Origin of the sequence: Streptomyces sp. NPDC091209 (assembly GCF_044757755.1) — a bacterium.
Taxonomy (GTDB): Bacteria; Actinomycetota; Actinomycetes; order Streptomycetales; family Streptomycetaceae; genus Streptomyces.
Genome location: NZ_JBIVVR010000024.1, coordinates 56,592 through 98,116 on the forward strand (window position 1 = coordinate 56,592; position 41,525 = coordinate 98,116).

At 71.6% G+C, this 41,525-nt stretch carries 37 protein-coding genes, 1 pseudogene and 1 riboswitch (1 of these 39 only partly in view); of the genes and pseudogenes, 15 read left to right on the forward strand and 23 right to left on the reverse strand.

Translation table 11 applies throughout. The features are described from left to right. Nucleotides 1-235: the end of a PP2C family protein-serine/threonine phosphatase gene (locus tag ACIQRL_RS40130; RefSeq protein ID WP_401341147.1), read on the forward strand. 989 nt of this gene lie to the left of the window's left edge; the window shows 235 of its 1,224 coding nt (coding positions 990-1,224); its start codon lies beyond the left edge, outside the window; it ends in the stop codon at nucleotides 233-235. Between the two features lie 231 nt (nucleotides 236-466). Here the strand turns inward: ACIQRL_RS40130 and ACIQRL_RS40135 are convergent, their stop codons facing one another. After that, the gene (locus tag ACIQRL_RS40135) at nucleotides 467-949 is read right to left on the reverse strand and encodes a VOC family protein (protein ID WP_401341149.1); all 483 of its coding nucleotides are present in this window, start codon (nucleotides 947-949) and stop codon (nucleotides 467-469) included. Between the two features lie 224 nt (nucleotides 950-1,173). Here ACIQRL_RS40135 and ACIQRL_RS40140 point away from each other — a divergent pair, with 224 nt between their 5' ends. From ACIQRL_RS40140 to ACIQRL_RS40155, 4 genes are all read left to right on the forward strand, one after another. Continuing rightward, nucleotides 1,174-2,373: an epoxide hydrolase family protein gene (locus ACIQRL_RS40140; RefSeq protein ID WP_401341152.1), complete on the forward strand. Its 1,200-nt coding sequence runs from the start codon at nucleotides 1,174-1,176 to the stop codon at nucleotides 2,371-2,373. 175 nt (nucleotides 2,374-2,548) lie between these two features. After that, the gene (locus ACIQRL_RS40145; protein ID WP_401341154.1) at nucleotides 2,549-2,980 is read left to right on the forward strand and encodes a calmodulin-binding protein; all 432 of its coding nucleotides are present in this window, start codon (nucleotides 2,549-2,551) and stop codon (nucleotides 2,978-2,980) included. A gap of 277 nt (nucleotides 2,981-3,257) precedes the next feature. Then, entirely contained in the window at nucleotides 3,258-3,911 is a 654-nt protein-coding gene (locus ACIQRL_RS40150; protein ID WP_401341157.1) for an ATP-dependent Clp protease proteolytic subunit, read from the forward strand. 1 nt (nucleotide 3,912) lies between these two features. After that, the gene (locus ACIQRL_RS40155) at nucleotides 3,913-4,515 is read left to right on the forward strand and encodes a ClpP family protease (RefSeq protein ID WP_401341159.1); all 603 of its coding nucleotides are present in this window, start codon (nucleotides 3,913-3,915) and stop codon (nucleotides 4,513-4,515) included. Between the two features lie 26 nt (nucleotides 4,516-4,541). Here the strand turns inward: ACIQRL_RS40155 and ACIQRL_RS40160 are convergent, their stop codons facing one another. Continuing rightward, a complete protein-coding gene (locus ACIQRL_RS40160) occupies nucleotides 4,542-5,024 on the reverse strand; it encodes a helix-turn-helix domain-containing protein (protein WP_401341162.1) in 483 nt (160 codons plus the stop codon). A gap of 142 nt (nucleotides 5,025-5,166) precedes the next feature. Continuing rightward, nucleotides 5,167-6,429 (reverse strand): annotated as a pseudogene (locus ACIQRL_RS40165) (DUF6777 domain-containing protein); the annotation flags it as partial. 162 nt (nucleotides 6,430-6,591) lie between these two features. On the opposite strand from ACIQRL_RS40165, the gene ACIQRL_RS40170 reads away from it, so the two are divergent. Then, nucleotides 6,592-7,887, forward strand: coding sequence for a streptophobe family protein (locus ACIQRL_RS40170; RefSeq protein ID WP_401341164.1), 1,296 nt, complete (start codon nucleotides 6,592-6,594; stop codon nucleotides 7,885-7,887). A 159-nt stretch (nucleotides 7,888-8,046) separates the two neighbouring features. On the opposite strand, the gene ACIQRL_RS40175 is transcribed toward ACIQRL_RS40170, so the two are convergent. The 4 genes from ACIQRL_RS40175 to ACIQRL_RS40190 all read right to left on the reverse strand — a co-directional run bounded on the left by ACIQRL_RS40175 (nucleotide 8,047) and on the right by ACIQRL_RS40190 (nucleotide 12,617). Beyond that, nucleotides 8,047-9,045: a serine/threonine-protein kinase gene (locus ACIQRL_RS40175; RefSeq protein ID WP_401341166.1), complete on the reverse strand. Its 999-nt coding sequence runs from the start codon at nucleotides 9,043-9,045 to the stop codon at nucleotides 8,047-8,049. A gap of 34 nt (nucleotides 9,046-9,079) precedes the next feature. Next, a complete protein-coding gene (locus tag ACIQRL_RS40180) occupies nucleotides 9,080-9,790 on the reverse strand; it encodes a hypothetical protein (protein ID WP_401341169.1) in 711 nt (236 codons plus the stop codon). A gap of 6 nt (nucleotides 9,791-9,796) precedes the next feature. Next, a complete protein-coding gene (locus tag ACIQRL_RS40185; RefSeq protein WP_401341171.1) occupies nucleotides 9,797-12,139 on the reverse strand; it encodes an FHA domain-containing protein in 2,343 nt (780 codons plus the stop codon). A 67-nt stretch (nucleotides 12,140-12,206) separates the two neighbouring features. Beyond that, complete coding sequence (locus ACIQRL_RS40190; protein ID WP_328557338.1) at nucleotides 12,207-12,617, reverse strand: hypothetical protein; 411 nt, start codon at nucleotides 12,615-12,617, stop codon at nucleotides 12,207-12,209. Nucleotides 12,618-13,166: 549 nt separating this feature from the next. Between ACIQRL_RS40190 and ACIQRL_RS40195 the strand changes: the two genes are divergently transcribed. Continuing rightward, nucleotides 13,167-13,454 (forward strand): DUF1905 domain-containing protein, encoded by a 288-nt coding sequence (locus ACIQRL_RS40195; protein ID WP_401341173.1) that lies wholly within the window; start codon nucleotides 13,167-13,169, stop codon nucleotides 13,452-13,454. A 209-nt stretch (nucleotides 13,455-13,663) separates the two neighbouring features. Here ACIQRL_RS40195 and mgrA read toward each other — a convergent pair whose 3' ends face one another. Further along, nucleotides 13,664-14,656, reverse strand: a complete 993-nt coding sequence (mgrA, locus tag ACIQRL_RS40200) for an L-glyceraldehyde 3-phosphate reductase (RefSeq protein ID WP_401341230.1) — start codon at nucleotides 14,654-14,656, stop codon at nucleotides 13,664-13,666. A gap of 145 nt (nucleotides 14,657-14,801) precedes the next feature. Between mgrA and ACIQRL_RS40205 the strand changes: the two genes are divergently transcribed. Together ACIQRL_RS40205 and ACIQRL_RS40210 are read left to right on the forward strand one after the other, a co-directional pair. Next, on the forward strand, nucleotides 14,802-15,695 hold the full coding sequence (locus tag ACIQRL_RS40205; RefSeq protein WP_401341174.1) for a LysR family transcriptional regulator: 894 nt from the start codon (nucleotides 14,802-14,804) through the stop codon (nucleotides 15,693-15,695). Nucleotides 15,696-15,829: 134 nt separating this feature from the next. Then, on the forward strand, nucleotides 15,830-16,339 hold the full coding sequence (locus tag ACIQRL_RS40210) for a DUF664 domain-containing protein (protein ID WP_401341176.1): 510 nt from the start codon (nucleotides 15,830-15,832) through the stop codon (nucleotides 16,337-16,339). Here ACIQRL_RS40210 and ACIQRL_RS40215 read toward each other — a convergent pair. Next, nucleotides 16,327-17,391 (reverse strand): adenosine deaminase, encoded by a 1,065-nt coding sequence (locus tag ACIQRL_RS40215; RefSeq protein ID WP_401341179.1) that lies wholly within the window; start codon nucleotides 17,389-17,391, stop codon nucleotides 16,327-16,329. The two genes, ACIQRL_RS40210 and ACIQRL_RS40215, sit on opposite strands and share 13 nt — an antisense overlap. 73 nt (nucleotides 17,392-17,464) lie before the next feature. Beyond that, nucleotides 17,465-17,857 (reverse strand): VOC family protein, encoded by a 393-nt coding sequence (locus ACIQRL_RS40220; protein ID WP_401341180.1) that lies wholly within the window; start codon nucleotides 17,855-17,857, stop codon nucleotides 17,465-17,467. A 359-nt stretch (nucleotides 17,858-18,216) separates the two neighbouring features. Between ACIQRL_RS40220 and ACIQRL_RS40225 the strand changes: the two genes are divergently transcribed. After that, nucleotides 18,217-18,960: a phosphatase PAP2 family protein gene (locus tag ACIQRL_RS40225; protein ID WP_401341183.1), complete on the forward strand. Its 744-nt coding sequence runs from the start codon at nucleotides 18,217-18,219 to the stop codon at nucleotides 18,958-18,960. Next, entirely contained in the window at nucleotides 18,914-19,966 is a 1,053-nt protein-coding gene (locus ACIQRL_RS40230) for a sodium-dependent transporter (protein ID WP_401341185.1), read from the forward strand. The genes ACIQRL_RS40225 and ACIQRL_RS40230 overlap by 47 nt, the downstream gene beginning before the upstream one ends. 216 nt (nucleotides 19,967-20,182) lie before the next feature. Here ACIQRL_RS40230 and ACIQRL_RS40235 read toward each other — a convergent pair whose 3' ends face one another. The 6 genes from ACIQRL_RS40235 to ACIQRL_RS40260 form a co-directional block, all read right to left on the reverse strand. Continuing rightward, nucleotides 20,183-21,103 carry an aldo/keto reductase gene (locus ACIQRL_RS40235; RefSeq protein WP_401341188.1) on the reverse strand — a complete coding sequence of 307 codons (921 nt, stop codon included), beginning with the start codon at nucleotides 21,101-21,103 and terminating at the stop codon, nucleotides 20,183-20,185. Between the two features lie 117 nt (nucleotides 21,104-21,220). After that, nucleotides 21,221-21,757: a DUF1269 domain-containing protein gene (locus ACIQRL_RS40240; protein WP_401341190.1), complete on the reverse strand. Its 537-nt coding sequence runs from the start codon at nucleotides 21,755-21,757 to the stop codon at nucleotides 21,221-21,223. A gap of 116 nt (nucleotides 21,758-21,873) precedes the next feature. After that, a complete protein-coding gene (locus ACIQRL_RS40245) occupies nucleotides 21,874-23,130 on the reverse strand; it encodes a lanthionine synthetase LanC family protein (RefSeq protein ID WP_401341231.1) in 1,257 nt (418 codons plus the stop codon). A 188-nt stretch (nucleotides 23,131-23,318) separates the two neighbouring features. Further along, nucleotides 23,319-23,690 carry a hypothetical protein gene (locus tag ACIQRL_RS40250; RefSeq protein ID WP_401341192.1) on the reverse strand — a complete coding sequence of 124 codons (372 nt, stop codon included), beginning with the start codon at nucleotides 23,688-23,690 and terminating at the stop codon, nucleotides 23,319-23,321. 242 nt (nucleotides 23,691-23,932) lie between these two features. Further along, nucleotides 23,933-25,300 carry a phospholipase gene (locus ACIQRL_RS40255; RefSeq protein WP_401341193.1) on the reverse strand — a complete coding sequence of 456 codons (1,368 nt, stop codon included), beginning with the start codon at nucleotides 25,298-25,300 and terminating at the stop codon, nucleotides 23,933-23,935. Between the two features lie 148 nt (nucleotides 25,301-25,448). Then, a complete protein-coding gene (locus ACIQRL_RS40260; RefSeq protein WP_401341195.1) occupies nucleotides 25,449-26,282 on the reverse strand; it encodes an alpha/beta fold hydrolase in 834 nt (277 codons plus the stop codon). Between the two features lie 441 nt (nucleotides 26,283-26,723). After that, nucleotides 26,724-26,818: riboswitch (TPP riboswitch) on the forward strand. On the opposite strand from ACIQRL_RS40260, the gene ACIQRL_RS40265 reads away from it, so the two are divergent. The 3 genes from ACIQRL_RS40265 to gndA all read left to right on the forward strand — a co-directional run bounded on the left by ACIQRL_RS40265 (nucleotide 26,810) and on the right by gndA (nucleotide 30,915). Next, the gene (locus ACIQRL_RS40265) at nucleotides 26,810-28,210 is read left to right on the forward strand and encodes a purine-cytosine permease family protein (RefSeq protein WP_401341198.1); all 1,401 of its coding nucleotides are present in this window, start codon (nucleotides 26,810-26,812) and stop codon (nucleotides 28,208-28,210) included. It overlaps the preceding riboswitch by 9 nt. A gap of 67 nt (nucleotides 28,211-28,277) precedes the next feature. Next, nucleotides 28,278-29,075: a bifunctional hydroxymethylpyrimidine kinase/phosphomethylpyrimidine kinase gene (gene thiD / locus ACIQRL_RS40270; protein WP_401341200.1), complete on the forward strand. Its 798-nt coding sequence runs from the start codon at nucleotides 28,278-28,280 to the stop codon at nucleotides 29,073-29,075. Nucleotides 29,076-29,472: 397 nt separating this feature from the next. Continuing rightward, nucleotides 29,473-30,915: an NADP-dependent phosphogluconate dehydrogenase gene (gene gndA, locus ACIQRL_RS40275; protein ID WP_401341202.1), complete on the forward strand. Its 1,443-nt coding sequence runs from the start codon at nucleotides 29,473-29,475 to the stop codon at nucleotides 30,913-30,915. Nucleotides 30,916-31,104: 189 nt separating this feature from the next. On the opposite strand, the gene ACIQRL_RS40280 is transcribed toward gndA, so the two are convergent. The 3 genes from ACIQRL_RS40280 to ACIQRL_RS40290 all read right to left on the reverse strand — a co-directional run bounded on the left by ACIQRL_RS40280 (nucleotide 31,105) and on the right by ACIQRL_RS40290 (nucleotide 33,910). Then, complete coding sequence (locus ACIQRL_RS40280; RefSeq protein WP_401341204.1) at nucleotides 31,105-31,485, reverse strand: VOC family protein; 381 nt, start codon at nucleotides 31,483-31,485, stop codon at nucleotides 31,105-31,107. A 303-nt stretch (nucleotides 31,486-31,788) separates the two neighbouring features. Beyond that, nucleotides 31,789-33,351 (reverse strand): hypothetical protein, encoded by a 1,563-nt coding sequence (locus tag ACIQRL_RS40285; protein WP_401341206.1) that lies wholly within the window; start codon nucleotides 33,349-33,351, stop codon nucleotides 31,789-31,791. A 118-nt stretch (nucleotides 33,352-33,469) separates the two neighbouring features. Further along, complete coding sequence (locus tag ACIQRL_RS40290; protein WP_401341208.1) at nucleotides 33,470-33,910, reverse strand: pyridoxamine 5'-phosphate oxidase family protein; 441 nt, start codon at nucleotides 33,908-33,910, stop codon at nucleotides 33,470-33,472. 551 nt (nucleotides 33,911-34,461) lie between these two features. On the opposite strand from ACIQRL_RS40290, the gene ACIQRL_RS40295 reads away from it, so the two are divergent. Further along, a complete protein-coding gene (locus tag ACIQRL_RS40295) occupies nucleotides 34,462-35,046 on the forward strand; it encodes a hypothetical protein (RefSeq protein WP_401341210.1) in 585 nt (194 codons plus the stop codon). A 319-nt stretch (nucleotides 35,047-35,365) separates the two neighbouring features. On the opposite strand, the gene ACIQRL_RS40300 is transcribed toward ACIQRL_RS40295, so the two are convergent. From ACIQRL_RS40300 to ACIQRL_RS40315, 4 genes are all read right to left on the reverse strand, one after another. Next, nucleotides 35,366-36,250, reverse strand: a complete 885-nt coding sequence (locus ACIQRL_RS40300; RefSeq protein ID WP_401341212.1) for a universal stress protein — start codon at nucleotides 36,248-36,250, stop codon at nucleotides 35,366-35,368. Between the two features lie 317 nt (nucleotides 36,251-36,567). Continuing rightward, the gene (locus ACIQRL_RS40305; RefSeq protein ID WP_401341214.1) at nucleotides 36,568-37,299 is read right to left on the reverse strand and encodes a CBS domain-containing protein; all 732 of its coding nucleotides are present in this window, start codon (nucleotides 37,297-37,299) and stop codon (nucleotides 36,568-36,570) included. A 12-nt stretch (nucleotides 37,300-37,311) separates the two neighbouring features. Next, on the reverse strand, nucleotides 37,312-40,056 hold the full coding sequence (locus ACIQRL_RS40310; protein ID WP_401341217.1) for a GNAT family N-acetyltransferase: 2,745 nt from the start codon (nucleotides 40,054-40,056) through the stop codon (nucleotides 37,312-37,314). Between the two features lie 321 nt (nucleotides 40,057-40,377). After that, a complete protein-coding gene (locus tag ACIQRL_RS40315; RefSeq protein ID WP_401341234.1) occupies nucleotides 40,378-41,283 on the reverse strand; it encodes a universal stress protein in 906 nt (301 codons plus the stop codon). Nucleotides 41,284-41,525 lie beyond the last annotated feature (242 nt).

The following is a 41,525-nucleotide window of genomic DNA, read 5'->3' on the forward strand; positions in this document are numbered from 1 at the left end:
GGTCCGCAGGCTCTCCCCCGACGACACCCTGGTGATGTTCACCGATGGTCTCGTGGAGCGCCGCCACGAGGACATCGACGAGTCGCTGGCACGGCTGGCCGCGCTGCGCCTCCCACCGGGCGCGGGGGTCGACGACCTGCTCGACGAGGTGCTCGCCAAGCTCGACGCCCGGCACGCGGAGGACGACGTGGCGGTGCTGGCGGCCCGGATCCACCCCCGGAACCACTCGGCCTGAGGCGCCGCAGCACGGGGAACCAGCCGGGCTGAGGCACGTTCAGCAACCGGAACCACTCGACCCAAGGCACGCAGCACCCGCAACCACCCAGGCTGAGGCGCGCTCGGCCCCCGTACCCCCGGCCGGGGAGGCTCCCTGCCCCGGCGTGGGGGCCCGCCCCGACCGCCGAGGGGTCGGCCCGGCCGCGGGGATCCGGGTGTGCGGTACGCCCCGTAGCCGGCCGCCCGCCGGCTACTCCCCCGCGAACACCTTCTCCAGGGCCGCGATGTCCAGCTTGGACATCTGGAGCATCGCCTTGAACGTGCGGCCCGCCTTCTCCTGGTCCGGGTCACTGATCAGGTCGATGAGCCGGACGGGGACGACCTGCCAGGAGAGTCCGTACTTGTCCTTGAGCCAGCCGCAGGGGCCCGCCTCGCCACCGTCGTCGATGAACCTGTTCCAGTAGTGGTCCACCTCTTCCTGATCGGCGCAGTCGATCTGGAAGGAGACCGCCTCGTCGAACGTGAACTGCGGGCCTCCGTTGAGCGCGACGAACTTCTGGCCGTTGGCCACGAACTCGGCGGCCAGCACCGAACCGGCGGGGCCCGGCCCGGCCTCGGTGTAGTGGCCGATCCTGCCGAGCCTGGAGTTCTCGAAGACCGAGACGTAGTAGTTGGCGGCCTCCTCGGCCTGACCGTCGAACCACAGACAGGTGGTGAAACCGTCGGCGGGCATGTGTACCTCCTCGGGCGGGAAACGTCGTCACTTCTGTCGACTGATCCTCGTCCGAAAACTCATCTGCCGCGCGCGCACGAACTCACCCGCGACGGCCCGGGACCACCTCCGCCCAGGCCCCGCCGAAGGGCTCGTTCCAGACGGTTGCCGCGATCCGCCAGACCTTCCAGCCACAGGGAAAACCGCTGCCGGACGCCTCGCCCGCCGAGTTAGGGTCCGCGGACATGACCTTCACCGACGCACCCGGCGTCCATCCGTTCCGTATCGACTTCCCGCAGAGCTACCTGGACGACCTGCACCGACGCCTCGACCACACCCGCTGGCCCGACGAACTGCCCGGAGTGGGCTGGGCCCGCGGAGTCCCGAAGGACTACCTCCAGGATCTCGTACGGTACTGGCGGCACGCCTACGACTGGCGCGCGGCCGAGGAACGCCTCAACGCGTGGCCGCAGTTCACCACCGAGATCGACGGCGCGCGTCTGCACTTCGCGCACATCCGCTCGCCGGAACCCGGGGCGACCCCGCTGGTCATGACGCACGGCTGGCCCGGGTCGATCGTCGAATTCACCGATGTCGTCGGGCCGTTGACCGATCCGCGCGCGCACGGCGGCGATCCGGCCGACGCCTTTCACCTGGTCGTGCCGAGCATTCCCGGATTCGGGCTCTCGGGGCCGACGCGGGACACCGGCTGGGAGTTCACCCGGGTGGCCGCCGCGTTCGCCGAGCTGATGGAGCGGCTCGGCTACCGGCGCTACGGCGCACAGGGCGGGGACTGGGGCGGGGCCGTCTCGCGCGAGCTGGGACGCGCGTACCCCGACCGGGTGACGGGCGTCCACCTCAACCTGCTGCCCGGTGCGTACGCCGTCACCGAGCCGACGGCCGAGGAACTGGCCGTCCTGACCCCGGACGAGCGCGAGCGGACCCTCGTCTCCTGGCGGCGGGGCCAGGAATGGAACCGCGAGGAAGCCGGTTACGCCGCGCTCCAGTCGACGCGGCCGCAGACGCTCGCGTACGCCCTCACGGACTCCCCGGTCGGTCAACTCGCCTGGATCGCCGAGAAGTTCCGTCAGTGGACCGACTCGAAGGACCGTCCCGAGGACGCCGTGGACCGGGATCTGCTGCTGACGAACGTGATGCTGTACTGGCTGACCGGCACGGCCGGTTCGTCCGCGCGGATCTACTACGAGCGTGCCCATGCCGCCTATCGGGGCGCACCGCCCGAGCCGTCGACCGCTCCGACCGCGCTCGCCGTCTTTCCCGAGGAGAACTTCGTCGCGCTGCGCCATGTCGCCGAACGCACCGACACCATCGTCCGCTGGACCGAGTTCGACCGGGGCGGCCACTTCGCCGCGATGGAGGAACCGGATCTGCTGGTCGCGGACATCCGGGCGTTCTTCCGCCAACTCGCCCGCCTGCCCGGGTGAGGCCGGTCATCGCGCGCGCTCCAGCTCCGGGTGCGGCCGGAATGAGCTCCGGATGCCGTCGAAGATCTTGAAGAGCCGGTTCCGAGTGTGATTATTTACTTAGAGTAGTCAGTCTGCCACTTTACGTGACGATCGGTCGGGAGTGTCACGGCCCCTCAGGCACGGAGCTGCCCTCATGCGACGCATCACCACCCGGATCGCTACCCTCGCGGCCACTGCCCTGCTCGCCCTGGCCACGGGTCAGAGCGGGCAGGCCGGCGCCGCCGCCGATGCCGCGTACTTCAACATGCGAGACATCACCGGCCACAACTTCGTCATCGAGATCACCAGGCCGGAAGTCATCAAGGAAGCCCGCGAGATCGTCGCCAACGGCGACAGCAAGATCGTTATCGGCCGGCTCATCATGCGTGCGGCCGGCTACAACCCCACGTGGGACTTCCACTTCAACCCGGACACCGTCAGCTTCGCCGATGGAGCCCCCGAGGTCTGCGACTCCACCATCCCCTACGTCGAGGACCACCTGGACGAAGTCGGCGGCCCCTTCCTCCCCGGCTACTACTGGTGCCCCTGGTCCGGCCGCCTCACCGCGGAGGTTTCCGCCCCTTAGCCCTGCCCGTGCTCGCCGGCCTCGAACGGTGACACGGCCACGATCTCCATCCGACGCGTGACCGCGACCGGACGGCGACCCGCGGCCAGCCCGGTAGGACCGGGGAGTCAGGAACGGGCCGCACGGGATCTCCGTGCGGCCCGTCGCCCTCCTTCCGCTTTCCGCCCGCTCTGCCCACGGCGAATCTGCTGCGGGCCGAGAAAGCCGTTCCGGCGCCGTCGGCGGACCGAGAGTGGAGTCAGCGGCGACGCCCGCCGCGTCACGACCAGGAGGAACCATGACTCCCCTCACCACCGGCTGGGACCCGGCCCGCGCACCGCGGGCCGAGGAGGGCGACACTCCCGCGACCCGCTTCGACGACCATCTGGCCGCGCAGTTGCTCGCCCAGCGGATCGTCCTCCTCGGCACCCAGGTCGACGAGGTCTCCGCGAACCGGGTGTGCGCCCAACTGCTCGTACTCTCCGCCGAGGACGCGCGCACGGACATCAGCCTGTACATCAACAGTCCGGGCGGATCGGTGACCGCGGGCCTCGCCATCTACGACACCATGCGGCTGATCCCCAACGACGTCTCCACGCTCGCGATGGGATTCGCCGCGAGCATGGGGCAGTTCCTGCTCAGCGTGGGGGCGCGCGGCAAGCGTTTCGCGCTGCCGAACGCGCGGATCATGATGCACCAGCCCTCCGCGGGCATCGGCGGCACCACCGCCGACATCGAGATCCAGGCGCAGAACCACGAGTTCACCAAGCGGGCCATCGAACGGATCACCGCGGAACACACCGGCCAGAGCGAGGAGACGATCTCCAGGGACGGCGACCGCGACCGCTGGTTCACGGCCGAACAGGCCAAGGAGTACGGCATGGTGGACCGGGTCGTGGAGTCGCTCGACGATGTCCGCCCGGCCGCGTCACGGCGACGGATGGGGCTCTGACATGGGTACGTACACGATCCCGAACGTCGTCGAGCGGACCCCGCAGGGCGAGCGGTCGTACGACGTCTTCAGCCGGCTGCTCTCGGAGCGGATCATCTTTCTCGGCACGGAGATCGACGACGGCGTCGCCAACGTCGTCATCGCGCAGCTCCTCCATCTGGAGTCGTCGAGTCCGGAGAGCGAGATCGCGATCTACATCAACTCGCCCGGCGGCTCGTTCACTTCGCTGATGGCGATCTACGACACGATGACCTTCGTGCAGGCGCCCATCTCGACGTTCTGCGTCGGGCAGGCCGCCTCGACGGCCGCGGTCCTGCTGGCCGGGGGCGATCCCGGACGGCGGTTCGTCCTGGAGCACGCACGCGTCCTGCTCGGCCAGCCGGCGAGCGGCGGACGCCAGGGCACGGTGTCGGACCTCAGCCTCCAGGCCAAGGAGATGCTGCGGATCCGCTCGCAGGTCGAGGAGGTGCTGTCCCGGCACACCCACCACGACGTCGCCACGCTGCGCGCGGACATGGACCGCGACAAGATCTTCACCGCGCGGGAGGCGGTGGAGTACGGGCTCGCGGACGAGATCCTGAGCCGGCGGCTCGCCGTGCTCTGACCCCCGGGGCGCCCCGGGGGCCGGAGTCAGGCGGCGAGACACATGCCGTCGTAGCGCGAGGACGAGGACGAGCGGGAGCGGCCCCGGTGGGCCTCGGCCAGGGTGTGCCGGGTCAACTCCCGCTGGGCCAGCGACAGCAACTCGGTGAGGCCGAGACCGAGGGCGCGCGCGGCGGCCGCGAGGACCTCGGAGGAGGCCTCCTTGCGGCCGCGCTCCACCTCGGAGAGGTAGGGCATGGAGATACGGGCCGCGTCGGCCACGTCCTTGAGCGTGCGCTCCTGGGCCAGGCGCTCGCGCCGCAGGACGTCGCCGACCAGGTCGCGCCACAACGGCTCCTTGCCCCGGGGGCCGGGAGCCGCCGGGGCCGTCGGCCCCCGGTGCGGCGCGAGGACCGGCGGGTGCGGTGCCCGAGCCGGGGCGTCGGCCACCGACGGGGTCCGGGAGGGCTCGCGTGCCGCCGCCGGGCGCAGGGGAATGACGCGGGCTTCGTCGGGCGCGTGGTTGCTCACCCCTTCAGCCTAGAAGCGCCGGGCCGTACCGGAAGGGAGCGGCGTTCCGCTCTCGGTGAAGCGGCGGAACGCCGTTGGCCCATGCGGAGGAGGAGACGGCGGAGGCCGCCGACTGCGTCGTCAGACCGGCGGACGCCGAACCGGACGCCGGGGCCGATTCCGTCGCGGTCGACGGGGGCGCGCTGGACGGGGGCTCCGGCTGCGCCGAGGACGGCGCGGACGAGGTCGGTCCGGAGGGGGACGACGAGCTCTCCGACGAAGGCGAGGCCGAGGTCGACGGGCAGGGACTGCCGGACGCCGGCTTCTTGTCGCCGGGCGAGGAGCACGGCGAAGCGGACCCCGAGACACTGACCGACGGCGAGGGGTTCACCGGCGGGTGCGTCTTCTTGTCCTGGTGCACGTTGTCGCCCCGGTGCCGGGCGATCCACTCGTTGTTGTCCGGGTCGAAGATCACGAACACGTTGATGATCGTCGTCGAGGGCGCGACGACCACGACGTTCTGCGAGCGGTACGAGGACCACGAGTCGCCGGTCGGCTTGGGGGTGCCCTGTTGCGGGACCGCCGCGAGCAGCGGGTTGCCGCACGCGCAGCGCACCCGGGGCACACCGCGCGCGTCCACGAGAACGGCGGTGCCTGCCTGGAGGACCGCCTGGTAGCTGGTGGGGGCGCCGTTGCGGTAGCCGTGGTTGGTGACGCGGGTGTCCATGCGCAGCTGTACGGGGGTCAGGGACCGCAGATACGCGGGGACCGCGTCCGGCTGGATGCCCTGCACCGAGGCGAACGCCTTGTTCTTCGCGGGGTCCGCCTGGAGCGCGCTGATCTGCTTGCCCACGTCGCAACTGGAGACGTTGCGGGTGCCGCCGTAGAGGCCGGGCGCGTTGCCGCTGACGGCGCGGGTCGCGTTGGCGGGCGCCGACCGGGCCGGTGTCGCGGGGGTCTGGGGCTCGGTGGAACTGTCGTTGGCGGTCGACTCGGTGAACGGATCGGGCCCCGTCTTGTCCGCGGACTGCAGGAAGACCTCGCTGCCGGTGTTCTTGGACCCGCCGCCGTTGTTCGTGAAGACCAGACCGAGGATCACCGCCGCCGCCACGACACCGGTGATCAGCGCCACCCGCGGGGCCGACCGCCACCAGGGCCGCTCGGGTCCCCCACCCGGTCGGCCGGGCCCGGTGGCGCCACCGCCGGGCCCGGACGGACCACCCGTACCGCCGCCGCCCGTACCACCGCCGCCGGTACCGCCGGCTCCGCTTCCCCCTCCGGCTCCGCTTCCCCCGCCGGACGCGCCGCTGGGCGGTCCGGCGGGCGGGCGGCTGACGGGCTGGGTCGGGCTCGGCTGCGACGGGCCCGACAGCGGGCCCGAAGGCGGTCCGGTGGGACGGCCGGAGGACGGCGGTTCGACGCTCACGAGCTCTTCTTCCCGATGGAGGGATGCAGCGGCATCCGGGCACTTTGTGCCGCTTTCTTCCACAGCGAACCCATTGTGTGCCCCGTTCCGCCGGTGCCCGCAAGCCGACGCGGTCGGCCCTCCCGAGGGGCGAAGGGTGTCGGCGCTGCTTAGCGTGGCAGCGTGAGTCCCCAGACACCGTCCGCCCAGCCGGCCGACAGCAGCGGTGCGCGTCCCGCCGCCCGTCACGGCTGGGTCCAGGCCCTCGTGGCCGTACTGGCCGGGCTGTTCGTCATGGGGATCGTCGCCGCTCTCGGGCTGTGGGCGTCCGGCGCCACCGATCTTCCAGACAACGCCTATCCGCGGGTGGTCGCGGCCACCGTCGTCACGGCGGTCGGCGGCACCATCGAGTTCACCGGCGACGCGGGAGCCATCGCCCAGACCAAGGCGGGTCTCACCGTCATTCCGCTGTCGGTGACCCTGGCCGGAGCGCTGGTGCTCGGGGCGGGATTCCTTCGGCCGCTACGGCACCGCGCCGTCGCCGGGGCCGCGGAACTGGCCGGCTGGGCCGGGCGGCTCCTCGTCCTGTGGCTGCTCGCCCTGATCGGGCTGGCGCTCGCGGCCCGTCAGAACTTCACCGTCGACCTCGGGAACGGCACCATCGGCGCCATCGGCGACCTGTTCGGCGCAACGCCCGAGGTGGGTTTCAAGGCCGCCGTGGCACAGACCCTCGTCTTCGGAGTGCTGTGGCTCGCCGGTGTGTTCGTGATCGCGCTGCTCGTCTCGCGGGGGGCACCGCTCCCCGCCCGGCTGCTGCGCTTCCAGGAATCGGTGCGCCCGGCCGCGTACGCCATGGTGGTCCTGCTGCTCACCTGCGTCGGCCTCGGTGTGATCATCGGGCTGGTGGTGGCGGCGACCCGCGGGCACGCGGCCGAGACGTTCGCCGTGATGCTCCTCGGCCTTCCCAACGTCGTCTGGCTCGCTTTCACCATCGGGCTGGGCGCCACCTGGAACGGCCGGGTGGACGGGCCGTTCGGGCTGCCGATGCCGCATCTGCTCGACGAGGTGCTGCGCACTCCTGACGTGTCCGCGGTCAATCTCGGCACCCTCGCCGACCACGACGGCAGGATCTGGTGGCTGGTGGTCGTCGACGCCGTCCTGCTGCTCGGGGCCGCGTTCCTGATGGCGGCCCGCTCACCGGCCCGGATCCGGGCCTGGCAGCACGCCGTCCACATGGCGGTCGCGCTCGCGCTGACGGTGCTCATGATCTGTCTTCTCGGCCGGATCTCGGCGCACTACGGCCTGTCGATCCTCGGTCTCGGCGACGTCGGCGGTGGTCTGAAGGGGGAGCTCTTCCTGAAGCCCCAGGTGTGGGGCGCCCTCGGCTTCGCCGTGCTGTGGGGGCTGGTCACCGGCTTCCTCGGCGCGCTGCTCGCGAAGCGCGTCCGGCGCAGGGGTGCGGTCAAGGCCTCCGGCTGAGGCCGGCCGCAGACGGGAGGGGCGGTCGCGGCGGGAGGCCGACGGCGGGCGGCACCGGGCCCGGCGGAGCCGGTGCGATCCGACGGCGGCGAAGGCGGGCGCGCCCTGTCCTTCGCCGCGGTGCGGTCCGTCGGCGGCGAAGGACAGGGCGCGCCCGTGTCAGTGCCGGAACACCGGCCGGGCCCAGGCGGGTGGCCCAGGAGGCGGCCCGGGAGGACCGGGTGCGGCATCGGCGTCCATCGGCGAGGCGGTGCCGACCCCGCTCACCGGACCGCGCGCGGCGATCCGCAACGCGCTGACGAAGGCCAGGCACGAGTCGTACCGGTCGTCGGGGCTCTTGGACAGCGCCTTCGCGAGGACGGCGTCGACGGCGTCCGGGATGTCGGGGCGCTTGGTCGTCAGGGCCGGCGGCTGGTCGTACTGGTGGGCCCAGAGCAGCGCCATGTCGTCGTCGCGCTGGAAGGGCGGCTTGCCGACCATCGTCTCGTAGACGACACAGGCGAGGCTGTAGACGTCGCAGCGGCCGTCGACCGGTTTGCCGGAGATCTGCTCCGGTGCCACGTAGTCCAGGGTGCCGACGAACTGTCCGACGCTCGTGAACCCGGTCAGTGACAGGGACTTCTTCGTCAGCCCGAAGTCCGTGAGGTAGACGTGTTCGGGATGGTCGCTGTCGGTGCCCTGGGCCACCAGGATGTTGCCGGGTTTCACGTCCCGGTGCACGAGGCCGTGATCGTGGGCCGCGTCGAGCGCCGAGGCGACCTGGAGGGCGATCCGGGCGGCCACCGTGACCGGCAACGGCCCCTCGCGGTCGAGGAGATGACGCAGGTCGCGCCCGGCGACGTAGCGCATGGCGATGTAGAGGACACCGTCCGTCTCGCCCGCCTCGAAGACGGGCACGATGTGCGGATGGTCGATCGCCGCGGCGACCCGTGACTCGTGGGTGAAGCGGCCGCGGAAGGTGTCGTTGCGGGCGAGTTCCGGGGCGAGCAGTTTGAGGGCGACCGTGCGGTCCAGGCGCAGGTCCTTGGCCTGGTAGACGACGGCCATCCCGCCGCGGCCGATCTCCCGCTCGATCCGGTAGCCGGCGATCTGGCGTCCGATGAGATCGGAGGGGCGCCCCGAGAACACGCTCATGTCGCGCCGGGAGTCCTCGCCCATCAGCGGTCATCCCGGTCGCGCCGGGCGCCGTCCATCAGCCCTCGCCCCGGTCGTCGTCCTCGAAGGTGACCAGCCGGGTGGGTTCGTGGCCGCCGGGAGCGGCTTCCCCCACGATCCGCGTCGGGTCGGCCGCGTGCTCGTGCGCCTTCTTCTTCGGCCCGGGCTCCGGGGCCGGCTCCTTGTCCCGGTCCCGCTCCGGGCCCCGGTCCCGCTCCGGGGCCTGTTCCTGGGGCTGCCCAGCCGTCCGGGGTCGTACGGCCGCGGGGGCGCGCTCGGCCGCGAAGGTGCTCAGCCGCGTCCCGTCGCAGTACACCCACCGCTCGTGCTCACCGTCGTACAGCCACAGCGACTCGCCGTCGACGACCACCCCGATCCGGCTGCCCTGGGTCCGGGCCCTGAAGGTCTCCGCCTCCAGGTCCCCCGACGCCAGGTCCTCGGCCGCCTTGCGGTAGTCGGAGAGCGCCTCCTCCACGCGGGCCAGCAGCGGACGCGGATCGGCCGTGCGGGCGAGCGGACGGGTCGCCGCCGGCGGCACCTGCGGTACGGCGATCAGCAGGCGCCCGTCGACCCAGGCCGACCAGCCGTTCGCGCAGACGACCCGCCCCCAGTCCCCGAGCCGGTCGACGAGCTCGACCGGCAGCAGCGCGTCGAGCGGGGCGGTGGGCCGGGAGGGGTCCGGCGACTCCCAGGCCGGCAGCCCGTCCTGCGGAACGACATGCGTCGGGCGGAAGTCGGGGCTCGTCATCGGCCGTTACTTCCGCATGACCGCGGGCTCGTGCCGCCGCAGCAGCCGGGCCACCAGCCAGCCGAAGACGACGGAGAGCACGACCAGCATCCCCAGGTTGAGCAGCCAGACGCCGGTGGAATGCCGGAACAGCGGGTCTCCGGTCAGGTTGCCGGGAACGATCCTGGAGAGGCCGATCGTCCCGGCCATCGCGCCCAGGGCCCAGCGCGAGGGCACCAGCCAGGCGAGTTGCTCGATGCCGGGAACGCCGTGCAGCTTCAGGAGCGCGCCGCAGAACACCACCTGGACGATCGCCAGCAGCACCAGCAGCGGCATCGTCACCTCCTCCTTGTGCACCAGGGCGGAGACGAGGAGGCCGAGCATCATCGCGGTGAAGGCCAGCAGGGCCACCGCGAGCGTGATCTCCAGGAGCGGTGGCATCAGGACGCCTTTGCCGCCGGGGGCGTTGAGGTCGACGCCGAACAGGGCGACGAGGGTGAGCACGATGGCCTGGAGCACGGTGATGGTGCCGAGGACGACGACCTTGGACATCAGGTACGCCGATCTGGACAGGCCGACGGCCCGTTCCCGCTGGTAGATCGTCCGTTCCTTGACGAGTTCCCGTACGGCGTTGGCAGCGCCGGTCAGCACACCGCCGACGCACAGGATGAGCAGCGCGTTCATCGCCGTGTCCCGGGTCAGTTTGCTGCCGGCCAGGGCCCGCGCCATCGCGCCCATCACGAACGGCAGGGCGATCATGATGGCGAGGAAGGTCCGGTCGGCGCCGAGCGCGGCGGCGTAGCGGCGGACGAGGGTACGCAGCTGGGAGCCCCAGCTCTGGGCCTTGGGCGGTGGTCCGACGAGCGCTCCGGTGGCCTTGTCCGGCATCTTCGGCTGTGACGTCGACTTGTCGATGTACTGACGGTGGAACGGCGAGTCGCGGTACTCCCCCGCCCAGTCCCGGTCCGTGTCGTGCTCGAAGGCCTCGAACGCCTCGGGCCACTGCCGGTAGCCGAAGAAGGCCAGGGTGTCGTCGGGCGGTCCGTAGTAGGCGACCTTGCCCCCGGGCGCGAGGACCAGGAGCCGGTCGCAGACGTCCAGGCTGAGCACGCTGTGGGTGACCACGATGACGGTACGGCCGTCGTCGGCGAGGCCGCGCAGCATGTGCATCACCGAGCGGTCCATGCCCGGGTCGAGGCCGGAGGTCGGTTCGTCGAGGAAGAGCAGCGAGGGCTTGGTCAGCAGTTCGAGGGCCACGCTGACGCGCTTGCGCTGTCCGCCCGACAGGCTGTGGATGGGCTGGTCTGCGCGCTGCCCGAGGCCCAGCTCGCCGATCACCTCGTCGACCCGCGCCAGGCGCTCCTCCTTGGCCGTGTCCTGCGGAAAGCGCAGTTCGGCGGCGTAGGTGAGCGCGCGGCGGACGGTCAGCTGCGCGTGCAGGATGTCGTCCTGCGGGACGAGGCCGATGCGCTGGCGCAACTCGGCGTAGTCGCGGTAGAGGTCGCGGCCGTCGTAGAGCACCGTGCCGTGGTCGGCGGGCCGCTGTCCGGTGAGCGCGTTCAGGAGGGTGGACTTGCCGGCGCCGCTCGGGCCGACGACGGCGAGCAGACATTTCTCGCCGACGGGAAACGCCACCTGGTCCAGAAGCGTCTTGCGGCCCTTGTCCACCTCGACGGTGAGGTCCTGCACGTCGAGGGAGACCTCGCCGCTGTCGACGTACTCCTGCAACTGGTCACCGACGAGACAGAACGCGGAGTGCCCGATGCCGACGATGTCGCCCGGTGTGACCAGGGCGCTCTCGACCGGCTGACCGTTGAGGAAGGTCCCGTTGTGGCTGCCCAGGTCGACGATCTCGTACGTCTCGTCGGGCCGGGCCCGCAGCTCCGCGTGGTTCCGGGAGACGATCAGGTCGTCGATGACCAGGTCGTTGTCGGCGCCGCGGCCGATGCGGACGGTGCGGGAGGGCAGCGGCCGCACGGTGGTCGGCTGTCTGAAGGTGCCGGTGGCGGCCGGCATGGAGACGGCCGAGGGGCGCTCCGCGGCAGGTGGCGGGCGGCGGACGAGGACGGCGCGCGGGCCGTCCGCGGGACTGCCGAAGCGGATGACGCTGCCGGGTCCGACGCCCCATTCGTGGACGCGCCGGCCGTCGGCGTACGTGCCGTTCGTACTGTTCTCGTCCTCCAGCGTCCAGTGATCGGCGTGGGGCCGCAGCACCGCGTGGTGCCACGAGACCCGGACGTCGTCGATCACGACCTCGCACAGGGGGTCGCGCCCGACGTGGTAGTCGTGGTTCGGACTCATCACCGTCGAGCCCGTCTCGGTTTCGAGGACGAGCTCGGGTGCAGTCGCCGCGACCGGCCTCTGTGCCATGCCAGAATTCTAACGATTCGCCCACATGCGCGCCTGATCAGTCTGCGCGGCCGGAACGCCGGGACGGTCAGGCGGCGGAGATGCCGAGCACGGCGGCGGTGCGGTGCATGCGCAGCGCGTCCACCGATTCCGCGAGCAGTTCGTATTCGGTGGTGTCGTCGTTGGTGGAGACGCGAACGAGCTTTCCCGCGGCCAACTCCTCGGCGACGAGCTCCTGTTGCTCCGAGTCACCGCACCAGGCGCGCAGCATCGTCGGGACGTCGGGGACGCTCTCCCCCACCGGTGCGATCGAGTTGGGCGGAAAGGTGGGGTCCTCCGGCTGCGGATCGAGCCGTTCGGCCATCCAGGCCGCCCGGTCCCGCATCCACCACAGGGCCAGCGCGAGGGTCGGCGCGCGATAGGTGCCTAAGGGAACGCCGACTCGCTGACCGCCGCAGATGCCGTACGCGGTGACATGGCACAGGAATTCGTCGTGCACGATCTTCCCCCATTGGCGTCGCTCGTCGCCGGTCCGGCCTCACTTTCCCTGCGGCTCATGGGCAGTGCACCCTGCTGATGCACGGGCGTGGCTGAATTGCCCTACTGATTGAGTATCGTCACTACTGACACACTGTCACCATGTGATTCCAGCCAGTCTGTTGGCATATTCACCGCCTGGATTGGCCGAAACGGCACCGCCGGTGTCCCCGGCCTCCTGACCCGCGGCGCTCCCCCGCAGGTGGTCGACGCTATGAAGGCCTCCCGCCAGGGTGGCCGTATCGCGTCCCGGAGCGGCAGGACCGGCTCCGGATGCGGACCTTGCCCAGGGATACGTTCCTCGATGGAGGCCGGTTCACCCTGTCCGCGAACACCGACCGCTACGAGACCGCGGTCGTCCGCCGCGTCAGCAGGTGCGCGGAATACGGGACGCGTCCCGGTCCGAGCCCAGCCGGGGCGGCGCATGGCGCTCGGCGCTCGGCGCTCGCGATGAGTTTTCGCCCTTCCGGTGGTCTCTTGAAGAGGACGACCACGGGACCGGGAGGACCACATGAGCACCGCGAGCAGACTCGACGCGGAATTCACCGCGGTACTGCGCAAGAGCCCCGAGAAAGGCGGCTGGACCTACGTGGTCTGGCCCGAGTCCGTCGCGTTCTTCGGTACCCGGGGACTGGTCAAGGTCAGCGGCACGATCGACGGCCGCCCCTTCCGCAGCTCGTTCATGGCACTGGGCGACGGCACCCACAAACTGCCGGTCAAGGCCGATGTGCGCAAGGCGATCGGGAAGGAGGAGGGCGACACGGTGACCGTACGCCTGGAGGAACGGATCACCGGGTAGGGGCCGGCACGGCGGAGGCGTCCGTGCCCGTGAGCGCGCGGGCGGCGGTGCCTGAACCAACGCGGAGGCCGGGCTGAACGGCGCCGTGCGGACGACCTGTGGCTGCCGGGGCCACACCGACAGCCACCGCCCGCCGAGGTCCCTGACGCGGACGCGTGCGGCACCAGGGACCTCGGCGAACGCCCGGCGGTCGGCCGGGCGCCGTGGCCCTACGCCTTGACGACCGCGTCGATCCGGGCGAGCTCGTCCTCGGAGAACTCCAGGTTGCCGATCGCCGCGACGCTGTCCTCCAGCTGCCGCGGGCTGCTCGCGCCGATCAGGGCGGAGGTGACCCGGCCGCCGCGCAGCACCCAGGCCAGCGCCAGCTGGGCCAGCGACTGGCCGCGGGACTTGGCGATCTCGTCAAGGGTGCGCAGCCGGCCCACGAGGTCCTCGGTGACCTTGTCCGCGCTCAGGAACGGGCTGTCGCTCGCGGCCCGCGAGTCATCCGGGATGCCGTCGAGGTAGCGGCCGGTGAGCAGGCCCTGCTCCAGCGGCGAGTACGCGATGGAGCCCACCTGGAGCTCGTCGAGCGCGTCGAGCAGGCCCTCGTCCTCGGGACGCCGGTCGAGCATCGAGTAGCGCGGCTGGTGGATGAGCAGCGGGGTGCCCAGCTCGGCCAGGATCCGGGCGGCGTCGCGGGTCTGCTCCGCCGAGTAGTTCGAGACGCCGACGTACAGCGCCTTGCCCTGCTGGACCGCCGAGTGCAGGGCGCCCATCGTCTCCTCCAGGGGAGTCTCCGGGTCGGGGCGGTGCGAGTAGAAGATGTCGACGTGGTCCAGGCCCATCCGGCCCAGGCTCTGGTCGAGCGAGGACAGCAGGTACTTGCGCGAGCCCCATTCGCCGTACGGGCCCGGCCACATCAGGTATCCGGCCTTGGTCGAGACGATCAGCTCGTCGCGGTGGTGCGCGAAGTCGGCCTTCAGCGCGTCGCCGAGGGCGGACTCGGCGGCACCGGGCGGCGGGCCGTAGTTGTTCGCCAGGTCGAAGTGGGTGACGCCGAGGTCGAAGGCGCGGCGCAGGATGGCGCGCTGGACGTCCACGGGCCGGTCGGGGCCGAAGTTGTGCCACAGGCCGAGCGACAGCGCGGGGAGCTTCAGGCCGCTGCGCCCGGTGCGCCGGTAGGGCATGTCCGCGTAACGGTCGGGGTGTGGGGTGTACAACGCGTACTCCTGGGGGCCGGGGAAACAGGTCTCCACTCTCGCGCGCCCCATGGGCAGCAGTCCAACGGGAGGATCGGATGGCATTGAGCGATCCCGCTTCTCAATGGGGCCTGCGCCCCCACCACGGCCCTTACCCTTGTGCCTCATGGAACTGCGCCACCTCCAGCACTTCGTCGCCGTCGCCGAGGACCGGCACTTCACCCGTGCGGCGGAACGGCTGATGGTGTCGCAGTCGGGCCTGTCGTCGTCGATCCGCGCGCTGGAGCGGGAGCTTCAGGCGCCCCTGTTCGTCCGTACGACCCGCCGGGTCACCCTCACGGAGGCCGGTCGCGCCCTGTTCGTCGAGGCGGAGCGGATCCTCGCCCAGGTGCGTTCGGCGCACGACGCCGTGGCCGCCGTACAGGGCGTCCTGCGCGGCACTCTGTCCTTGGGCACCGAACAGTGCATCGCGGGCGTGCACTGCGCCAAGCTGCTCGCCGCGTTCCGGCGGCGCCATCCGGACGTGGAGATCCGGCTGCGGCAGGCGGGTTCCGAGGCACTGGCCGAGGAGGTCGCGGCGGGCCGTCTGGACCTGGCGTTCGCCGTACGGACGCGGGCCGACTCCGAGCATCTGCGCTCGGTCCCGCTGACCGGTGAGCCGATGACCGTGCTCTGCCACCCGGAACACCGTCTCGCGACCGCCGCCGTGGTGACGCCCGAGGAACTGGGCGAGGAGGCCTTCGTCGACTTCCACCCCGACTGGGGTCCGCGGCGCACCACCGACGCGGCGTTCGCGGCGGCGGGCGTGCAGCGGACCGTGGCCCTGGAGGTCAACGACGTCCACAGCCTTCTGGAGCTCGTCCACGAGGGACTCGGAATCGCCGTCGTACCACGCCACTTCGGCCTCAAACGCGAGGCCCGCGCGCTGACCGCGCTCCCCTTCAAGGGCCCCGTCGAAGGGTCGTACGAGACCGTCGCGATGCTCCCGCCCCCGGAGGCCACGAGCCCGGCCGCGCGGGCCCTGATGATGCTCCTCGACACCTCCCGGGACGGCGTCTGAGCCCAAGGGCCCACCGGCCGGCCGTCCACCCGGGACGTCCGCCTGCGGGTGCGGCGGGTGTCGTGGACGCATCACTGGGCCCAACACCCGGAGTTCCGGACGCAGGGACGGGCGTGATGCGCGATGGTGGATCCATGCTTGCCAAGGACATCCTCATCGACGGATTCGGCCGCATCCGGGAAGAAGTCCATGCCGCCGTCGACGGCCTGCCGCCGGACGACCTCAACGCCCGCCCCAGCGAGACCGCCAACTCGATCTCATGGCTGGTCTGGCATCTCACCCGGGTCCAGGACGACCACGTCGCCGACGCCGCCGGAACCGACCAGGTCTGGCTCACCGACGAGTGGGCCAAACGCTTCGGGCTCGACCTGCCCCTGCGCGACACGGGCTACGGCCACACGTCGGCGAAGGTCGCCCGGGTACGGGTGGAGTCGGGTGACCTGCTGCTCGGCTACTACGACGCCGTGCACGAGCGGACCCTCGCGTTCATCGGCGGGCTGGCCGCCCAGGACTTCGAGCGCGTCGTGGACGAACGCTGGGATCCGCCGGTCACCCTGGGCGTACGCCTGGTCAGCGTCCTGTCCGACGATCTCCAGCACGTCGGACAGGCCGCCTACGTACGCGGACTCGTTCAGCAGGCGTAGCCCGGAAGCACGACGTCCTCGATGAGGACCTTGCGCTCGTCGTAGGGGATGAACGCGCTCTTGACCGCGTTCACCGTGACGGTGCGCAGGTCCTCGATGCCCCAGCCCGCCTCCTCGACGAGCAGCGACATCTCGCGGGTCATCGTCGTGCCCGAGACCAGCCGGTTGTCGGTGTTGAGGGTGACGCGGAAGCCCAGGTCGCGCAGGGCGGTGATGGGGTGCTCGGCGATGGAGTCGGCCGCGCCGGTCTGGAGGTTGGAGGTCGGGCACATCTCCAGGGCGATACGGCGGTCGCGCACCCATCCCGCGAGGCGGCCGAGCTTGCCGTCCACGATGTCCTCGGTGATGCGGACGCCATGCCCGATGCGCTGGGCGCCGCACACCTGGAGGGCCTGGTGGATGCTGGGCAGACCGTGCGCCTCACCGGCGTGGATGGTGAACGGGACGCTCTCGCCGCGCAGGTGCTCGAAGGCGGCCAGGTGGTCGGCGGGCGGGAAGCCGTCCTCGGCGCCCGCGATGTCGAAGCCGACGACCCCGGCGTCCCGGAACGCCACCGCGAGGTCGGCGATCTCCCGGGTCCGGTCGAACATCCGCATGCCGCACAGCAGGGTCCCGACGCGCACCGGGGTGCCCGCGGCGGCCGCCTTGGCCATGCCGGCCGCGAGACCCTCCTGCACGGTCTCGACGACCTCCGGCAGGGTGAGCCCGCCGTTCACCATCAGCTCGGGCGCGTAGCGCACCTCGCCGTAGACGACACCGTCCTCGGCGAGGTCGAGGACGTACTCCTCGGCCGTGCGCAGCAGGCCCTCGCGGGACTGCATCACGGCGAGGGTGTGCTCGAAGGTGGCTATGTAGCGCACCAGGTCACCGGAGTTGGCGGCCTCGTAGTACCAGTCGGCCAGTGCCTGCGGGTCCGTGGTGGGCAGGGTGTGGCCGACCGTCTCCGCGAGCTCGACCAGGGTGGCCGGGCGCAGACCGCCGTCGAGGTGGTCGTGCAGGACCGCCTTCGGCAGGCGGCGGATCGTGTCGATGTCGATGCGGTGCGCGGTCATGTGCGGTGTTCCTCGGGAGGTGGGTTCGGGGCGGGAGGGTACTGCGCGATGCGGAAGGTGCGGGAGATCCCGGTCAGCCGGCGGGCTGGAGCAGGTCCCAGCGGTTGCCGTACAGATCCTGGAAGACGACGACCGAGCCGTACGGCTCGTGGCGCGGCTCCTCCAGGAAGGTCACGCCCGCGGCGCTCATCCGGGCGTGGTCGCGGGCGAAGTCGTCGGTGTACAGGAAGAAGCCGACGCGTCCGCCGGTCTGGTCGCCGACCCGGCCGCGCTGCGCATCGTCCTTGGCGCGGGCCAGCAGCAACCCGCTTCCGCCGCCGTCCACGCCCGGCTCGACCACGACCCAGCGGGAGCCGTCGGGCCTCGGGGTGTCCTCGACGAGGCGGAAACCGAGGGCTTCGGTGTAGTGGCGGACGGCCTCGTCGTAGTCGTCGACGACGAGGGTGACCAGGGCGATGCGTCTCATCGGACCTCTCCAGGGTTATACGTAACACGTAGGGTACGGCATTCCGCCGGACTGTCCGGAGGCGGTCTTTCGGGGGAGGGAGGGACGGGGGTTCGCCGGGGGTTCGAGGGGCTTTCTCCACCGGGGGGTGGGGTGGCGATCTTCGTCGGTCGACACGGCCGGCGATCTTCGTCGGTCGACACGGGAACGATCCCGGCGCCCAATCGTCTACAGTTGTGTAGACGATTACAGCAATGGAGTTGGCGCGGGCTAGGTGTTCTGCCGTGTGCGCGCCTGCCGTGGAAAGGGGCCACATCCATGTCCGCCGCCGCCCCGGGTGCCGTACCCGCGCCCGAGGCCGATGTCCCTCCGGCTCGGCCGTGAAGCGCCAGGACACCGGCGACATCGCCGGTTCGACGGCGGTGGGAAGCCTGGTCGCGTTCGTCCTGCTGACGCTGATCGTGACCGGTCACCACGGTGCCCCCTTGTTCGGTGACGAGGAGCTCGCCTCCTGGTCGCTCACGCACCGCCCGGACGTGGCCCTCGCCCTGGCACGCGGCGTGACCTCCACCGGCACAGGAGTCATCGCCTACGGGCTGGTCGTCGTGGCCGGACTTCTCCTCGGACGGAACGCACGTCAGCGGGTCCGCACGGTCGCCGCCTGCGTGGGCTGTCTGGCGGCCGCGCAGGCCGTGCGGTTCACCGTGATGTCACTGGTCGCCCGCCCCCGTCCCCCCGTGGCGGACTGGGCCACCCATGCCTCGGGCTGGTCCTTCCCCTCCGGTCACACGACCACGTCCGCCGTCACCGGGGGACTTCTCGTCCTCGCGGTGCTCGCCCGGGCGCCGCGGCACAAGAGAACCCTCGTCACGCTCATCGGCTGCTGGGCCGTGCTGGTCGGCCTCTCCCGCGTCTACCTGGGTGTGCACTGGTTCTCCGACGTCGTCGGCGGCTGGCTGTTCGCCATCTGCTGGCTGAGCCTGCTCTTCTACGCCCTCGCACGGTTCCTCCCCCGCGCTCTCTCCGCGATATCGGCGCCCCGTCTCCGCCCAGGTCCCACGACGGAAGAGCGCCACGATGCATCCCACGACCAGCGCGACGTCCCCCCTGACCCTGCTCCGTAGCCATCTCGGCTGGGCGGTGGGCGTCGCCTATCTGGCCGCCGCCACAATCCCTGCCCCGGGTCTGTGGCTGCGCCGCACTCACTGGCTCGGCCCTGCCTGGTTCTTCGAACTCCCTTTCAGGACGGCTCCTTTCCTGCTGTCCCTGGTCCTGTTCACCGCCGGCATGCAGGTGCCGCTGAACGAATTGCGGGCGCTTCTCGGCCGTCCCACCGCATTGCTGACGGGCCTCGCTCTGCACCTCGTCGCACCCCTGGTGATCATCCCGGGGGTCGCGTTCGCGCTGCGGCAGTCCCCCGACAGCGACGGGGGCAGCGGGCTGATCACGGCGATGATCCTCATCGTGGCGATGCCGGTGGCGGCAGGGGCCACGGTGTGGACCGGCAAGGGGGAGGGCTGTCAGCCGACGGCGGTGGGCCTCGTCCTGGCGTCCACGATCGTCAGTCCGCTCACCTTCCCGGTGACCCTGACGACCCTGTGCCCACTGCTGCACGGCACGTACGCGGGCTCACTCGCGGACGCGGCCCGGACCGCGGGCAGCGGTTTCGCCCTCACGGGGGTATTGCTGCCGTGCGGGGCCGGAATCCTGTGCCGGCTCGTGCTGCCCCGGCGCCCATCCGCCCACCTGCTCGGGGCAGCGGCGCCCGCGGCGATACTCGCCTCGCTGCTCCTGACGTACGTCAACGCGAGCGGAGCCCTCGGCCCCTTCCTCGCCCACCCCGAGCCGGTCCTGCTCACCGCCGCGGTGGCCGTCGCGGCCATCGTCTGCGGGCTGTCGTTCGCGCTGGGCCTGGTCACCGCCCGCGCACTGCGCCTCGACGCCCCGGCGGGCGCGTCGGTCACCCTGGCCTGCGGGATGAACAACAGCAGCGCCAGCGCCGTCCTGATCACGACGACACTCCCCGACAGGCCACACGTCCTGCTGCCGGTGCTGGCTTACAGCCTGTTGCAGAAAATGGCCGCGGGACGGGTCGTACGGGCCGGAGGACGATCCCGTGCCCAGACCTGACGGGCCGGTCCGCGGCACCGTTTCCGCCGCCGCGGACCAGGGCGACTTTCTCGGCCCGACCCCCACCTCGCGCTGCCGGCAACCAGAGGATCGTTGGTCGTTGTTGGTTGCTGGTTGCTGGTAGCTGGTTGCTCGCTGATCGTTGGGCGCGTCCGTGCGCGGGATGAGGGTGGAGGGTGGAGGGTCCCTGCCCCGGCGAGGCAGGGACCCTCGGCATCACACGCCTCCGGTGACCCGGGCGTGGAGCGCGTCAAGGCCGGCGAGCTGCGCGTCCGTCAGACGCAGGGCGCCTGCCGCGATGTTGTCGGCCAGATGGTCGGGGTTGCCGGTGCCGGGGATGGCGAGCACGTGCGGGCCCTGATGGAGGGTCCAGGCGAGCCGGACCTGGACGGGTGTCGCGTCGTGCGCCTCGGCGACGGCGATGACCTCCGCCTCGTCGCCGCCCGCGGGACCCAGCGACCCACCGTTGCCCGCGATGGCGAAGAACGGCACGAAGGCGATGCCGAGTTCGCGGCAGGCCCGCAGTACGGCGTCGCCCGCACCGTCGGAGGACGGCAGGCCGAGGCCGTACCGGTTCTGCACCGCGACCACCGGTGCGATGGCCCGCGCTTCGTCGAGATGCCGGGCCTCGATGTCGGAGACGCCGAGATGCCGGATCAGTCCGGCGTCGCGCAACTCGGCCAGCGCTCCGAAGTGTTCGGCGATCGAGTCCTGTCGCATACGGCGCAGATACACCAGGTCCAGGTGATCGCGGCCGAGCTGGCGCAGGTTCTCCTCGACGTGGGACCGCAGTTGGTCCGGCCGGGCCGCGTCGCCCCACTCCCCCGCGTAGTCCCGGAAGGGCCCGACCTTGGTGGCGATGACCAAGTCGTCGGCGTACGGCGCGAGGGCGCTGTTGATCAGTTCGTTCGCGGAGCGCAGCGAGGAGAAGTAGAAGGCAGCGGTGTCGATGTGGTCGACGCCGAGCTCAACCGCCCGCCGCAGCACGGCGATCGAGCGTGCGTGCTCGCTCGGCGTCCCATGATGGAAGGCGGCGCTCCCCGTCAGCCGCATCGCGCCGAATCCGACACGGTTGACGGTGAGTTCACCGAGTGCCCAGGTACCCGCGGCTGCCGCGGTGATCGCTTCTACGGTCATCGCGGCAGTCTCGCATGAGGTCTCGGGAGCCACGTGCGCAGATTCGAACCCTGACAGGGGTTTCCGACGCGGTGGCCGTGTTCAGGTGCCTTCCCGTGTGCTTCCGACGCCGGGTGATCAGGCGACCTGGGTGGCTGCCTGTTGGACGGCCTTGTCGATGTCGTCGGTGCTGACGTCGAGCTCCTTGGCGATCTGCTTCTCGGCCTTCAGCTCGGCCTTCTCCAGGGCCTGTGAGAGCGTGCTCGCACCGACGATCACGAGGGCGGCCTCTCCCTCGTCGATGAGCTCGCCGAACTCCTTGACGTCCACCCGTGACATGCCACGCCAGAGGTGGCCGCCCACACCTCCCACGGCTGCGCCGACGAGGGCGGTGCCGATGACCGCCGGCGGGAACAGCAGGCCGACGACCGCGCCGGCGGCGGCTCCGCCCCATGCCCCGTGCCGCGTGGCCGTCTCGTCCTTGTTCACGTGGACCTTGCCGGCCTCGTCCTTGGTGACCACGGAAGCGTCGTAGGTGCCGACCGCGCCCGCTTTGTGAAGGTCCTTGACGATCTCGTAGTCGGCTCGTGCCGCGGCTTCGCTGGGGTAGGTGCCGATGTAGATGAAGACCGCGTCGGGCTTGGCCATGATGTCGCTCCCGTCTGTGCTCGCCATGCTCGGCGGACCACGGCGCCTGGCTGCGGCCGCACTGCACGACCGTTGCAGGCTGCCGCCGACTCGCTCATGACTTCATGCTGCGCGCTCCCCGGCAGGGCTGCATCCGCTCGTACTCATGGCATGGGGCCTGGAGCGGGCACGGGAGGCTGGTCCGGCCAGGCGAACGCGTACCGGGGATCGCCCCCGCGGCTCAGCCGTACGAAGCGCAGGAGTTCACGAACGATCCCCGCGTTCCCCATGGCCCAGCCGGTGCACGGTTCGAGGTCGCTCGGGGTGGCCCGGTGTTCGTGGTTGGACCAGCGGGCGCCTTCGCTGTCCCGGATCGCGCGGGTGGCGAGATCCCTGACGAGGACGTGGGCGAAGTCGTACGGGTCGTGCTGTTCGGCGATCCGGTCGCAGGCCAGGGCGAGCACGCCCGCCGTTCCGCAGCAGCGGCCGTTGTTGTCCCAGAAGCCGGGGCGGGGTCGCCGGGGCAGGCCGGAGTGGGTGACCGTGTGCCAGCAGCGGTCGGCGAGGGCCGGCCAGACCGGGTCGGTCGTGATGTCTCTCAGCATCCGGAAGACCTGGGCGTCGCCGGCCGGGCCGTGGCACCAGCCGTAGCTGTGGGACTCGATGACGTCGGGGCGGAACTGCGGGGTGGAGTGCGGCACCAGGAATCCCTCCGGCCCCGCTTCGTCGCGCGCCACGACGTCGGCGGCACCGGCGAGCGCCAGTTCGACCAGGTCCGTACGGCCGGTGGCCACGCCGACCCGGGCGAGCGCCGAGACGATGCCGAGCGTGCCGTGGGATATGTGATGCAGACGGGAGTCGATATCCGCGCGATGGGCCCAATGAACGCCCGCCGGGGTCTCCTCCGCCGTCCGCAGGTACGGTTCCACGGCGAGGACGGCCAGTTCGGCGTCGCCGGCCAGAAGTGCGCCGAGGCCGATCCCCGCGTTGCCGCCCATCAGCTCGAACAGCTCGCCCCAGCGGGTCCCGTCGAATCGTGACCGTACGAGTTCCAGCGCGCGGTCGGCGGCGGTGCCGGCAGCCGTGTCGCCGAGTTCTTCGTGAAGGGTCCGCAGGACGAGAGCCATTCCCGTGCGGCCGAAGTAGAGGGAGTCGTCGTCGATGCCGTCGACGGAGTCCGTGAGGCTGCGGGCCGCGCGCAGGGCGGCGTCGGCGTAGGAGTCGTCGCCGAAGTGTCGCCACGCCTCCAGGAGTACGGGGACGTTTCCGGCCGTACCGCTGTAGAGCGTCGGGTCCGGCTCGTCGTCCGAGGGTCTTGTCGTCCAGGCGAGGCCGCCTCGTGGGGTTCCGCGCGCCGCCTCGATCAGCCACCGCAGCCCGTCCACGGCGAGTCCCTCGACCTCGTCGATCCCCACAGCCATGCCTTCTGATGCCGTCACGGGCCCACCCTCGCATGATCTTCCGGACCCGCCCAAGGGGCGCCGGCGCATCGCGAGAGCCACCGCCGCTGACCGACAAGCCCGGACCGCGCCGTGCGACGGCCGACATCAGCCCCTGGCCGGTCCATCAATCGATCAAGAGGCAGCCGTGGTCGACGGAGTGCAGACGCTCATTCGGTGCCGGTTCCGGACTGGTGCAGCATTCGGGTCACGAGCAGGGCGCCTCCGGCCGCTGCCCCTACCGCTCCCGCGGCCAGGAAACTCCGCGAGGAACGCCAGGACAGGACCGACCATCGCGACTGGGCGGAGAACAACGACCCCGTGCTCAGCCACGAACCGGTGGACATCAGGGACAGGGCGGAACCGATCGAGCCGGCCGACAGGGCGCTTCCGATCGAGCCGACCGACAAGGCCGAACCGATGGACCCCACGGACAGCACCGATCCCACGGAGCCGATCGACAACACGGAGTCCTGTGACCACAACGACAGCACGGAGCCGGAGGAGCCACAGCGGACCGACCGTACGGACAGTTTTGTCATGAGGTCATCTTGCCCGTCGTCGTTCCGCCTCGGGCGGTCGCGGACGAAAGACGCGGGTCCGGGTGAGGACCTTCCGGCATCTGGCTCACCGCCCGCTTCACCGGCCCGCAGTGCAGTCGGCCGGCACGTCGTCGGCTCGGGTGCGAGCGAGCGTCTGGTTCCGGATTCCGTCCCCGAGCGGCAGCAGCCGCTCGGGGACAGTCTGGTCCACCCCTGTCGGGAGATACGCCGTCCCGGTCGGGCTACGGATAGACGTAGGTGTTCAGCGTGTTCACCGCGGAGGCGGGATCACCCAGGTCGTAGCGGTCCACGGCAAGGTAGTTGGGCTTCTTGCGGGCGGCAGGCTGGCAGAAGCGGCGGGCACGGTCGGCGAGTTTGGTGTTGTCCGTGCCGGCGGTTCCGGAAAGCGTGGCGTCGCGGAAGTGGTTCATGACGAAGAGGGGGCGGAATCCCGGCTCGGTGCGGGTGAGGGGGACGTTCGTCCCCGCGTCGTACCAGCGGCTGTAGCAGGACCAGTCGGAGGAGCCGATCCCCGAGCCCATGGACCAGTAGTTCTCGACGGTCCACTCGCGCTGGTACATGACGCCGAAGCTGTCCCGGGTGAGTCCGGCGGACTCGTCGGCGGAACGGCTGTGGTCGGTGAAGAGGAGCAGGCGGTGGCCGGCGGCGGTCAGATCGGCGAGCTTGGGCCAGCCGTTCTCGCGCACACCGGTCCGGTCGGGACGGTAGAGGACGTCGGACAGGCCGTTCACCCGGGCGAGTTCGGCGCGGAGGACGCCAGGGTCGACGTAGTCCTCCATGAACACGGTGACGAACTGGTCGGGGTGCTGCTTGAGGAAGTCGACCATGCGCTGGAGGTCGACCCAGAGCGCGACCGGCTTGCTGACGAGCGTGCAGCTGTCGTGACAGAGGATCGCGCCGTCGGGGGTCTGATGCAGATCGAGCATGAACCCCCGTACGCCGTCGGAGAGTTGCTGGTTGATGCCGCGGGACTGATTGGGCACCAGGTTGATGAAGGGCGGGGCGAATCCGCCGTCGACGCCGTTGGCGTAGGCGTTGTGGGCGGTGAGGAACGTGACCTGGTCCAGGGTGCGTTGGTCCTGGGGCGGCATGGGGCGGGTCGCGGACTGGACCGGAGTGAGGTACCAGGAAGCGAGTCCGCCCGGCGGGCCGATCACCAGCTGGGCGGCGTAGTTGGCGCCGCCCGACTTGTCGGCGACCGTCAAGTACCGGTCCGTTCCAGGGGCCTTGAGCGTGTACTGGTCCGCACCGCTCGGCGTCACCTCCCACGCGGCGTCGGCGCTCGTACAGGCGACGGTACGCGCCTGGTCGCCCGAGCGGCCCAGACAACTGCCCGCGGTGTCGGCGCTTTCGAGGACGAAGGAGGAGCCGATCGGCCGCAAGGTCCACTGCTGGTGATCCTCGTTGCCCTTGGGGTTGTGCTGGACGACCGCGCCCCCGCTGTCGGCGGCGTTCAGTCCTGTGGTGGCGCTCTGGACGTAGTAGGCGCCCGCGACGGGGACTTCGGCGGCGTCGGCGGGCGCGGGGACGGCGAGAACGGTGCTCAGTACGGCGGTGGCGGCGAGCAGGGAGCGTCGGCTCGGTCTCATGGCACGTGATCCCTTCCTGTGGGGAGCATGAGCATGCCATGTTACTGTCGGCGTCAGCGGTTCGGACCGCGTCAACCGTCGTGCCCCGACCCGAGCGCTCGGCGGCGCCCCCGTTTCGGGCCGCCGCCGTTCACCGCTCCGAGCGAGGTCAGACAGTGCCGTAGGGAGTACCGGGGTGCTCGATCCGCGTGGCGAACGCGGTGATGTCGGCGACCACCCGTTCGGGCTGTTCCCAGTGGAGGACGTGGCCGGTGCCCTCGTAGGCGAGGAAGTCCGAGCCGTGAACGGCGTCCAGGATGGTCTGCTGGTCCTCGCGGGGCAGGAGCTCGTCCTGTTCGCCCCAGATGACGAGGGTGGGCACCAGGATGCCCGCGAGGGTCGCGCCGAGATCGGCGTCGAGGAGACCGCGCGCGGTCTCCTTCCAGACGTACGCGGGGAGTTTGAGGTTCTCCTCCACCATCGTCTCGATGAACCCCCGGGCGATCGGGCGGGCCGCCGCGCCGGCCAGGAAGTCCTCGACGAACGCGCGGGGCACGGGATCGGAGAGGCCTTCCAGGGCCTTGGCCGTCCCGGCCACCGCCTGGTTGTCCGCGAGGGTGCCGGGAACGCCGAGCAGAACCAGGCCCGCGATGCGGTCGGGGTAGCTGCCGGCGACGATCCGGGCCGGTACGCCGCCGCTGGACGCTCCGACCAGGATGGCGCGGGAGATGTCGACCGCGTCCAGGAAGGCGACCAGGTCGGAGGCGAAGTCGTCGGGAGTGTAGCCCTCGGCGGGCCGGTCGGCATCGCCGTGCCCGCGCTGCGTGGGCGCGTAGCCGTGCAGGGACGCCGGAAGGCGCCTCAGGAGGGGTTCGAAGGACCACCAGGAGTCGGCCAGACCGTGCACGAAGACGACCGGTGTACCACTGGGGTAGCCGGCTTCGGCGTACGGGAGGGTGGGCCCATACCGCAGTTGCGCTGACTTCAGGGAGATCACGGTCACGGCACTCTGCCTCCTTCCGCCCGGCCACCCGGGTCCGGGAACCCGGGAGCGGAGAGCGAGCGGCGATCACTTCCGACACTACCGAGGGGCGGCGCGCGCCGCGCTGCGAAGGGCCCGGTCGAGCCGCTCGGATGAAGCGGAGCGCAGGGGCGGGCGCTGGTCCGGGTGGGTGACTCCAGGAGGACGGGTGGAGGATCGCCGTCCCGGGCAGACCAGCCCGCCGCCGTCCCGGGCTGACGCGATCCCCCGGTCCCGCGCGTCACGGTCCCGCCTCGTCCCGTACGGACCGAGGGCGGGAACCTCCGCCGTGCACAACGGCCGTCGCACGCAGGACCCGCGGTGCACAACGCCCCTCGCACGCAGGACCCGCCCTGCGCAAGGGCTGTCCTGCGCGGGAGCCGTCGTACCCACCACCTGGGGGATGGGGTTAATGTGTCCGTCGTACCGGACACGGGGTGCCCCGTCCGAGGGCTGAGATCACACCCGTCGAACCTGAACCAGTTCGTACTGGCGGAGGGATGTCTTCCATGCCATTGGCGCATGTTTCCGGCGGGGTGCCCGCCGACGACCGGCCCGCCGTCTTCGACGGCCGGATGCCCTCCGCACCCGGCGACCTGCGGGTGGAGGGACACGGCATCGAGCCGGTCCCCGAGAACAACCGGTACGGCGGCGCCGGGCGCCTGTTCACCGTGTGGTTCGCGCCGAACCTGACGATGACGGGCGTGTTCACCGGCACCATCGGCATCACGCTGGGCCTGGACTTCGGTACCGCCCTCGCGGCGGTCGTCCTCGGGACCGTGCTCGGCGCGCTGCCCACCGCTTACCTCAGCACCTGGGGCGGCCTCACCGGCACCGGCCAACTCCCGCTCGCACGGCTCGCGTTCGGCCGGGCGGTGGTGCTGCCCGGGACGCTCCAGTGGCTGTCCTCGGTCGCCTGGGACGCGCTGATCGGGCTGTTCGGCGGGGACGCGCTGGCGCGGCTGTGCGGCTGGCCGTTCTGGCTCGGCGTGCTCGTCATGATGCTCGCCCAGGGGGCGCTCGGCGTCCTCGGCTACGAAGCCATCCACCGCCTGCAGATCGTCATGACGTTCGTGCTCGCCGTCGCCTTCGCGGTGATCGCCTGGCGCATGCTCGACGGCGTCCATCCCGCCGCGAGCGGGGCCGCGACCGGTGCCGACCGCGCGGGCGCGTTCGTGCTCACCAGCACCATCGCGCTCAGTCTGTCGCTGTCCTGGGCACCGTACGCCGGTGACTTCAGCCGCTATCTGCCGCGCACCACGTCCCGTCCGCGGATGTTCTGGTGCACCCTGCTCGGCCTCGTCGTGTCCTTCGTCGCCGTGCAGGTCCTCGGACTGTGGGGCGCGTCCGTCCTGACCGACCAGACGGCCGCGGGCGTGGACGCGTTGCTGGGCGGCGGGACGGCGGGCGCGTTCGGGCTGCTGGCCGTGGCACTGGCGGCGGTGTGCAGCAACGCGATGAACGACTACAGCGGTTCGCTGGCGCTGCAGACCCTGGGCCTGCGGATCCCGCGCCCGGTGGCCGCCGCCCTGGCCGCCGCGCTCGGCTTCCCGCTGGTGCTGTGGATGCACGCCGCCGACACCACGGCCCGCTTCCAGAACGTGCTGCTGTTCGTGGGCTATTGGATCCCCGGGTTCGTCGCGATCGTCGTCGTCGACTGGATCGCCCGCGGGCGGGAACGCGGCGGCGCCCCGGTCGACGTCGCCGTCGAGATCTCCCGGCCACGCCCGGGATGGCCTTCGCTGGTGGCCTTCGTCGCGGCGTTCGGCGCGGCCGTTCCGTTCATGGACACCGGCCTCTACGTCGGACCGGTGGCCGACGCGCTGCACGGCGCCGACCTCTCCTACTACGTGGCGTTCCTCGTCGCCCTCGCCCTCTACGCACCGCTCCGGCTGCGCCGCCGCGCCTGAGAGCGCTTCGCCGCTCCCCCGGTCGAGGGCTCCGAGCCCGCGGCCGTATCCGAGAGGAACACCTCGTATGCCCACGCCGCCCCGCGTCCTGACGATCGCCGGATCCGACTCCGGCGGTGGCGCCGGAATCCAGGCCGACCTGAAGACGATGCTCGCGCTGGGCGCCCACGGGATGAGCGTGCTCACCGCGGTGACCGCGCAGAACTCCGTTGGCGTGCAGGGCGCTTGGGAACTGTCCGAGGAGGCGGTACGCGCCCAGTACCGCAGTGTGGTCGACGACATCGGCGTCCAGGCGGTGAAGACCGGGATGCTCGCGTCGCCGGGCCTGGTCACGACAGTGGCCGAGCTGCTGTCCGACGTGGGCGCCCCGGTCGTCGTGGACCCGGTGAGCGTCTCCAAGCACGGGGACCGGCTGTTGGCCGAGGACGCGCTGGACGCCGTACGGACCCTGTTGCTGCCGCGGGCGACCGTGGCCACCCCGAATCTCGACGAGGTCGCCCAGCTCACCGGGGTGAAGGTGAAGGACGAGGGGGGCATGCGCCGGGCCGCCGACCGGCTGCTCGCGTTCGGTCCCCGCTGGGTGCTGGTGAAGGGAGGGCATCTGCCGGGGCAGGCCGTCGATCTGCTGACCGACGGAACGGCGGAGCACTGGCTGCGCGCGCCGCGCCACGACAACCGGCACACGCACGGCACCGGGTGCACGCTCGCCTCGGCCGTCGCGGTGGGCCTGGCCGAGGGCCTTTCGGTGCCGGAGGCCGTACGGCGGGCCAAGGAGTACGTGACCGCGGCGATCGAGGCCGGTTTCGCGCTCGGCGCCGGCATCGGGCCGGTGGACCACGGGTGGCGTCTGCGCCGGAACGACTGACCCCCGGACCGTCGGCCGGAGTTCCGGGATCCGGCCGCACCCGGGGCCAGGACCTCCGTAAGGACCGAGTCCGCTCGGGACCGGGGGCTCCCGAGCGCGCGGCGCCCGCTCGGGACCAGGGGTCGGAACGCGAAGGCCCGCTCGGGGCCAGGCTTCCGGAGCGCAGGCGTCCGCTCGGGACCAGGCTTCCGGAGCACACGCGTCCGCCCGGGACCAGTCGTTCCGGAACCCGGGCGTCCACCGGTCGCCGGGAGACCCCGGACCGCGATCCGGCGCACCACCTGCCCCGGAAGGTGAACACCTCGCCCCCTGTCGTGCGTACTGATCGGCACAGCGACAGTCGTCTGCTCGCCCGTCAGGTACGCGGGGAGGCAGATCCGGATCCAAGGAGCACACCATGAAGGCGACCGCGCAGATCGGCGTCACAGGGCTCGCGGTGATGGGCCGCAACCTGGCCCGCAACTTCGCCCGGAACGGCTACACCGTCGCCGTCCACAACCGCACCCCGGCGCGCACCAAGGCACTGGTCGAGGAGTTCGGGCACGAGGGCGCCTTCGTGGCGGCCGAGTCGGCCGAGGAGTTCGTGGCCGCACTGGAACGCCCCCGCCGCCTGATGATCATGGTGCAGGCCGGGGCCGCCACCGACGCCGTCATAGAGGAGTTCGCCCCGCTGCTCGAAACGGGCGACATGATCATCGACGGCGGCAACGCCCACTTCACCGACACCCGGCGTCGTGAACAGTCACTGCGCGAACGCGGCATCCACTTCGTCGGAGCGGGCGTGTCCGGCGGCGAGGAGGGCGCCCTGCACGGGCCGAGCATCATGCCCGGCGGCTCCCCGGAGTCGTACGCGTCGCTCGGCCCGATGTTCGAGACGATCAGCGCCAAGGTGGACGGCGAGCCCTGCGCCACGCACATCGGCACCGACGGAGCCGGGCACTTCGTCAAGATGGTGCACAACGGCATCGAGTACGCCGACATGCAGCTGATCGGCGAGGCCTACGACCTGCTCCGCCGCGTCGGCGGATACACCCCGCCGCAGATCGCGGAGATCTTCCGGCGCTGGAACAAGGGCCGCCTCGACTCGTACCTGATCGAGATCACCGCCGAGGTCCTCGCGCACACGGACGCCTCCACCGGGGAACCGTTCGTGGACGTCGTGGTGGACGCCGCGGGGCAGAAGGGCACCGGCCGCTGGACCGTGCAGACCGCCCTGGACCTCGGCTCCCCCGTCACCGCCATCGCGCAGGCGACCTTCGCCCGCGCCGCCTCCAGTCAGGGCGACCTGCGCGCCGCGTACCGCGGTCTGCCCGGAGGCACCCACTGGGACCTGTCGGGAACCGAGGCCGAGCGGTTCACCAGCCAGGTCGAACACGCCCTGTACGCATCGAAGTTGATCGCCTACGACCAGGGCTGGAAGATGATCCTGGACGCCGCGGCGGAGTACGGCTGGGACATCGACCTCGGTGAGGTGGCGAAGATCTGGCGCGGCGGCTGCATCGTCCGCGCCGCGTTCCTCGACCGTATCCGCGCCGCGTACGCCGTCGACCCGGGCCTGGTCAGCCTGCTCTCCGACGCGGGGTTCGCCACCGAGATCAAGGACGCCCAGGTCCCCTGGCGCGAGGTCATCTCCACGGCCACCCGCAGAGGCGTCCCGGTGCCCGCGTTCTCGGCCGCGCTGTCCTACTACGACACCCTGCGCGCCGACCGGCTGCCCGCCGCCCTCACCCAGGGGCAGCGCGACTTCTTCGGCGCCCACACCTACCGGCGTACCGACCGCGAGGGGAGCTTCCACACGCTGTGGGGCGAGAGCGCCCGCGGTGAGACCGAGGTCCTGTGACGCCGGTGCCCCTCTCCGGGCGATGAGGTGGTGCGGAGCGGGCCGCACGTCCGTGGCGACGGAGGTGCGGCCCGCTCCGCGTTTTTTGTCAGGTCGCCAGGTAGAAGTCCGGGCCGACCCGCAGCAGCGAGGGGTCCGGACGCGATTCCGGGAGAACGGCTGCGGACCGTCAGAGGGGGCCAAGGAGCGTCAGAGGGGGTCGAGGCGGCGCTTGAGCAGGCAGAATTCGTTGCCTTCTGGATCGGTGAGGACGTGCCAGGACGCATCGGCCGGCTGACCGATGTCGACGAGCTCGGCCCCGGCGGCCAGGAGGCGTTCGAGCTCGGCGTCCTGATCTCGGTCGGTGGGGTTGACGTCGATGTGCAGCCGGGTGTGCCCGCTCTGCGGCTCGTCGTCGCGGATGAGGAAGACCGTCGGCTGCGCGCCGCCGAACCCCTCGCGCGGACCGATCTCGATGCAGCCCTCCGCTTCGCGATCGAGCTCTGTGAAGTCCAGGACCTCGCACCAGAACCGCGCCAGCACCTCGGGGTCGTGACACTTGATCACGATCTCGCTGATACGGGATGCCATGGACGAAACCTACTCTCAGCGGAGGAACTGCCGGGCCGACCGCACACGGAGATCATCAGGTCCCCGCGGCAGGAACGATCCCGCAACCGTACCGGGCGCGATGAACGGCGTCGAAGGGATTGCGGGCCTCGCCCGGCGACTCGGCCCGACGAGGACCGTAGGCCGCGCGGCAGGACGTCCGGCCTGTCTCGATCCACCGGCTGCGGCGACCCGGTCGCGGCCGGCGGACCGACCGCGACCGCCGACCGCACGCCTGACACAAGATCGTGCGCCCCTGTGCCAACCGCCCTCCACGGCTGCATCTCAGCGGCCGGCGGCCTCAACTCGCGGGCACGGTAGGTCCGTTCGGCCGAGACGCGACACGATGTCCGCCATCACGTCGGGTGGCAGTGACGGGTTGGCAGCCGCCGCTTCCACCACCTGCTCGTCCGCGTCGGAGAGCAGTTCCACGATGTCCCGTGGCGGGAGTGCCGGATGGCGGGCGGCCACGGCTCTCGCCCGTCCGGCCTCCAGGCAGGCGAGCAGGGCTCGGGCCGTCGCGTTGGGGTGGCGGGCGATCTCCCGGTACGCCTTCTGCACGGGTGGTTCGTGCCGGGCCAGGTGCTCCAGCAGCGCCGGACTCGCGTCCGGGTTGGCCGCCACCTTGGCGAGGACCCGGACTCCGTGCGTGTCGACCATGGCGCGCAACTGCCCTTCGGCGAGGCCCGGATGCGGCGCGATGGACTTGACGACCTTCGCGTCGGGGTCGGTTGCCAGCGCGTCGCGGATCTCCGGCGGCAGATCGCGGCGTTGAGCCACCATCATGCGTACCGCCGGGTTCGGCGACCGGGCCAGCTCCTTGATCTCTGCGGAGGTCGCGGCGACGATCCGGGGCAGCGGGGTGGCCCCGATCCTGGCCGTTCCTGCCAGTTCGGTGAGTACATCGAGCGGTACGCGGGGATGGTGCGCGAGCCGACGGCGCACGTCGGGGTCGCCGTCCCGCGCCAGCACACGGATCAGGGCCTCGTCGATCACGGGGTTCTCGGCGAGGGCGCCGCGCACACCGGGAACCGGATCCGAGGCGAGCCGCGCGCACACCTGCGGGGGCAGATCGGGGCGGGCGGCGAGCGTCCATCGCAACTGCGTCGAAGGATGGTCCGCGAAGCCGAGGACGACTTCGGTGGGCGTGGCGGGGTTGCGGAGCGCCGCCGCCGCGATCTGGCGGCGGGTGGAATCGTGAGAGCCGTCGCAGGAGGCGCCCGGCAGCAGATCACCGTCGTGCCGGGGGCTCTCCGGGTCATGCACGAAGGGCGTCGCCTCGCGGTCGCAGACCGGACGGTGCCGCGCGGGAGGCAGTCCCTCGCCGGTGATGAGCGCCGCCAGTACGTCCGGGGGCGTCGCCTCGTTGTGCGCCACCGCGCGGCGGACCTCGGCATGCGGATGCTCCGCGAGCCGGGCAGCCGCTTCCGGTGTGGTCCACAACGCGAGCTCCGCGACGACGCCCACGTCCGGGTCCGCCGCGAGCGTCTCCACCACATCGGCCGGGAGGCCGGGGCACCCGGCCAGCTTCTCCCGGTGCTCCGGCACCGGATCCGCCGCGAAGAGGCGCGCCCACTCCGGGCTGCCGGATCCCTCGTCGAGCAGGGCGAGGGCGGTGTCGGGCTGCGTCGCGGGGTCGATGTCGGCGGCGGTCAGCCGACCCTCGTAGACCAAGTGCACACCGCTGGACTCGACTCGCGAGAACAGAGCGACCGCCTGCGCGTGGCTGAGGTCCGGCCGGTCGGCGAGGTGTCCGGCGAGGTCGGCGTCGGCGATCGCGATCAGGCGGTCGACCAGCTCGGACGACAGTCCGGCGTTGGCGGCGAGGCCGCACAGGACAGGGTGCACAAGCGGCATCCTGCCCTGGGCTGTGACCCTTCGGCGCGGGATTTTCGCGTCGACCGCACGGATGTGATCGGGCGGCGAGTCCTTCCGACCGGAACCGGCCCGCCGGATGATCACGGCGTCACGAGGGCAGGTCGACGCCGTACATGGTGCGGCCGCCGACGAGTTCCCGGCCGGTGACCAGTTCGGACGCGATCCGGATGAAGACGTCGTGGGGCGAGGCCACCCAGGGACGAGGTCCTGTCCGGGTCAGGCGATCATGCTCGGCCGGATCGTTCACCACCAGGGCGTGCCCGGTCACGACGACGCTCCAGCCGGAGTGCGCGGCCGCGTCCACCGCGTCGGCTTCGAACGCCACCACCACACCGTCGATGGAGCGGGCCAGTTCCGAGTCCGCCGACGTCCGCAGCACGACGGCGGACTCGGCGTCGAGACAGAAGTTGACCGGCAGGACGGCGGGCAGGGCGTCCCGTGTGTGGACGACCCTGCCGATGGGCGCGTCACCGAGCCGTTCCAGGCACTCCTGCCGGCCGAGTTCACGAAAACCGTCGTTGGGATTCATCACCGGAGCCAACTCTCACGCGTTCGAGGCACACAGCCGTACAGCGAGATGTACAGCGACACGGTTCAGACTCCGGCTCCCGGTGGCGGAGTGCCAGGGCCCTTTGGCCCCCGGCCGACGGAGAACGGCCGCTTTTCCGGCACCCGTGCGCTGATCCGGGCCCAGGGTCCCGATCAGCGCACGGCGATCCCGCGCCCGGCGGTCCTTTCCTCGTCTCATCGTCGACGGGAATCCATGACGCTTCGCGTCCGCCGGAAGATGGCGCTTCGGGGCCGCTCGGACATGACGCTTCGTGTCCGCTCGGACGTGAATCATCACTTGCTTGCGTCCGTGCGTCCGACCGTCGGGTGTTGCGACGATCAAGACGGACAGCGCCTTCATGATGCCTCCCTCAAGCACGCGACATGATCTGCTATATCCGCCCTGACCGGGGCAGATACCGCGCACGGGGGCCGGTCGGTCCCCACCGCGGGACCGGGCGGCCCCTGCCCCCGCTCGCGCGCGCCGCGATCCCCTTGCACTGTTGGGGTGTAGCGAGGAGGTGCGGTGCCATGCGCGGAGCACAGGGTGCGAGGCAGTGGTGCTGGCGCTGGCGGAGGAATCCGCTGCGTCGCCGTGACGATGTCTTCGAGGCGTGGATCGTGCTGATCGTCTGGACGGTGATGGTGCTGGGCGGCATCCTCGTCGGCCTGGTGACGGCCCATGCCGCCGACACGTCCTTCACGCGGCTGCGTCACGACCGGCACGCCGTCCCGGCCGTACTGGTCGCCAGTACGGGTTCGGCGGTACCCGCCGGGGACGGCGGGGTCTACGACCATGTCCGGGCGACAGTCCGGTGGACAGCGGCGGACGGGTCTCACCACGCAGGCAGTGCCCTGGTGGAATCCGGGCACAAGGCCGGAACGCATGTGGTGATCTGGATGGACGCGCAGGGCCGGCCCACCACGGCGCCGCCGACCGCCGGCGCGGCGGCCACCGAGTCGAGCCTGCTGGGCATCGGCGCCGCCGTGGCCCTCGGCGGCCTGGTCTTCGGCGCCGGCGGCCTGGCACGGTGGCGGCTCGACCAGCGGCGCTACGACCGGTGGGGACGCGAGTGGGAGCGGCTCGGGCCGCAGTGGGGGCACAAGACGCCCTGACGGGTGTTCGCCGATCGACGCACGGCCGCTCCGACAGGCGGGCGATCCGACGGGCCGGTGATTCGTCGAGGAAACCGTCACTGCGGTCGCGCCTTCGGTGCGGGTTGCCTGTCGTCCGACAGACGGTGGACCGATGGGCCGTGACCGACCGGCGCCCCGCACCCACACGAACACGCGCACCCACACGAACACCCGCCCCCGGTCCCGCACCCGCGGAACGACCCGGCGTCCGCGGAATTGACCAGGCACCCCTCGTCACGACGGGCCCCCGGGAGGAATGTCCCGGAGGCCCGTCGTCGCGTCTCGGTGAGCTGAGCGGTCAGTCGTGCGGGATCACCGCGACCGGTGCGGCGGAGTGGTGCAGTACCGCTTGTGTCACCGGTCCGATGTGGGCGCCGACCGGGGACTGCCGGTTGCGGCGGCCGACCACGACCAGTGCGGCGTCCCGCGAGGCCTCCACGAGGTGGGGGCCCGCGCCGCCGATCACGGCCTGCTCGCGCACCTGGACACCGGGGAACTTCTCCCGCCAGGGGCTCAGCACCTCGGTGAGGTGCCGCTGTGCCTCGGCGCGCAGCTCCGCGTCGACCTCCGCGTCGAAGGCTCCGCTGTAGCCGTAGTAGGGCGGCAGACTCCAGCCGTTGACGACACGCAGGCCCGTCGCCCCGCGGGCCGCCGCCCGGAAGGCGAAGGCGATCACGGAGTCGTCCTGGTTCTCAAGGTCGAGACCGAGGACGACATCCGCGTGCCCGGACGCGTCCACGGGCCGCGCCTCTGCTCGTACGAGAACGATCGGCGTCCTGCTCCGGGCCACCACGGCCTGCGCGACGGAACCTGTCAGAAAGCCGGCGACTCCGCCCAGGCCCCTGGACCCGAGGACCAGCAGCTCGGCGTCCTCTGCGGCGGCCAGCAGGGCGGTGACGGGCTGCTCGGCGACACGCTCGGCGGTGACGGACAGACCGGGGTGATCCGCGGCGAGCCGGGCCGCGGTCTCGCGGGGGAGGCGTTCGGCCCATTCACGCTGCGGATCCTCCGACGACGGCGGAACCGCGACGCCGGCCAGCGGGCCGTACACATAGGGGTGCCACAACCAGGCGTGCACGAGACGCAGTTGCGCGTCCGTGAGCAGCGCTTCGCGGGCTGCCCACTCGGCTGCCGCGAGGCTCTCGGGCGAGCCGTCGAGACCGACGACGATGGTGCGGGACATCTGAGGACCTCCTTGAGGGATACGTGATCAGCCTTGCGCCCGCCAGGGCGCGGGAGGAGGGGCCGCTGGTCCTCGAAAGGGGCCGACCGGCCCCTAGGGCACGGGACTTGATGCCTTCGCCGGGACGGTGTCCGTCCGCCGAGGGTGCGGCTGGGTACCTGGCCGCCCGGGCTGCAGGTACCCCGTTCCCGCGTGGCGGAACACGACGGCTCGCCTTGCGCGGGACCTCGGCGACGGTCTCTGTGATCTGCGCCGTGGATCCGTTGGTCGTCCCATGAGCGACCAGAACCTTGTTCGGCATGGTGGTGCGCCTCCTCTCACAGCCGGCGCAGCCAGTCGTCGGTGACTCCGTGCACGGCCGGCCGGTCCGGGCGCAGGTGGGCGTCGTCGAAGCGGTAGGTGAGTTGGTCGACGACGCCGACGGCCCCGTCGATCCGGCGGCTCATGGCGATCGCGATCTGCGCCTCGCTCCGGCGCTCCACCTGGCCGTCGAGTGTGATCACCCCTTCGTGGACGGTGACCGCCACGGTCTGCGGTGTGATCCACAGCGACCGCACGAGAACCTCGTCGATCACCTCGGAGCGGATCTCCCGGTCGGGGCGCAGGAAGACCTGGAGCAGGTCGCGGCGGGTCACGATGCCGACGAGCCGGTCCTCCTCGTCCACCACCGGCAGCCGCTCCACCCGGTTCTGGGCCATCGTCCGGGCGGCTTCGGCGATGGTGTTCTCCGCGTAGACGGTCACGGGCGGTACGGACATGAGCTGTCCGGCGGTACGGGCCCGTGCCTTGGCCGCCCGACGGCGGGAACCCGGGGTGGGCAGGACGAACCGGAAACGGGGCTCCGGCGCGTACGGATCGGGGATCTGTGCCTGCCGGGCCAGGAGGTCGGACTCGGAGATCACCCCGATGACCTTCTCGTCCTCGTCGACGACCGGCAGCCCGCTGATCCGGTGGGCGGCGAGCAGCCGTGCCACCTCCTTGAACGGGGCGCCGTACGGTGCCCGGACGACGTCCGTCGTCATCACGGATCCGACCTTGTCGTTCTTCATGTCCGTTCCTCCTCAGCGCAGTCGGCGCAGATAGGGGTCCTGCGCGCGGCGCGGCAGCAGGCGGACGCGTGCGTCGAGCACGCCGACCGCGCCGGGGGTCGCGAGGACGGGGTTGAAGTCGGCCTCGGTGAGCTGCGGAAGGTCGCTCGCCATGCGGGACAGGCGCAGCAGTACCTGTTCGAGACCTTCGAGGTCCACCGGTCCGGCGCCGTGCGCGCCGAAGAGCAGCGGCGCGCAGCGCGGCGACGTGATCAGGTCGTGGACGTCGTGGTCGGTCAGAGGGGCGAGGCGGGCCGCGTGGTCGGCCAGCACCTCCGTCGCCGTACCGCCGAGACCGAACAGCACGAGGGGGCCGAAGACTTCGTCCTGGACGACCCCGGCGAACAGTTCGGTGCCGCGCGCGGCGAGCGGCTGGACGACCACTCCGGTCAGGAGTCCGGCGAACCGGGTCTCGAAGTCCCGGAAGGCGGCGCGTACTTGGGCGTCGCCCTGGAGGTCGAGATGCACGGCGTGCTGTTCGCTCTTGTGGAGTACGCCGGGCCAGTGCGCCTTCATCACGACGCGGCCGTCGGGCCCGCGCAGCCGTTCGGCGGCGATGACGGCGTCGTCCTCGGTCTCGGCCCACGCCCAGTCGAGTTGAGGGATGCCGTAGCAGGCGAGCAGTTCCGCGCAGGTGCGGGGGTCGAGCCAGCCGCCGTCGGGGTGCGCCGCGAGGAAGTCCTCGGCGACCGTCCGGGCGCGCCCGGTGTCGATCTCCGCGAGGTCGGGGACGGTTCCGGCGGCCCGGCTCAGCCAGCCCGTACGACGGGCGGCGTGGGCCAACGCCCGTGCCACCGCACCCGGTTCGGAGTACGACGGAATGGTGCCGCCGTCGGCGGTGGGCAGCAGCTCGACCGGCAGGGCCTGCTCCAGTCGCACGACGGCGACGGGACGTTCCCGTCGTGCGGGCCCGTCGGTGAGGGCCCGCACGAGATCGTCGCCGGTCGCGGTGGCGACGGCGGTGGGGACGAGCGCCACCAGGACGGCGTCGATCCCCGGGTGCCGTGCGACCCGCTCCACGCACTCCCTCAGTTGCTCCTCGCCGACGGCGGCGGTGGCGTCGACCGGGTTGCCCACGGCGGCGCCCTCCGGCAGCACACCGAGCAGGTCGTCCATGAGTTCAGAGGTCAGCGCCGGGAGGTCGAGTCCGGCCTCCGCGCAGGCGTCGGCGGCGAGGACGCCCGCGCCGCCCGCGTTGGTGACGATCGCGACGCGGCTGCCGGAGGGCAGTGGCTGGGCGTGCAACAGAGCTGCGGTTTCCAGGAGTTCGCCCACTGAACGGGTGGCGGTGATGCCGGCCTGGGTGAACAGGGCCTGCCGGGTCATGGTGCGGGTGGCGGCGGCCGCGGTGTGCGAGGCGGCGGCGCGACGGCCCGCGTCGGTGCGGCCCGCGTCGACCGTGAGGACGGGCATACGGCGGGTCACGCGGCGGGCGGTGCGGGAGAAGGCGCGGGGGTTGCCGAACGACTCCAGGTGCAGCAGGGCGAGGTCGGTGCGGCCGTCGCTCTCCCACCACTGGAGCATGTCGTTTCCGCTGACGTCGTACTTGTCGCCCAGCGAGGCGAAGGTGGAGACGCCGATTCCCAGCCGGGACAGGCCGTCGAGCAGGGCGATGCCGACGCCGCCCGACTGCACGGCGACTCCCGCCGTACCGGGGCGCGGGTGGCCGGCGGCGAACGTGGCGTCGAGGGCGAGCTCCGGGTCGGTGTTCGAGACGCCGAGGCAGTTCGGACCGACGAGTCGCATGCCGTACGTGCGGCACGCGTCCAGCAGTCCCCTGCCCTGGTCGGCGTCCAGCCCGGCCGTCACCACCAGGAGCGCCCGAACCCCGGCCTTGCCGCACTCCTCCGCGGTGGCGGGCACGGCGGAGGCCGGGATCGCGAGGACCGCGAGATCGGGGACGAGGGGCAGGGCACCGACGGAGGGGAAGGACGGCACGCCGAGGACCGAGTTCACGCCCGGGTTCACGGCGAACAGCCGCCGGGTGAAGCCGCCCGCGTGCAGATGGTGCAGCAGGGCCCGCCCCACCGATCCGGGCCGGCGTCCGGCGCCGATCACGGCCACGGCATCGGGGCGCAGCAGCGGTTCCAGGCTTGCCACGTCGGCGCCCGTGCCGCGGGTCTCGACTGCCGCGAGGTAGGTGTCGTCCTCGGCCAGTTCGATGGTGCAGCGAACTTCGGGGCCCTCGAAGTGTCGGGAGGTGCGCAGGCCGAGGTCGGCGAAGAGGCGCAGGACCTCGTGGTTCTCGGACAGGGCGTCGGCGGTGAAGGTGCGGATGCCCGCGGCGCGAGCGGCGGAGACCAGGTGCTCGACGAGCAGGGTGCCGACGCCCCGGTGGTGCAGCCCGTCGGCGACCGCGATGGAGATCTCGGCGCTGTCGACGCCGTCACCGGTCCCGTCGGTCCCGTCTCCGGTCCTGTCTCCGGTCCTGTCTCCGCTCCCGTCTCCGGTCTCGTACTCGGCGAGACCGATGACCTGGCCCCGCGTCTCGGCGAGCAGCGCCCGGTAGCCGGGCCGTGGCGGAGCACAGGCCCTGTCGGCGGCCATCTCTGCGGAGCGGTGGCTCGCGGCGAAGAACCGGAGGCGGAGGTTGTCCGGGGACATCTCCTCGTACAGACCGTGCAGTTGCTCGTGGTCACCGGGCAAAACGGAGCGTATGCACACCGTGGTGCCGTCCTGAAGCAACGCGTGCGCCTGGGGGCGGTCGTCGTCCGTCATCACTGGCCTCCTCGATTCCTGTCGACACTTCGAGCATCCAGCGGTCCTGGGGCTCACCCCAGGGGCTGACCGGGTGCACCCCGTGGGCCGGTCGGCCCCGAACCCGCCCCCACCGGATCCCCGCACCGCCTCGGACCGTGAAGGTGCGGGACGTCGAGGGCTTTCTCGTCGTCGACGCCCATCACGATGGTGGCGTCCGCGTTCCTGCCGGGTGCCGACAGCGGCACGGTGTGGGCGACGCGCTTCGGGTGCAGGGGGATCGGTCGGCGTCCTGGGTGACGAACGGGCGGCCCGAGGTGATCAGCCGGCGGCCCGAGGTGATCAGTCGTGCGGGACGACGGCGACGGGGGCGCCGGAGTGGTGCAGCACGGCGTGTGTGACGGGCCCGAGGTGGGCGCCGAGCGCGGCCCGGCGGATCCGGCGGCCCACGACGACGAGCCACGCCTCACGGGAGGCGTCCACCAGGTGGTTGGCCGCCCTTCCGGAGAGGGTGTCCCCGATGATCTCCACCGACGGATACTTCTCGCACCAGGGACGCAGCATCTCCGTCACGGCGTCGGCCTCCTGCACGGCGAGCGCGCGATTCATCTCCAGGTCCGGGGGCAGCCCGTACGCGATGTAGGGCGGCTCGTTCCAGGCGTGCACGACCCGCAGCGCCGTCGCGCGCAGGTGGGCGGCCTCGAAGGCGAAGCCGATCAGGGTGTCGTGGGGCCCGCTGGTGTCGAGGCCGAGGACGACAGGCTTGAAGGGTGCCGCGGCGGACGGGACGCCCGAGGGATCCACCAGGTGTTCGTCCGCGGCCCGTTCTCCGGCGCGTACGAACACGACGGGACGCTCGGCGTGCGCCGCGACGGCCAGGCCCGCCGAGCCGACCATGAAGCCGCCCATGCCGCTGAGCCCGCGGGTGCCGAGCACGAGGAGTTCGGCGTCGTCCGCGGCCTTCAGCAACACCTCGGCGGGCCGCCCGTTGAGCTGCTCCGTGGTGACCTCGACTCCGGGGTGGCGTGCTCGTATCCCCTCGGCCGCTTCGCGCGGGATCCTCTCGCTCCAGTGCTGGTGGGTCTCGGCGCCGAGCGGAGGTGCCTCGGTCATGGGGTCCGGGACCGGTTCCCCCGCATGGACCAACTTCAGCCGCAGTCCGCGCAGCCGCGCCTCACGGGCGGCCCATTCGGCGGCGGCGAGGCTTTCCAGGGAACCGTCGAGACCTACGGTGACAGTACGCATGATGTCCACCTTCCGAATCGGAGGTCCGACTCAAGCGTCGCGTCCGATGAGCTCGCTGTGCAGGGGCCGCAGGTCCTCGGAAGGGGACGATCGGCCCCTCCCAAGGACCTGCGGCGCGGGCGGCGGACGGAACGATGCCCGGTCCGGGATCCGCCCGCGTTCCCGCGGTCACCGCAGCCAGGGGGTGCGGTTCACGAGGGGGAGCCGCTCCCAGAGCTTGCCGAGGCCCCAGGTGGCGCCGGCGC

Bases quoted from the DNA above. Each gene is read 5' to 3' on its own strand.
- ACIQRL_RS40310 (WP_401341217.1), bottom strand. From the start codon at position 40,056: ATGACGGACGACGACCGCCCCCAGGCGCACGCGTTGCTTCAGGACGGC.
- ACIQRL_RS40245 (WP_401341231.1), bottom strand. From the start codon at position 23,130: ATGGCTGTGGGGATCGACGAGGTCGAGGGACTCGCCGTGGACGGGCTG.
- ACIQRL_RS40155 (WP_401341159.1), top strand. From the start codon at position 3,913: ATGGGTACGTACACGATCCCGAACGTCGTCGAGCGGACCCCGCAGGGC.
- thiD (WP_401341200.1), top strand. From the start codon at position 28,278: ATGCCCACGCCGCCCCGCGTCCTGACGATCGCCGGATCCGACTCCGGC.
- ACIQRL_RS40150 (WP_401341157.1), top strand. From the start codon at position 3,258: ATGACTCCCCTCACCACCGGCTGGGACCCGGCCCGCGCACCGCGGGCC.
- ACIQRL_RS40255 (WP_401341193.1), bottom strand. From the start codon at position 25,300: ATGAGACCGAGCCGACGCTCCCTGCTCGCCGCCACCGCCGTACTGAGC.
- ACIQRL_RS40140 (WP_401341152.1), top strand. From the start codon at position 1,174: ATGACCTTCACCGACGCACCCGGCGTCCATCCGTTCCGTATCGACTTC.
- gndA (WP_401341202.1), top strand. From the start codon at position 29,473: ATGAAGGCGACCGCGCAGATCGGCGTCACAGGGCTCGCGGTGATGGGC.
- ACIQRL_RS40210 (WP_401341176.1), top strand. From the start codon at position 15,830: ATGCTTGCCAAGGACATCCTCATCGACGGATTCGGCCGCATCCGGGAA.
- ACIQRL_RS40215 (WP_401341179.1), bottom strand. From the start codon at position 17,391: ATGACCGCGCACCGCATCGACATCGACACGATCCGCCGCCTGCCGAAG.
- ACIQRL_RS40220 (WP_401341180.1), bottom strand. From the start codon at position 17,857: ATGAGACGCATCGCCCTGGTCACCCTCGTCGTCGACGACTACGACGAG.
- ACIQRL_RS40290 (WP_401341208.1), bottom strand. From the start codon at position 33,910: ATGAATCCCAACGACGGTTTTCGTGAACTCGGCCGGCAGGAGTGCCTG.
- ACIQRL_RS40180 (WP_401341169.1), bottom strand. From the start codon at position 9,790: ATGACGAGCCCCGACTTCCGCCCGACGCATGTCGTTCCGCAGGACGGG.
- ACIQRL_RS40240 (WP_401341190.1), bottom strand. From the start codon at position 21,757: ATGGCGAGCACAGACGGGAGCGACATCATGGCCAAGCCCGACGCGGTC.
- ACIQRL_RS40265 (WP_401341198.1), top strand. From the start codon at position 26,810: ATGCCATTGGCGCATGTTTCCGGCGGGGTGCCCGCCGACGACCGGCCC.
- ACIQRL_RS40145 (WP_401341154.1), top strand. From the start codon at position 2,549: ATGCGACGCATCACCACCCGGATCGCTACCCTCGCGGCCACTGCCCTG.
- ACIQRL_RS40305 (WP_401341214.1), bottom strand. From the start codon at position 37,299: ATGAAGAACGACAAGGTCGGATCCGTGATGACGACGGACGTCGTCCGG.
- ACIQRL_RS40230 (WP_401341185.1), top strand. From the start codon at position 18,914: ATGCATCCCACGACCAGCGCGACGTCCCCCCTGACCCTGCTCCGTAGC.
- ACIQRL_RS40135 (WP_401341149.1), bottom strand. From the start codon at position 949: ATGCCCGCCGACGGTTTCACCACCTGTCTGTGGTTCGACGGTCAGGCC.
- ACIQRL_RS40205 (WP_401341174.1), top strand. From the start codon at position 14,802: ATGGAACTGCGCCACCTCCAGCACTTCGTCGCCGTCGCCGAGGACCGG.
- ACIQRL_RS40235 (WP_401341188.1), bottom strand. From the start codon at position 21,103: ATGACCGTAGAAGCGATCACCGCGGCAGCCGCGGGTACCTGGGCACTC.
- ACIQRL_RS40185 (WP_401341171.1), bottom strand. From the start codon at position 12,139: ATGGCACAGAGGCCGGTCGCGGCGACTGCACCCGAGCTCGTCCTCGAA.
- ACIQRL_RS40175 (WP_401341166.1), bottom strand. From the start codon at position 9,045: ATGGGCGAGGACTCCCGGCGCGACATGAGCGTGTTCTCGGGGCGCCCC.
- ACIQRL_RS40250 (WP_401341192.1), bottom strand. From the start codon at position 23,690: ATGACAAAACTGTCCGTACGGTCGGTCCGCTGTGGCTCCTCCGGCTCC.
- ACIQRL_RS40300 (WP_401341212.1), bottom strand. From the start codon at position 36,250: ATGTCCCGCACCATCGTCGTCGGTCTCGACGGCTCGCCCGAGAGCCTC.
- ACIQRL_RS40195 (WP_401341173.1), top strand. From the start codon at position 13,167: ATGAGCACCGCGAGCAGACTCGACGCGGAATTCACCGCGGTACTGCGC.
- ACIQRL_RS40295 (WP_401341210.1), top strand. From the start codon at position 34,462: ATGCGCGGAGCACAGGGTGCGAGGCAGTGGTGCTGGCGCTGGCGGAGG.
- ACIQRL_RS40280 (WP_401341204.1), bottom strand. From the start codon at position 31,485: ATGGCATCCCGTATCAGCGAGATCGTGATCAAGTGTCACGACCCCGAG.